Genomic DNA, 57,671 nt, shown 5'->3' on the forward strand with positions numbered 1-57,671 from the left:
ATCAGTTTAACACTTGCTAAAGATTACCCACAAAGTTATCCGGCTATCAGTGCCAAAATATATGCACAAGAACACCCAGAACTTGATGCTGAGCAATATGCTAAAAATCACCCTGAAGTTGGCGTGATTACTGAACATACTAAAGCCAAAAAAAGTAGAGGAAAAGCTAAACCTAAAATGATGATAGCGGCGTTCAACATTAAAGAGCTAGAACTCAATATAACAAAAAAAGGCATTACCCAATTGGTACTAAAACAGAATATAACAGTGAACAACATAGGAGGCACTGAGGGAATAGAAATGAATCAAATTGGGGGTGAAATATTGTTAAACCTATTAAAGTTAGCACAAAACTAACCTAATGATATAAAGCACTCATTGATTGCAATGGACTTGAATTTTACAAAAGGCCGATTAAGCTTATACAGTAGCAGTGTATAAAACATTCATATAACTACAATAAATAAGGTCGGCCAATTATGCCAATAAGGATATTTTCTTCTTGCAAAGTAATAGTGTTAAGCACATTTATTTTTCTTCAATTAGGCATAAATAGTTCTCATGCAACTGAATTTGAAATAAGCTCAATGATTGGGCATAACTTTAGTCCAGATCTTAGCAGTAGTTCAACAGATACCTTAGTAACCAGTAACGAAAATAATGTTGCTTTAGCTTTTGCATGGCAAGACTCTACAACAGGCCAAGGTCAAATTTTACTTAACTATGTATCTCGTGATTTTACCGACGAGATTAACCAATCAACTCACTCTTTCAAGACCCTCTATGCTCACTTTAGTGGTGTAGGTTTCTTTAAGGAAAGAAATTATATAACCACCGTTGGCTTAGGTATTGGCGCAACTTACTTTCATAGCGACTTTGATGATGTAATTTCACCGTCAATCACTGCCACTATTGGTACTCGATATTCACTATCTGAAACGTTAATACTCATTACTGAGCTACGCGGTTATGCTACGCTAACTGACGATAACGATACCTTGTTTTGTCAAAACGATAACTGCGTAGCACATTTTGATGATGCAATATGGTTTGATACCCAAATTTCAATAGGAATTGCCTACCGTTTTTAACTTACTGATTAGCCGACTAAGTTACTCCTTCTTTAGAAGTAATTTAAAAATATAGAGCTCGCCTTAATAAAAAATTAAGCGTTACGCTTTTAAAATTACATTTTCTTTATTTAGATCAAGATAAAAAATAACAAAACTGGTATGTTAGGTAAAATTTAACCTTATTTTTAGTGAGGAAATGTGACGTCAACAAGCCAGCAATTAATTTCTGTTACTGATCGCAATGGTGCATTTACTTATGTTAATGAACATTATTGTCATTTGACCGGTTATGACTCTTCAGAGTTACAGACAAAAAACATCAAACAATTAACGCATACAGAGATGCCAAGTATCGTTATTGATGAATTATCTGACACTTTATCAAAAGGCTTTTCTTGGCATGGGGTCATGCGGATAAAGACCAAACAAAATGAAGATGTTTGGCTTGATACTTTCACAACACCACAATATGAAAAAGGCCAAGTAGTGGGCTATCAATCGATCAGTAAAATTGCTGATGCAAGCTTACAAAAGAATGCCCATTCAATTTATAATGCATTAAATAGAAAAAACAAATGGGCTATTTTTGAGTTAACCAAAAACCACAAGTTTTTATTTTTAGTGCTACTTTCAATAATAAGTCAAATATTTATTTATTTTTACATTGGATTAACAACCTCCATTATTGCGGCCTTTAGCGCAATAGCCCCTATTCTGGTTTTTTGGTCAGATATTATTCCTACCGCCCAAAGAGCACAAAAAATGCAAAATGTATTCGACTCTATTTCTCGAAAAATTTATTTTGGTAAAGGGACAGCCAGTATATTTGATTTTAATTTTTCGATGCTAAAAACTAAAATCAAAGCCATTTTAGATCGGACAATAGATGCAGCCACACCAATAAGAACCGTTATGGCTAAAGTATCTGAAGGCCTTGATGAAAGTAGAGAAACCTTAGCAGAACAAAAAAGAGGCATTGAAGAGCTCAATACCTCAATGGCACAAATGCAATCATCAACCACAGAGATTGCACATAACACAACAATTGCAGCCGGTGATTTAGAAAGTACCTTTTCACAGTGTGAACAAGCACAACAAGATATTTACCAAACCACAAATAAAATACAAAACTTAGCAAAATCAGTTGAAAGTGCATCAAGCTCTGCAAATAGCTTAACGCAATCAGCAAACGGCGTTGGCGAACTAATGGAAGATATTCAATCCATTGCTGATCAAACTAACCTACTTGCTTTGAATGCAGCAATTGAAGCGGCTCGAGCAGGTGAACATGGACGAGGCTTTGCTGTTGTTGCCGATGAAGTAAGAAACTTATCCTCACGCACTCAAGACTCCGCAAAAGAAATTCATCAACGTTTAACGGTTATGCTTAATACCATACAAGAGTGGGTTGAGCTAATGAATCAAAATAAAGAAGAAGCTAACTTTTGTGTTGAAAGTGCACATGCATCGCATAGTACAATAGATTTAGTTGTTGATAGAATGCAAAATATTAGTCATGCAGCAACACAAATAGCAATAGCAGCAGAAGAGCAAAGTGCCGTATCATCTCAGATAACAAACAACCTAGACGATATTAGTCAAACAACTGAAAAAACTTTGTCAGAGACAGATAATGTTGCCCTACAAATGCAGCTACTAGCTAAAAGTGTTGAGGGAATTACCGATGTGGCAAACACTTTTATTCCTAAACAATAAGATTAAGAGGGAAAGCTACAATTTATCCTAGCTTTCCCTTAGCCTTTAACGATAGTTTTTCATAATTAAAGGCTAATATTTTTTCAGTTCATTAGCTTTTAGTAACATTGCCTTACTTTCAGCTAGAAAGTCATCGGCATAATCACCAAACCAATGCGAAACCTGTTTAAACATACTAACAAAGGCCTCTTTATCGCCTACTTCCACTTCTTCTAATAATTCTAAAAAGCGATAAGCAAAGCGTTTCATCATCGTAATATTATCAGGATTAGAAAAAATAATATCTGAATACAAAATAGGATCTTGAGCAAATAGGCGACCCACCATAATAAGCTCTAAACGATAAATAGGAGAGCTCATATTAACTAAATTCTCAATATCAGCCCCTTCCGACATTAAATGGTAACCATAAGCTATCGTAGAAAAATGGCGCATCACTTGTACCATTGACATAGCTTGATCATGCTCATGCGCTGACACTTGATAGGTTTTAGCTCCCCACACTCTAAATTGTTGTAACAGCCATTCATACTTAGCTTTATCGCGGCCATCACAAACAATAATAGTTTGCTTAATTAGTCCCGTTACATCTGGACCAAACATAGGATGCAAGCCAACAACAGGTCCTTGATGCGCTTTCATCATTTCAAATAAAGGCGTTTCTTTGATACTAGTAAAATCAGCTAAAATACAGTCATCGGGTAAATTATTTAGCTCATGAATAACCATTGACGTTAACCGAATAGGCACAGCAACAATAACCACACTAGCATCAGCTAAAATTTCTTTACTTTGCGGCCAATCGTCTTGTTCAATAACAGCAACTTGATAATTGGAACGTTGAAACAAATCAACAAAAACACGACCTAACTGCCCTTTACCACCAACAATAACCACTTTATTACAATCAGGGTTAATACACTGGTAACCACTCGCATCTTGACTTTTATATGAATCACGCATTAATCGACGTAAAACATCTTCGATTAAGTCGCCGCTTAATCCTGCATTTTCCGCTTGTTCTCGGCGTTGCTGAATTAATGCAGCTTCTCTATCAGGTGCAAAAATAGGCATGCCTTCCGCACTTTTTAACTCACCTACCTTTGTCGTAACCGCAAGGCGTTTCACTAATAAATTTACTAATTTACTATCAATGTCATCAATCTCATCGCGCAATGCTTTAAGATTGTCATCAAAATTACTCATAGTTTCTCTTACAGCTCATTTAATAAACAACAAGTGTTTAATAAGCCCGATGCTGAATTTATGATAAATTCAGCATCCCACTGTTGTTTAAACACGTTTCTTAAGTGCCTCATGAAGCATAGCATCGGCTTCAACCAATAAGGCCTTAGTAGTTTCTAAGTCAATACAAGCATCTGTAACCGATACACCGTATTCCATATCGGCAATAGCTAAGTCACTGCTTTGGTTACCTGCTTTTATATTACTTTCAAGCATTATACCAATAATTGATTTATTTCCTTCAACAATTTGGTTGAAAACATTGGTCGCAACCAGTGGTTGACGACGGTAATCTTTATTTGAATTACCATGACTACAATCAACAACAATACCTGATTTTAAATTATGCTTAGCTAGAATGTCTTCACATTCTTTAATATTCACACTGTCGTAATTAGGCTGTTTACCGCCACGTAAAATAACATGACCATCTGGATTACCAGACGTTTTAATTAACGCCACCTGCCCTTGTGGATTAATTCCCATAAAGCGATGTGAAGAAGCCGCAGACTGTAATGCATTAATGGCAACATCTAAACTACCATTGGTACCATTTTTAAAACCGATAGGCATTGATAAACCGCTTGCCATTTCCCTATGCGTTTGTGATTCAGTAGTACGCGCACCAATAGCTGACCAACTGAATAGTTCGGCTAAATATTGTGGACTAATAGGATCAAGCGCTTCAGTAGCTAAAGGTAACCCTAACTCTGTTAAGTAAATTAATAACTCACGAGCTTTTCTCAGGCCTGATTCTACATCGAAAGAGCCATCCATATGAGGATCATTAATTAACCCTTTCCAACCAACAGTAGTACGTGGCTTCTCAAAGTAAACGCGCATAACAATATACAAAGAATCTTGATACTTATCATGAAGCTTCTTTAACTCACGTGCATATTCTTTAGCACCTTCAACATCATGCACTGAGCATGGGCCACTGATCACAAGAAAACGCGAGTCGCGTTTATGCGTAATATCCGCAATTATTTTACGAGCTGATTTTACAAAAGCTCTACCGGGATCTTTTAAAGGTAACTCATTTCTAAGTTGCTCGGGTGTTATTAATACATGCTCTTCATTAACATGAATATCATTTAAAGTGCTTTTGTGAGCCTTATTATCAGCAGTTAAAGTTGCCATAGTTCTTTCCTAAAATTAATAATCGATAATTGAAATACACAAAATAAAACAAGATTTACTGAAAATATTGAAAAGATAAAATTGTAATTTTAGAGGCTTACAGCTTAATCAAAAATAAAAACATAAAATCGTAAAGATTTAATTACGTGCTTTGTAATGTTATTTTTACACATAATTTTCCTATAGTACAGCGTAAATTTTAAAAAACTAACGGACTATTCTTGCCTTCATATAACTGTAATATTTACGTCACGTAATTGTCATATTCAATTTCTACACTGTGGTTATATTAATAAAGCTCTATTAGACAACTTTATCACGCTAAAAATTTAACAAGTGGGAATATAATGACTAAAATAATGAAGAGTAAATTAACAAAAACAGTATTGACTTTATCTTTAACTGCCGCTGCTTTAATAAGCAATATTACCAATGCACAAAACAGTAGTCGCGATACCATTACTGCCGTTGGCTCTTCAACGGTTTATCCGTTTTCAACTGTAGTTGCAGAGCGTTTTGGTAAAAATACCGAGTTTAAAACACCAAAAATTGAATCTACCGGCACTGGCGGGGGCATGAAATTATTCTGCTCTAGTAATGCTATTAACACGCCTGACTTATCAAATGCTTCGCGTCGTATGCAAAAAAGTGAATTTGATATGTGTACTAAAAACGGTGTAACAAGTATCACTGAAGTACTGATTGGTTATGACGGTATTGTGGTTGCTAATTCAAATACCGCTAAGTTAATGAACATCTCCCTGAAAGAAATTTTTCTAGCACTCGCTAAAGAAGTACCGGCAAAAGATGGTAGCGAAAAGCTTGTCACTAACCCATATAAGTTATGGAGTGACATTAATCCTGCGCTACCAGCAAACAAAATTGAAGTGTTAGGCCCTCCACCAACATCGGGAACACGTGATGCCTTCGCTGAATTAGTTTTAGAAGGCGGCTGTAATCAGTTTAGTTGGATTAAAGCAATGAAAAAGCAAGACAAATCTAAATATAAAGAAATTTGTCATAGCGTACGTGAAGATCATACTTACATTGAAGCTGGCGAAAATGACAACTTAATAGTACAGAAACTAACCGCTAACCCTAAAGCTTTTGGTATTTTTGGTTTTAGCTTTTTAGACCAAAATAGCGATACATTACAAGGCGCAGTAATTAATGGCCAAGGACCTTCGTTCGAAGCAATATCAGACGGTTCATACGCCGTTTCTCGTCCATTATATTTCTATGTGAAAAATGCTCATGTGGGTAAAGTTCCCGGTATTTTAGAGTTTTTAACCGAATATACCAGTGAAACTGCAATGGGTGAAGAAGGCTATTTAACTGATAAAGGGTTAATTCCATTAGGTGAAGAAAAATTAACGAGCATTCGTAAAAACGTCTTATCACTAACTCCTTTAGTATTAACTGAGTAGTATTAACTGAGTAGTATTAACTAAGAAATGTTAACTGAACAGTTACAACTAAATAATCTTAACTAAACTCAATCACTAATAATCATCACCACGCTTTTAGGCGAGAAAGCACTTCTCGCCTAAACTTTATCAGCAATATATGTATTGTTTTTTTAATTGAAAAATTGGCCTTGATATATGAATTCATCTTTACTTTTTATTACCTTACTTTGCTTAACATTTTTCAGTTACTGGTTTGGAGTAAAGCGCTCATTAAAAGTTGCGGGTGGCGCAGAGCATAAAAAAAATCTAACCTGCTTACCACAGCAATTTGGCTTATTAACGGCAATGGTTTGTGGTTTACCGGCGTTGATCACATTGTTAATCTTTAACAGCGTTGAAAACACCATTATTGAGCAGATTCTTGCAACGACATTGCCTGCCAATATTCAAGCCCTTTCAACTATTGATCTTGGCCTTTACCTCAATAATATTCGCTCAATAGCTTCATCAGAAACAATAACAAACTTAATCAAGAGTATAGAAAATCAGAGCCTGAATAATGCTAATTTAGCGACACTTGAACAGCTCAAAGCGGCATTAACATTAAAAGAGTTACACCAACAAGTAACTTGGTTAAAAACCAGCTTAGTACTCGTTGTCGCGATTACTAGCGTTATCGTGCTCGTTAGACAATTTAGTATTACGTTTAAAGCTCGCCAAAAAGCTGAAGCAATCATACGTACGTTACTAGTTGCATCATCAGGCATTGCAATTTTAACAACGCTTGGCATCGTTATTTCCGTGCTATTTGAATCTATTCAATTTTTCAGAAGTGTGCCACCGACTGAATTTATGTTTGGTACTCAGTGGAGTCCACAAACGGCCATGCGGGTTGATCAAATAGGTGGTTCAGGTAGTTTTGGCGCAGTACCTCTTTTTGCAGGAACCCTACTAATCACCTTTATTGCCATGTTATTAGCTGTACCAGTAGGGTTAATGATTGCCATTTACTTATCTCAATACGCTAATACTAAACTACGCCGTGTTGCTAAACCTATGCTAGAAGTATTAGCTGGTATACCAACTGTCGTTTATGGTTTTTTTGCCGCCTTAACCGTTGCTCCTGTGATCAGAAACTTGGGAGAATCCTTTGGATTAAGCGTAGCATCTGAAAGCGCTTTAGCTGCTGGATTAGTAATGGGAACCATGATTATTCCTTTTGTCTCATCCTTGTCAGAAGATGCAATAAGTGCTGTACCTGAATCATTAAAAGAAGCGTCATTAGGCATGGGGGCAACCAAAAGCGAAACCGTTATTAAAGTACTATTGCCAGCAGCCCTACCAGGGATTGTGGGTGCAATATTGTTAGCAATTTCTCGTGCAATAGGCGAAACCATGATTGTTGTTATGGCCGCAGGAATGGCCGCAAACCTAACAGCAAACCCACTCGACTCAGTTACTACAGTCACAGTACAAATCGTTACCTTGCTAACAGGCGATCAAGAGTTTGATAGTCCAAAAACATTGGCTGCTTTCGCGCTTGGCTTAATGTTGTTTATCACGACACTTGGGTTAAATATTTTAGCACTGAAAGTTGTTAGAAAATATAGAGAGCAATATGACTAATTCAATAAAAAGCTCGACGGATAATACACAAATGAACGATTCAATTCAGCAGAAAAGCACCGTAACTATTACAGAGAAAGTAACAAAAAGCTTAAAAAAACGTCATAGAAAAGAAAAACGTTTCAAAATAGTAGGTTTACTTGCCGTACTTTTTGGTTTTATGTTGGTACTAACTTTAATCACAGATATTACAGCAAAAGCTATACCTGCATTTCATCAACACTGGGTAAAAATTGATGTTGATTATAAAAGCGCTTGGTTGAATATCGATGATACAGCCGCAGCAACACAGCTAACAAATCAAATGCAGACCGCAAATTATCGAAAAGTATTGAGAAACTCTATCTATCAAATGTTCTCAACAGGAGCAGAAAAAAAGCTAACGCGCCAAGATAAACGCCAGCTGACCAAGCTATTTTCAACCAATGCTGAATTCACGATTAAAGATAAATTAATTGCAAAGCCTAACTACATCAATAAAAAAATTGAACTGTGGGTGAAACTTGATGATGACGTAGATAGCTATCTAAAAGAAGATTTTCCGCTAGGCGAAGCGGGCCTTCGAGTATCGAAAAAACAAGCAGAGTGGATTGCAAAATTAAGTACTGAACAACGTATTGATAGTCGCTTTAATCTTAGTTTTTTCACTGCTAGTGACTCACGTGAACCTGAACTTGCAGGTATTAAGGGTGCATTAACAGGAACATTATTAACGATGTTTGTCACCTTGTTACTTTCATTTCCATTAGGCGTTGCAGGTGCAATATACCTTGAAGAGTTCGCACCTAAAAATCGCTGGACGGATATCATTGAGATAAACATTAATAACTTAGCTGCAGTACCATCAATTGTTTTCGGCTTACTCGGCTTAGCCGTCATTATTAATATATTTGAACTACCACGCTCTGCCCCATTAGTTGGTGGCATAGTATTAACCTTAATGACATTACCAACCATTATTATCGCCAGTCGTGCTGCAATAAAGGCTGTGCCACCATCTTTAAGAGAAGCAGCATTAGGATTAGGCGCTTCAAAAATGCAAGTTACCTTCTCCCATGTATTACCACAAGCGATGCCAGGCATAATCACAGGTGGCATTATTGGTATTGCACAAGCCTTAGGAGAAACAGCACCATTGCTGATGATTGGCATGGTTGCTTTTATTGTTGATGTTCCAACAAGTATTCTCGATTCTGCCACAGTATTACCTGTACAAATATTTTTATGGGCCGACAGCCCTGAAAGAGCATTTTTAGCAAAAACATCCGCGGCAATTTTAGTGTTACTCACACTACTATTAGTGATTAATATCACTGCAACAGTATTGCGCTCTAAGTTTGAAAAAAAATGATTTTTTTAAAAGAAACCGTTTAAGAAGAAACAAATGAATAATTTGAATATAAAAGAAAATGACTTATCAGAATTAGCGCTAACAGAAACTGTTGGGAATATTTATGCCGATAATGCAAAAATGTCAATTCGCAATGCCGATGTTTATTACGGTGAAAAACAAGCGATACACAATATCAGTTTAGATTTAGCGCAACATCAAGTTACAGCACTTATTGGACCTTCAGGTTGTGGTAAGTCTACTTTTTTACGCTGTTTAAATCGTATGAATGACACCATTGATATTTGCCGAGTCACAGGACAATTAATGTTAGATAATGATGACATTTATGCGAAAGATTTAGATCCTGTCTTATTACGAGCTCGTGTGGGTATGGTTTTTCAAAAACCAAACCCTTTCCCAAAATCTATTTACGACAATGTTGCTTATGGCGCCCGCATTCACGGACTTACCAATAATAAAACAGAATTAGACGAGATTGTTGAAACAAGTTTACAAAAAGCCGGTTTGTTTAATGAAGTTAAAGATCGATTAAAAGAGCCTGGTACTGGCTTATCTGGTGGTCAACAACAACGCTTGTGTATCGCTAGAACTATCGCCGTGAGCCCAGAAGTCATTTTGATGGACGAACCAGCATCAGCACTTGATCCAATTGCTACCGCCATTATTGAAGAATTAATCGATGAGCTTAAAGAAAAGTACACTATCGCCATTGTAACCCATTCAATGCAGCAAGCAGCTCGTGTTTCACAGCACACCGCTTACTTTCATATGGGTAAGTTAGTTGAAATGGGAAAAACTGAAGATATTTTCACACGCCCTGAGCATAAACTAACTGAAAACTATATTACTGGCCGCTTCGGTTAATGGGAGAATAAAATGACAACACAAGACAATACCAATACACCAAGTGGTTTTACGACAAAATTAAATTTAGACAAGCACATTTCACGTCGTTTTAATCAAGAACTAGAGCAAGTAAGAAGCTTAGTTATGGACATGGGAGCCTTAGTTGAACAACAAGTAAACGACGGATTAAGTGCTGTATTAAATGCTGATGAAAAACTCGCAGAAAAAGTAATAAAACGTGATAAAAAAGTGAATACCATGGAGCTAGAAATTGATGAATATTGCACTCAAATATTAGCTCGTCGACAACCAGCAGCAAGTGACTTACGCTTACTTGTCAGTGTCATCAAAAGTATTACTGATCTCGAACGTATGGGCGATGAAGCAGTAAAATTTGGTAAAAATGCCATTAAGTTAGCAAAAGGTAATTTTGCAGAACAAGAAAGTTCAAGACCGCTTGTTGAGTTAAAACACTTAGGAAAACATGTTAGTGATACGTTAAACAAGGCACTAACTGCTTACGCACAAATGGATGTCGCCGCTGCCTTAGACATCATAAAAAATGATAATATCGTCGATGAAGAATTTGATAACATTTCACGCTTATTAGTCACTAAAATGATGGAAAACCCACGAGAAATAAAAAATGCACTCAGAGTTACTTGGTGCGCTAGAGCACTAGAGCGTATTGGCGATCACACTACTAATCTATGTGAATATATTGTTTATTTAGTTGAAGGCAAAGATGTTCGGCACGCTACAATGGAACAAATTAGAGCATCAATCGACAACTAACAATAGCCTAGTAGCTTAAACATTAACTTACGGTGCTATGCGGTGTTAATAAAACAAAAAATAGGTGCTTCGGCTGACTCAATGAGCAACTCTTCTTTCACTCAGCCGACATCATTTACTTAATAAATGCTTTTTAAAAAGAAGTATCACTGTTAATAGCCTTAATTTAATAACACCTATCAATGAAAGATGCTTCAATTCACTCAGAAAACTTTGTACACTCACGACACAAAGAATATCCTTACTAAAGATATAGTCTATGCAAACAATAATTCCACCTGAATCGTGTCCTTTTTGTCAGGGAAATAATACTTGTATGGTTAATGATATAAAATCTTGTTGGTGCAACAACACTCCTGTCCCTGCTGAATTAATTGCTTTAGTGCCAATACCATTACAACGTAAAGCATGTATTTGTGTTACTTGTATTTCTCTATTTAATGAAAGCCCGACACTCTTTATAAAAAAACACCTAAACAGAGCAGCCACCTAAGTGTACATTTAGATGAAGACGCTGATAGCAAAAATTAAACAATGTCAATTATGTGAAAATATTTTACCCTGTGAGCCCAATCCTGTATTTCAAGTAAACGAGCAAAGTAAAATTCTTATTTTAGGCCAAGCGCCAGGAATAAAAGCTCATCAGACATCCATACCTTTTAATGATAAAAGTGGTGATAGATTAAGAGCTTGGCTAGGTGTAAGTAAATCCCAGTTTTATAATGACGAACTATTCGCTATTTTGCCGATGAGTTTTTGTTATCCCGGTAAAGGTAAGTCTGGCGATCTGCCACCGTTGCCCCTTTGTGCAGATACATGGCGTAATGCACTGTTAGCAAAGCTAACAAAAGTAGAATTAACAATAATATTAGGGAAATATGCTATCGCATGGCATTTGCATACCAAAGCCCCTATTACACAGCTAGCACAGCAATGGCAAACGCTATTAAACTCAAAACAAATTGTGCTCCCACACCCTAGTCCTCGAAATAATATTTGGTTAAAGAAAAATAGCTGGTTTGAAGATGAGGTTATTCCTAAACTTCAAAGTAAAATACAATCGCTAATTTAAAATACACTTTACACATTCCCTGAAACGGTCTGTATTGAAATGAAAGGCAATTCATCGTATCTTAATATTAGTTACCTATACTTTTTATATTAATTATATTGGATACGTAAAAATAATGGACAAACTTAAAGGCACATCGTTACTCTTAATTATTATGTTAACAAGCCTTCTATCAGGTTGTAATGCAAATAAAGAACCCAAAATGTCCGAGAAGCAAGTCGCCACTTCTTTTTTTAATGCCATTTATAATGAAAAAGACATCGATAAAGCTATCGCTTTAAGCTCTGCCGATTTTAAAAAAGAAATAGAAAAATACCACACCGCCAGCAATGTTGCGCGTCGTTTATTCAACATGAGCTTTGACTCTGTTTCATTACATACCTCAGCCAAGAAAAAGCAAATACTTGATAATTACAATATTCAGGTAACTATGATGATACAGTTCACCGGTAAACGTGATGGCAATAGCTATAAAGACTATAAAAAAATTCTATTGATTAAAAATAAGGATCAATGGTTAGTCGATAAACTGGTGGAAGATTAATATGTTGTCAATTTGAGCTTATCTTAAGAATAAGATACAGAGCAGAATTGAGCCCAATTTAAAAAGAAGAGCATTTCAGTGCTCTTCTTTTTTTAAACATTATTTGTGATTACTATTATTTGCAAAACTATCACTATATCAGCCTTAATAGGTTAATTAATGGTTTAGTTTTTAACGTTAATTACTTATATTTCAATAATTAAAATGAATAATAATTATCACCAAAATCTAGCTCTCTTTTTTCACGTCGCTCATCTTTATAAGCTTCTATTTCGCGCCATTTACGTTTATTTTGTTTCTTACTTTTCTTTTTTTCAAATTCAGTCTCTTCTTCAAAGTCACTAAAATCTAATTCTTGCCATTGTTCATCTTGCATAATAAATACTCGTAAAGTTAATGTTTATTGCAATATAAATAGCTAATATGACAATTTGTTTACAAAAAAATTAAAGTAAAATGATAGCCATTAGTTTATTTTAATAAACTCAAAAAACAACTGATTTAGCACTTACTTTACTTTAGTTAACAAGTTGACAATAATGTAGATTCACAATATCAATGTACCGCTAACATAACACCATAAGAGTTTATTTATGACTACCAACAACGATAACAACAAAGAAAACGCCACTATTCCACAAGAAGCATTTGATTGGTATGACGAATATGCTCATGGCATTATTGATAGAAGAACATTTATGAAGCGCCTTGCCGGCTTAGCTGTTGTTGGCATGAGTACTAACATACTCGCTTCGGCATTATTACCAAACTATGCACAAGCCGAACAAGTTTCATTTAATGATAAAGACATCACGGCAAGCTATGAAACATTTGAATCACCTTTAGGGCTTGGTAGCGTTCAAGGCTACTTTGTAAAACCAGCTAATTTATCAGGCCCCGCCCCCGCTGTTTTGGTAGTACACGAAAATAGAGGGTTAAATCCTTATATTAAAGATGTAGCTCGACGTGTTGCTAAAGCAGGTTTTATAGCATTTGCCCCCGATATATTACATACATTGGGCGGTTATCCAGGTAATGATGATGAAGGTAGAACAATGCAACGTACGTTAGATCGTGCAAAAGTTGAACAAGATTTTATTGCCTCCGCTAAATACCTTAAAAACCATCAATTATCTAATGGTAAACTTGGCGGTGTAGGCTTTTGTTTTGGTGGTTATATTATTAACATGCTTGCTGCAAGAGCACCTGATGTAATCAACGCCGGCGTACCTTTTTATGGCACCCCTGCGGCTAAAGAGTTGCGAAAAAACATTACAGCACCGTTAATGATTCAACTCGCCGAGCTGGATAAACGTGTCAATGCCACGTGGGATGAATACGAGCAAGACTTAAAAGCAAGTAACGTTGATTATGTAATGCACATGTACAAAAACGCCAACCATGGCTTTCATAATGATTCAACCAGTCGTTACCTACAAAAAAGCGCTGACTTGGCTTGGGAAAGAACAATCACTTTCTTTAATAAACATTTATCTACAGCGCAGTAGTTAACAGAACCATAATATTGATAGGTTTATATTGTAATCTATTCAAAACAAAGTGATGGTTGAGTCATGCTAGCCAGCTCATTAGCTGAGTTTATTTAGATGCTCAACCATGATGTTCTTTCATGGGAAATAAACTGCCGATTTGGCGGCAAAAATTGTTTATTTATCTCTTTTTCTTCTAAACCATTCCTTCATCAAACAGCCTACTTATTATTTATAATAAATAAGAAAGCACTATGTAGCTTGAACTAGACTTAATAAATGCTTTCCTCGCAGTTATTATTACTAACCTCGTCATAATGGCTCATATATTGCTCTAACGTTAAATAGTAAAAAATAATAGCACCACAATAACGAAGCAATGGATATTCATTATGATGATTTTTCAAAATTATGCTCAAGCAATCTCAAATGCAAAAGCTAATAATGAGTCACAGGTAAATTTTAATAAACCTATAACCGCCGTAGAAGCAATTCCCAGTGAAAAAGATACAGTCACACTTTCAGACAAAGCTCTAGCGATGATGAACGGTAAAACATATACCGAGGAAGCACCCACTTATATTCGTCCGGTAACGGCAAGAACATTACTTGCAAGCAATAACGAGCAAAACACTATAGGTAATACGACGACTAGTGATCAGCAAGTACCTGACTCTCGCTTTGCAGAGATAATGCAAAAAATATTAGATAAACGATTAGGGATTGATAGTGAAAAATTAGAAGAAATAGAAGTTATGATGGAGCAAGTAGCTAATGATGACAGTTTGAGCCCAGAAGCAAAACAAGAAGCCCTAGACAAGCTGACCGAGATGAGAGAACAAGTTTTTAAAGAAAGTATAGGTATGCAAGAAAATATACAACAAGCTGACTAATCCAGTAAATATAGACCATCCTACTTAACAAATGCCGTCACTATATGAGTGTGAACATAACGTTTACTCATAAAAACATCTCCATAACATTGGCTATTATCCCTTTATTCCCCCAGGAATATACTATAGGTTGCTTATAAAATTATCAGTAACCTATAAATCATAACTTAAGATCTAATCGTCATGCTACATTTGATATACAGCTTTAGGTAAACAGCTCTTTCCTATCAATAGTGCCATATTAATACCAATCTCACTAACTATGCGATCATTGCTACTTGTTAAAATCATCAACTACATCGTTATTTAATAATTTTAACAACTAGTTATTAAAATAAATTCCTTCTATTTGGCAATTTTTTCTCCGTATAAAATTGTTCACCTAATTAATGAGACTGGTATAAGCAATGCGTGCTACATACATAAATTGTATATCCCTCATCATCGTGAAATAAATCATCATCAAAAAAACTCGGCTACAAAAACGATTACTAAAACCTATCACCACAAAGTAAAAAGTAAAAAATAAACCTAAAAATGTAATAAAAAAACAACAAAGCTGACATAAAAATGCAATAAATTGAAAATAACGGTCATATTCAACGTATTTTTATTTCTTTTCTGTAATTTAATTACAAAAATGTATTTACATTCGATAAATTATTAGTATAATTACTCTAGTTCTTGAGGTAACACTCATTTAAATTATTTTCTTACGTGATACAGAGGTCTACATGAAAAAATTATTGATAGCATTAGCGTTAGTATTAACTGCAACAACAGCAACAGCGTCAAATACAAATGTGAAATTTGTAACAACTGATAACTCAACAGAAACTAATTTATGTTTATCAGCAGCAAAATACGGCTGGAAATCAGCATTAAGAAAATCACACAAAAAATTAAATTATGACATTATATGTAATGGTCAAAGCATAAAATCATTCTCTAAAAACTATAACGTTGAGCCAAAGAAAATAAATGACGACGTAACTACACAGTTTTTAGTTATACCTGCTAATGATAATTCAGCATCAAAAGTTTGTGCTCAAGCAGTAAGATCAGGCATCGATTCTGTTAAAAACACAGTAGACTTCAATGTTAAAGACGTTACCTGTAATGGCAAAAGCATTAGTAAGTTTGTAAAAGAATACAAGAACACATAGTTAAATAATTTTTAGACTTTTTTTATTCCCCGACAAAAAAGTTGCTTTAGCCACGTTATATTACGTGGCTTTTTTTTGCCTAAAAATTACAGCAAATTAATTACGATTTCCCCACTCAGTAAGAATTTACAACCCCCACCAGCTTTAAGCTCCTTCATTACCTTGCCACATCCTTGTAATTTAAAAGAAGATCCAAAGAAAGGTTAATGTTACTCTGATCTTATTAATGATTGTATACAATGAGGACTTCACTATGACCATTGGCGTTGGCGGCTCTACCCCAGAAATCGAACTGAATAAATTAACAGATATGACAGCAGATATCGTTGCTATTACTGAGCGTGAATTTAACGAACGTATTTCACAAGCACAAACCTATATGCTCGAACAAAACATTGATGCTATGTACTTAGATGCTGGCACAAACTTAACCTATTTTACAGGCTTAAAATGGTATAAAAGTGAACGCTTAGTTGGCGCTATTTTGCCTGCAAAAGGCGAATTAACGTTTATAGCACCACACTTTGAACAAGGCTCTTTGCTCGATCATATGATCATACAAGGTCAATTTAATGGTTGGCATGAACATGAAAGCCCATATGCTTTATTTGCCCAAACATTAATAGGCATGAACATCCGTTCAGGTAATGTCGCAATAGATGAATCGGCACCTTTTTTTGTTTTTGATGGTTTTCGAAAAGCTGCTCCGCATATTAACTATACCAACGCATCAGATATTACCGCCCTGTGCCGACAAATAAAATCGAGCGCTGAAATAGCTTTAATGCAACGCGCTAAAGACATGACAATTGCTGTACATAAGGCCGCTGCACGTATATTAACCCCCGGCATCAGTACTGTTGAAGTTACAGAATTTATTAATGAAGCCCATAAACGGGTTGGTGCAAGCGGTTCATCGTTTTGTATTGTGCTTTTTGGCTTAGCGACATCATTCCCACATGGTGTAAAAGAACCACAAATCTTAAAAGAGAACGATTGGGTATTAATTGATACTGGCTGTTTAGTACAAGGCTATAACTCGGATATTACAAGAACTTATGCTTACGGTGAAGCAACACCTGAGCAACGTAACGCTTGGCAAGTGGAAAAAGAAGCCCAAATTAATGCCTTCAATGAAGCTAAACTCAATGCACCATGTGGTAATGTTGATGATGGCGCACGTGCCGTATTAGAAAAACACGGTTATGGACCCGATTATCAATTACCAGGCTTACCACACCGAACCGGTCATGGCTGTGGTCTTGATATTCATGAATGGCCATATTTAGTTAAAGGGACTGAAACTAAGCTACAAACAGGTATGGTATTTAGTAATGAGCCGATGTTAGTTATACCCGATAAATTTGGTATTCGTTTAGAAGATCATTTTTACATGGATGAACAAGGCCCTGTATGGTTTACCACACCATCGCACTCAATCGATGATCCCTTTGGATTAGAAGTCTAATTTTTCTTACATAGTAGATAATAGTGACTTAGGAAATGACGGCGTTGAATGTAATTTTAATCGACTTCCATTTATCGATCGTCATCCTCGTGGTTTCTTAATCGAAGAGCCATTAACTAAGAACGAGATTCCCGATCAGACACTTCGGGAATGACGACTTCGAATGCCAATACACAGCAATTACCTACCCTATCAACACACTCTAAGTCTGCTTGAATCAAGTGCCTTAATGAAAGGTAATATTCACGTATGTTCATCATGGTGGGGTATGCTTAATTATTGTTTGGCATTTAGTTCTCTGTTCGCGTCGCGGTGGCGACAACACCCAAGGGGCGACGTACCGCCGCGCCTCCCCTTGGAACCCCTGCGGCGCCCAGCTCAGCAGAACATTAAATAACAAACGAGCCTAGTCCACGATACCTGCCGATTTATCGTCCATGAACAACGGCAGCCCTCGACGTCCTGCCTCGGGTCGAGGCCTACCATTGCTCGTTTATCATTTCATTGCTGAGATGGGTATTTAAGCACTTGGCTAATTTACTATCAAACAAACTGACTTGAGTTTTTTGAACAAACCAAAAATACAAAACCAATATTGTGAACCCTACTCTACCAAAAAACACCAAGTCTGCTTTAATCAAATGCCGTAATGAAAGGTAATATTCACGTATGTTCATCATGGTGGATTATGCTTAATTATTGCTTGGCGTTTAGTTCACTGATCGCGTCGCGGTGTCTACTACCCCCATGTAACGTCATGGCTCAGCTTGACTGACACTTTTCAAAATAACTATTCATTCACTGAGATGGGTATTTAAGCACTTGGCATAGCAAGTCGATATAAAGCACATAGCCTTTTTGAACATCCAAAAATACAAAACCAATATTGTGAACCCTACTCTACCAAAAAACACCAAGTCTGCTTTAATCAAGTGCCGTAATGAAAGGTAATATTCACGTATGTTCATCATGGATGATGAACAAAGCGATGTAGGGCATGGATGCCCGTTCAGCGATGTTACGTCGAAGATATTACCTTGAATGGAGGATGACACTTGATTAGCAGCTCCGAGGGAGTCCAGAGGGATGCCGGAGGCAGTATCCCTTTGGGTGCTGTCGGCACACCGACAATATAACAACCACATAAAAAATAAAAAATGAAATACGAAACTTATTCAAATTAAGCTTTTTATGTTATTGTTTTATAAAATATACATATGGAAATTGTATGGAAAGTTATAAAAACAAGTTGGATATAAAAGACTTACTTAATCTCAAAAAAGAAGAATTAAAAACTGATGATTCTGTCGAAATTCATAGTCTAAATTTAGCATTACAATCTATACAAAAAAGGCTCGATTACTGCGAATATTATTTTAAAGAATTTATAGACTTCAGCACTAAGGATGATTTACTTCTCGAATTAACACCAAAACATCACCCCAATTGTATTAGTTCAAGAACAATATTCGAAGCAAGTACCTATGCTTTCATACAAAATCTACACGCAGTTATTGATTCATTACCATACGCTCTAAATATTATTTTTACTGTTAATCAGACAATTGAAGATAATAAGGTTGGCTGGTACTGGGATTTTATAAAGCAGTTTAAGCCACAACCATTTTTTAAGTCTCTCAATCTTATGTATAATGATGAGTTGTTTTTAAAATTAAAAAAGCTATCAAATACAATAAAGCATAAACACCTTATTCGTATTAAAAATAATGGATATACACTTACGTTTGATCCTTTTTCATATGAAAATAAAAAGGAGATAATAGAAGTACCAAATCAAAATGTTAAAGAACTCATTATTGATACTCACGACAAATTAATACCAAAACTCCTAGATTTATATACTCAAATCAAGAATGCTAAGAAGAAAGAGTTAGCAGCTTTAAAATAAAAAAACCCGCTAGCAGCGGGTTTTTATTAACCTTTAAAAGAAAAGCAGTTTGCAATCAAAAGCTGACTACCAACCTGTTTTCTCTTTAAGTGCATTGCCAATTTCAGCTAAAGAACGAACAGTTTTAACACCAGCCGCTTCTAATGCTGCAAATTTTTCATCAGCAGTACCTTTACCGCCAGCGATAATTGCGCCAGCATGACCCATACGCTTACCTTCTGGTGCAGTAACACCAGCAATGTAAGATACAACAGGTTTAGTAACATTAGCTTTAATATATTCCGCTGCTTCTTCTTCAGCAGTACCACCAATTTCACCAATCATTACAATTGCTTCAGTTTGTGGATCGTTTTGGAACATTTCTAAAACGTCGATGAAGTTAGTACCTGGGATAGGGTCACCACCAATACCTACACAAGTAGATTGGCCAAAACCAGCATCAGTAGTTTGTTTAACGGCTTCGTACGTTAATGTACCAGAACGTGAAACAATACCTACTTTACCAGGCTTATGAATGTGACCAGGCATGATACCAATCTTAGTCTCGCCCGGAGTAATAACACCAGGACAGTTAGGACCAATCATACGAACGCCTGATTGCTCAAGCTTAGCTTTAACATCAACCATATCTAAAGTTGGAATACCTTCAGTGATAGTAACGATAAGCTCGATGCCTGCATCAATAGCTTCTAAAATAGCATCTTTACAGAACGGAGCAGGAACATAGATAACTGTTGCTGTTGCGCCAGTTGCTTCTACTGCATCACGTACTGTGTTAAATACTGGTAGGCCTAAATGCGTTTGACCGCCTTTACCTGGGCTTACGCCACCAACCATTTGTGTACCGTATTCAAGAGCTTGTTCTGAATGGAAAGTACCTTGACCACCAGTGAAACCTTGACAGATAACTTTAGTATCTTTGTTAATTAATACAGACATTATTTGCCCTCCGCAGCTGCTACAACTTTTGTTGCTGCATCAGTTAATGATTCAGCAGCAATGATGTCTAAGCCAGAATTTTTAAGAACTTCACGACCTAATTCAGCATTAGTACCTTCTAAACGTACAACAACAGGAACTTTAACGCCTACTTCTTTAACCGCGCCGATAATACCTTCAGCAATCATGTCACAACGAACGATGCCACCAAAGATGTTAACTAAAACCGCTTTAACGTTGTCGTCAGAAAGAATGATTTTAAATGCTTCAGAAACACGCTCTTTAGTAGCACCACCACCAACATCTAAGAAGTTAGCTGGCTTGCCGCCGTGTAAGTTAACGATATCCATAGTACCCATTGCTAGGCCTGCACCGTTAACCATACAACCTACGTTGCCGTCTAAAGCTACATAGTTTAATTCATATCTTGCAGCATGCGCTTCACGTTCATCTTCTTGAGATGGATCGTGGAAAGCACGCATTTTAGGTTGACGGTATAAAGCATTACCATCAATACCAATTTTACCATCTAAACAATGAAGATTACCTTCGTCAGTAATAACTAACGGGTTGATTTCTAATAAGGCGAAATCAAAGTCTTCAAACATTTTAGCTAGACCTAAAAAGATCTTAACAAATTGCTTCATTTGTGTAGGGTTTAAACCTAACTTGAAACCTAATTCGCGAGCTTGGTATGGTTGTGCGCCAACAAGTGGATCGATTTCAGCTTGGTGAATTAACTCTGGAGTTTCTTCAGCAATCTTCTCAATATCAACACCGCCTTCAGTAGAAGCCATAAATACTACTTTACGACTTGCGCGATCAACAACAGCACCAAGGTATAATTCGTTAGCGATATCTGTACAGCTTTCTACTAATATTTTAGCAACCGGCTGTCCATTTTCGTCTGTTTGATAAGTAACTAAATTCTTACCTAACCAGTTTTGAGCGAAATCTTTAATTTCGTCTTTAGATTTAACTAGTTTAACACCACCAGCTTTGCCGCGTCCCCCCGCGTGTACTTGAGTTTTAACAACCCACATAGTGCCGCCAATTTTATCAGCAGCCTCTGCAGCTTCTTGAGGTGTATCGCAAGCGAAGCCTTCAGAAACTGGTAACCCATATTCAGCGAATAATTGTTTCGCTTGATATTCGTGCAAATTCATGGTGTTTTATCCATTTATCTGTAAATGAAAGCTATTGAAACTTTTTTATTTATTAAAATTATAAAAATTTACAAAAGCCAAGGAAAAGTCGACTAATTATAATACAAAAGCTCTAATGACGGTAGTCAAAAGAGCTAATACTATAGTCTACTTAATTACTGTTTTCGTTACTCAAAAACATATAGCTAATATCTATACATCTAAAAGTAAACGAGCTGGATCTTCAAGTAACTCTTTAATAGTCACTAAGAAACCAACTGATTCTTTACCATCAATCAAGCGATGATCATATGAAAGAGCTAAATACATCATAGGAAGTATTTCAACTTTTCCATCAACCGCCATAGGTCTATCTTGGATCTTATGCATGCCCAAAATAGCTGCTTGTGGTAGGTTTAGAATTGGTGTAGAAAGCAATGAACCAAATACGCCGCCATTAGTAATGGTAAAATTACCACCCGTCATGTCTGCCATTGAAAGCTTGCCATCACGACCTTTAAGCGCTAAGTCGCGGATACCATTTTCGATACCAGCCATGCTTAATTGGTCTGAATCACGTAATACTGGTGTAACTAAACCACGAGGAGTAGAAACAGCAATAGAGATATCGAAGAAGTTATGATAAACAATATCATCACCATCAATTGATGCATTTACAGCAGGGTAACGTTTAAGTGCTTCTGTTACTGCTTTTACGTAAAAAGACATAAAACCTAAACGTGTATCATGCGTTTTCTCGAAAATATCTTTATATTGCTTACGTAAATCCATAATTGGCTTCATGTTAACTTCGTTGAACGTTGTTAACATAGCTGTTGAATTTTTCGCTTCTAATAAACGCGTTGCAATTGTTTTACGTAGACGTGTCATTGGTACACGTTTTTGACTACGCTCACCAAGGTCTTGTGCTACAGGTGCTGCTTTTGCAGGTGCAGCTGCTGTGTTCTTCGCTGCAAGTGCTGCTTCAACATCTTCTTTAGAGATACGTCCGCCTTTACCTGAACCAGTAACATCGTTTGCTGATAAACCTTTTTCAGTCATTAAACGACGAACAGATGGGCTAGCTAGTTCATCAGAACTTACCGCTTCATCAGGCGTTGCTGTAGCTGTAGTGCTAGCTGCTGCGCCAGCATTTAGTTCACCAATTTTTTGTGCACCTAATACAGTATCACCTTCAACATGGATTATTTTACCAATAACACCATTGTCTTGCGCTACAACTTCTAGCACTACTTTATCAGTTTCAATATCAACAAGATTTTGGTCAACTGATACCGTATCGCCTTCAGCTACATGCCAAGTGGCTACCGTCGCATCAGCTACCGATTCAGGTAAAACTGGTACAACAATATCAATTACTTTAGCTGCACCGCCACCATTACTAGCTGCTGGAGCTGGAGCCGCATCTGCTTTAGGCGCTGCAGCTTCTGCACCACCTTCAGAGTATGTACCAATAACTTGCTCGCCTAATACAGTAGCACCTTCAATTTGGCTGATATCAGTTAAAACACCATCAGCTGTTGCTGGCACTTCAAGAACTACTTTATCAGTTTCAATATCTACTAATACTTGATCACGGCTAAATTTTTCACCTACTTGTACATGCCAAGTAGCAACTGTTGCATCTGCAACTGATTCAGGTAATACCGGAACTTTTATTTCGGTTGTCATTTTATTTTATTCCTTACAAACTTTTTAGCACTTCACTGTTACTTATCTTTTTAAACAGAGTAAGCAGAAGCTAATGCACTCAATAGTTAATCTAATTTTATCTAACATTAGCGCTTGAGTGACAAGCGCTTGTTATTCACTAATGTTAGTCCAATGTTAACGCTTGAGTGACAAGCGCTTGTTGTTCTTTTACATGTAAAGCCATATAACCTACCGCTGGGGCTGCAGAAGCATTACGTCCAGCATAACTTAAATAAGTTGCATCAGGGATAGCTGCTCTAAAGTGATGTTGCGAACAGTACCAAGCACCTTGGTTTTGCGGCTCTTCCTGACACCAAACAAATTGCTTCACATGCTGATAATCTTTAATCGCATCTTTAAGCTCTTTCTCTGGGAATGGATATAGCTGTTCTATACGAACAATTGCAATATTATTTAACTCATTTTTACGACGTTGTTCAAGTAGTTCGTAATAAACCTTACCACTACAGAATACAACACGCTCTACTGCCTTCGGATCTAACTCGTCTATTTCACCGATTACATTTTTAAATTCACCTGTAGCAAGCTCTTCCATAGAAGATACTGCTAATGGATGACGTAATAATGATTTAGGTGACATTACAACTAATGGACGACGCATTGGACGAACAACTTGACGACGCAGCATATTAAATACTTGCGCAGGTGTTGATGGCACACATACTTGCATATTGTGGTCAGCACAAAGTTGTAAGAAACGCTCTAAACGGGCTGATGAATGCTCAGGACCTTGTCCTTCGTAGCCATGTGGCAATAACATAGTTAAACCACATAAACGACCCCATTTTTGTTCACCTGAACTAATAAACTGATCGAAAACTACTTGTGCACAGTTAGCAAAATCACCAAATTGTGCTTCCCAAATAGTTAAACCGGCTGGTTCAGCTGTCGTGTAGCCATATTCAAACGCTAACACTGACACTTCTGATAATACTGAATCATGTACATCAAAAGGACCTTGGCCTTCACGGATATTTTGTAACGGTAAATAAGTCGACGCATCTTCTTGGTTATGTAAAACAGCATGACGATGGAAGAAAGTACCACGGCCTGAATCTTGTCCTGTAATACGAACTCTTTGTCCTGAGTCAACAATAGAAGCATAAGCGATATTTTCAGCCATCCCCCAATCTATTAACTTTTCACCTGTTGCCATTTTCATGCGATCATCGTAGATCTTTTTAACACGAGAATGTACTGGGTGATCTTCAGGATAAGAAGAAACCTTAACAGCTAGTTCTTTCAACTTATCAACGCTAACTTCAGTATCGTAGTCATCATCCCACTCATGACCAAGATAAGGTGTCCAGTCAACTGAATGTGCAGTCATTGGACGCCATTGCTCTACAGTACATTGACCTTCATCAAGCAATTTTCGATAGTATGACGTTAACTCATCAATTTTATTTTTGTTTAAGCTACCTTCAGCGATCAATTTATCTGCATATAATTGACGTGGCGTGGCATGCTTTTTAACAATTTTATACATTAATGGCTGTGTAGCACTTGGCTCATCAGCTTCATTATGACCATGACGACGGTAACAAACTAAATCGATAACAACATCACGTTTAAATTCATTACGGTAATCTAGTGCTATTTGTGTTGCTAAAATTACCGCTTCTGGATCATCACCATTAACATGAAGAATTGGTGCCTGAACCATTTTAGCAATTTCTGTACAGTATTCACCTGAACGAGTATCTTGTTCTTTTGAAGTAGTAAAACCTACTTGGTTATTAACTACAATACGTACAGTACCACCTACTTTAAATGCACGCGCTTGCGACATATTAAAGGTTTCTTGTACAACACCTTGACCTGCAATAGCAGAATCACCATGAATGGTAATAGGTAAAACTAAGTCACCTTGGTTGCCGCCACGTCTATCTAAACGTGCTCTTACGCTACCAATAACAACAGGGTTTACAATTTCAAGATGAGAAGGGTTAAACGCTAACGCTAAATGCACATTACCACCAGGGGTAACAAAATCAGAAGAATAGCCTTGATGATACTTAACATCACCTGAGCCTAATATTCCGTCGTGCTTTCCGCCAAACTCATCAAATAATTTTGATGGGTTTTTGCCCATAACGTTAACTAAAACATTTAAACGGCCACGATGAGCCATACCCATTATTACTTCTTTCGTACCAGCAGCGCCAGCACGAGTAATAAGTTCCTTCAACATAGGAACAAGTGCATCACCGCCTTCTAGAGAAAAGCGTTTAGCACCTGGAAATTTAGCACCTAGATATTTTTCTAAGCCATCAGCTGCAATCAAGCCTTTTAGAATTTCAGTTTTTTCATCAACCGATAACTTCGGTACAGACTGTACAGATTCTAAACGATTTTGTAACCAACGTTTTTCATCTGTTGAAGTAATGTGCATATACTCTGCGCCAACTGAACCACAATAGGTTTTTTTCAGCACTTTGTATAACTCACCTAACTTCATTGAGTCTTGACCAACATCTAATGAGCCGACATTATATTCTTTGTCGAAATCATTTTCTGATAGGTCATGATGAGAAAGCTGTAAATCACGGACTTTATCACGTTGCCATAATCCTAATGGATCTAGATTGGCGTTTTGATGACCACGAACTCTAAAAGCATTGATAAGTTGTAAAACTTTAACTTGCTTGGCGTCGCCGCCACTCGTAACAACTTGTTTTTTTTGTTGTTTAGCTAAAACTTTAAACTCTTCGCGTATAGCGCTGTGGCGATATTCCACATCACTACCTTCAACTTTAGGAAGTTCTGAAAAGATTTCTCGCCATTCTGCAGATACAGAGGCAGAGTTATCTAGGTATGATTCGTACAATTCTTCAATATAAACGATGTTGCCACCGTTTAAGTGGGAAGACTCTAGCCAAGCCTTCATTACACCTTCTGGCATTGCCTTTTCCTTGCTGGGGTAAAGCAAAAAATAAATAATCGCGTTATAAAATACGATTACGGTTAAATTGTAATATTACGTATTTATTCAAGAAAATACATAAAAAACTTTATAACGGGTAATAGTTAACGTTAAAGCTAACTATTACCACTATACGTTAATTTAAGCAGTTAAACAGCACGACTTAATAGCATAGATTTAATATGGCCAATGGCTTTAGTTGGGTTTAATCCTTTTGGACAAACATCAACACAGTTCATTATGCCATGACAACGGAATACACTATATGCATCTTGTAAACCATCTAAACGTTCTTCTGTAGCAGTATCACGGCTATCAATTAAAAAGCGATAAGCATGTAATAAGCCAGCAGGTCCGATAAACTTATCAGGATTCCACCAGAAAGACGGACAAGATGTAGAACAACAAGCACATAAAATACACTCATAAAGACCATCTAATTTATCACGTTCTTCAATAGTTTGTATATTTTCACGCGCTGGTTGTTGAGCATCGTTAATTAAATACGGTTTAATCTTTTCATATTGCGCGTAAAACTGGCTCATATCAATAATTAAATCACGTACTACCGGTAAACCAGGTAAAGGACGTAAAATAATTTTACTAGACTTTAACTCTGATAATGGCGTAATACAAGCTAAGCCATTTTTACCATTCATGTTTAAACCATCTGAACCACAAACACCTTCACGACATGAACGACGGAATGATAAGCTTGTATCTTTTTCTTTTAACAGAATAAGTGCATCAAGTACCATTAAATCAGAGCCGTCAGGAATTTCTAACTCATACTCTTTCATGTATGGCTGAGCATCTACATCAGGATTATAACGGTAAATCGAAAATAACTGTTTCATACCAATTACTCCTTAGTAAACACGTGCTTTCGGTGGGAAAGCTTCGCGGTGAACAGGTTTCATATTAACATCACGCTTAGACATAGCACCAGTTTCAGGCGTGAAAATAGAATGGCATAACCAATTTTCATCATCACGTTCTGTAAAATCTTGTCTTGCATGTGCGCCACGAGATTCAGTACGGAAGTTAGCTGCTTTAGCTGAACAATACGCAGTTTCCATTAAGTTATCTAATTCTAAACATTCAATACGTTGAGTGTTAAATTCTGATGACTTATCGTCTAACTTAGCATTTTGAAGACGTTCACGAATTTCAGTTAATTCTTTCATACCTTCAGCCATTGCTTGACCTTCACGGAATACTGAGAAGTTCATTTGCATACACTGTTGTAAATCTTTACGAATCTGTACCGGATCTTCACCTGTTGTTGAAGATTCCCAACGTTTCGAACGTGCTAATGATGCTTCTAAATCAGATTCAGAGGCTTCTTTACCAATTTGACTATCGTTTAAGTAAGTGCCTAAGAAGTTACCTGCAGCACGACCAAATACAACTAAATCAAGTAGTGAGTTACCGCCTAAACGGTTAGCGCCATGTACAGATACACAAGCGATTTCACCTACAGCAAATAAACCTTCAACAATGGTTTCTTTGCCATCAGGACCAATATTAAGTGCCTGACCATTAACATTACACGGTACACCACCCATTTGATAGTGACATGTAGGGATAACTGGAATTGGCTCTTCAGCTGGATCAATATGAGCAAAAGTCTTAGATAAGTCACAAACACCTGGTAAACGTTTGTATAACGTTTCACGACCAAGATGATCAAGTTTAAGCTTGATATGAGGACCATATTGAGGGTGATCACAACCACGACCTTCACGGATCTCGGTCATCATTGAACGAGCAACAACATCACGACCAGCTAAATCTTTAGCATTTGGAGCATAACGTTCCATAAAGCGCTCGCCGTCTTTGTTAAGTAGATAACCACCTTCACCACGACAACCTTCAGTAACTAATACACCTGCGCCAGCGATACCCGTTGGGTGGAACTGCCACATTTCCATATCTTGCATTTGAATGCCAGCACGAAGTGACATACCAACACCGTCACCAGTATTGATGTGAGCATTAGTCGTTGAAGCAAAAATACGACCTGCGCCACCTGTAGCTAATACAGTTGCGCGTGCTTTGAAGTAAACTACTTCACCAGTTTCAATACAAATTGCGGTAGTACCAACAACTGCACCATCACTGTTTTTAACTAAATCTAATGCATACCACTCTGAGTAAACATTAGTTTTGTTTTTAACATTTTGTTGGTACAAACAATGTAATAAAGCATGACCTGTACGGTCAGCTGCTGCTGCTGTACGAGCGGCTTGCTCACCACCAAAGTTTTTAGATTGGCCACCAAAAGGACGTTGGTAAACTTTACCTTCTTCCGTACGAGAAAAAGGTAAACCCATTTTCTCTAATTCGATAACTGACTCAGGGCCAGTTTTACACATATATTCGATTGCGTCTTGGTCACCGATATAATCAGAGCCCTTAACCGTATCATACATATGTTGTTCCCAATGATCTTCATGAGCGTTACCTAAAGCTACGGTAATACCACCTTGAGCAGATACTGTATGAGAACGAGTTGGAAAAACTTTAGAAATCAAGGCACAAGATTTGCCTGACTCTGAAATTGCTAATGCAGCGCGCATACCTGCGCCGCCTGCGCCAATAACAATGGCGTCAAATTCACGAATTGGAACGCTCACTTACACACCCCACACAATTGAAAAGCCAAACACTACGTAGGCTAATAACAAAACTGAAAAGAAAAATTGCAGTGCACCACGCAAAAATGCTGGCTTGATGTAATCTGACAATACTTGCCAAACACCAATTTTAGCGTGCACAAGTAACGCGAGTAGCGCTAACATTGTTGCAACTTTTACACTCATACAAGCAAAAAACCCTTGCCATAAATCATAAGTAACAGTTGGTGTTACTATAAAAAATCCAGCAATAAGTAAGGTGTATAGCACAAGAATAATTGCACTAGCTCTTAGAAGAATAAAATCATGTACGCCATTACGGCCTACTGATGCGACGACACTTACCATAACCAAACTCCTATTGCTGCCGATACAGCTAACCAAATAATCATAATCAATTTGGCACTTGCATTACCCGAGACTAACTCTTCAAAGTGACCTAAATCCATTAACAAGTGACGAACACCCGCTAATAAATGGTAAGTCAGCGCAGAAAGGCAGCCGAAAATAATAAATTTAAAGAAAAAGCCATCAAGACATTCTTGAATACTGGCAAATCCTTCAGCAGAAGAAAGAGAGGTAGAAAGCGTTAGCAATAAGATACCGATAGCAAATACCATAATCACACCGGAAATTCGGTGAAGAATTGAAGCATTAGCTGACGGATGCATCTTGATTGTAGTTAGATCTAGGTTTACAGGACGTTGTTTTTTCACAATTGTTGCCTAAAGAGCTCGAAAGCCTTCAACTTTTATTATTGTTACTCATGAACTACCTTTTAGAATATTAGTATTCTTACATTTGAATACACAAATAGAATACTAATAGAGATTACTAAAGAAGTAATTCCCGAAATGAACGGTAACTGCTTTTTATTAATAAAAATAATCTATTATTACTTATAGAGTTAACCGAACCGCATAATAATAGCGAACTTAGTCTACTTTGGCTAAGTAATTCAATTAATACTTTAGTAAAAGAAGAAATTATTTTTATTATTAAAATAACCTCAAACTTAACAAGACATTTATTGTTTACATTCTTATTAAAGCCACGAAATATAAAAAACACTTACAGAACGGATTGATTATATAGTTGATAATACATAAATTCAATTTTCCTATAACAATAAAAATTTGTAATTTTTTAAATTAACCTTATTCACGGTTAATTATTATACAATTTTATCAGCAGCTACAAACTTTAGTCGAATGGCTATTACATTTTAATTACAAATTGAGGTAGAATGTCGGCTGTTCAATTTACCCAAGTTAAGTATAAATACTGATTGTTATTTCTTAATTATTTTAAATAAGAATAAATCTTATTTAAAATAATTAAGAAGATGATCGGAACTCAAAATTGTAAATTTTAAAAATTATAGGGGATAAACATATGGCTGAATCTAAAGCCTTGCTAAGTATTGACGGCAAAGAAGTTGCTGAACTGCCTGTTCTTAAAGGCACTGCAGGTACCGATGTAATAGATATTAGAACCTTAGGTAGTCACGGTTATTTCACTTATGACCCTGGCTTTTTAGCTACGGCATCTTGTGAGTCATCAATCACATTTATTGATGGTGGCAAAGGTATTTTGCAGCATCGCGGATATCCTATTGATAACCTTGCTAAAGAAGCTGATTATCTAGAAGTTTGCTATATCCTTCTTAATGGCGAAGCGCCAAACAAAGAACAATATGAAGAGTTTAAAGTAATCATTACTAACCATACAATGGTTCATGAAAAAATAGCTCATTTCTTCCATGGTTTCTTACCTGACGCTCACCCAATGGCTATGCTTTGTGGTGTAGTTGGTGCTCTATCTTCTTTCTATCACAGTGATTTAGACATTAATGATGCAGAACAACGTCATCGTAGTGCTCATCGTTTAATTGCTAAAATGCCTACCATTGCGGCAATGGCTTATAAGTATAGCGTAGGACAACCTTTTGTTTATCCACGTAACGATTTAACTTATGCTGAAAACTTCTTACACATGATGTTTTCTGTGCCTGCTGAAGAATATAAAGTAAACCCTATCATTGCTAAAGCAATGGACAGAATTTTTACTTTACATGCAGACCATGAGCAAAACGCTTCAACGTCTACAGTACGTTTAGCTGGCTCTTCTGGTGCTAACCCTTATGCATGTATTGCAGCGGGTATTGCTTCTTTATGGGGCCCTGCACATGGTGGCGCTAACGAAGCATGTTTAACTATGCTTGAAGAAATTGGTGATATTTCTCGCGTTGATGAATATGTATTAAAAGCTAAAGATAAAGACGATTCATTCCGTTTAATGGGCTTTGGACATCGTGTTTACAAAAACTTCGACCCACGCGCTACAGTAATGCGTGAAACGTGTCATGAAGTACTAGCTGAATTAGGCATCAATGATCCATTGTTAGACGTTGCTATGGCACTTGAAAAAGTGGCATTAGAAGACGAATACTTTGTTCAAAGAAAACTTTACCCTAACGTAGATTTCTACTCAGGTATTATTCTTAAAGCAATCGGCATCCCTACAAGCATGTTTACTGTTATATTTGCTATGTCTAGAACTGTTGGTTGGATTGCTCACTGGGATGAGATGTTATCTCAACCAGGTCAAAAAATTGGTCGTCCTCGTCAAAAATACACCGGTGAAATTGATCGTAAATTTACACCTTTATCTAAATAAAAGTATTATTGATGGCTAATATATAGCCAAAATAGAAGATGTAAAATACGAAAAAAGGTAGCATTTGCTACCTTTTTTTATTGTTAATAATTAAAAAACACCTTTTTATTACGATAACAACCCAGTCAAAAGAGTCTATTTTTTAAACAAAATTAAAACAAAAAAGGAGTAAATACTCTACTCCAGTCATTCACAGTAACAATACTAATTATTCATACAACTTATGAAAAAAGTAGAGTTTTTAGTCTAAAAAGTATTATTTCAATATAAATTTCTCTTATATTTTTGCCTTAAATTTATCACTTCACTATAAATCATTAACAAAATACCGCTCAAAAATTTCTTTCATTACGCTTTACTAACCAAATTAGTTTTAACGATAAAGCTTAAGACGTTATAATAATGCCAATTTCGTATCACTTTTTAAGAACAAAATGTCTGATTACTCTCTAAGGTTTGGTGGTATTGCCCGCCTTTATGGTTTACAAGGCGCACAAGTTATCAAAGCATCACACTTTTGCGTTATCGGCATCGGTGGCGTTGGATCTTGGGTAGCCGAAGCACTAGCAAGAAACGGTGTTGGTAATATAACGTTAATTGACCTTGATGATATATGTATTACTAATATCAACCGTCAGATACACGCCTTAAGCGACACCATTGGTGAAAGTAAGGTTGAAGTCATGGCTGAACGTATTAAACAAATTAATCCAGATTGCCAAATTAATGTTATTGAAGACTTTATTACTACTGAGAACTTATCTGAATTACTAAGCAAAGGTTATGATTATGTCATCGATGCTATTGATTCGGTCGATATAAAAACCCGGCTCATTGCTTTTTGTAAACGTAATAAATTACCAATAATTACTATTGGTGGTGCAGGTGGACAAATTGATCCTAGCAAAATAGCAATTACAGACTTAAGTAAAACGTATCAAGATCCTTTACTGGCCAAAGTGAAAAACCAATTACGCCGAGAGTTTAACTTTCCTCGTTCAGATATTAAAAAGGCCAGTAAAAGAAAGTTTTCTATTGATGCCGTATTCTCCACAGAGCAATTACGCTATCCAACAGAAATTGGAGACGTTTGCTTAGCAAAACCGGATGTTAGTGAGGGAAATAATAGTTCTATGCGACTAGATTGCAGTGGCGGCTTTGGTGCAACCACACATGTTACCGCGACTTTTGCCTTTTTTGCCGTGAGTAAAGCAATAGAAAAGCTATTACAAAAATCGGCTTAAAATCTCAGAAAATTAAAGTTCAGTAATTCATGTATATAGCGCTTTAACTTATCCTTAACAGTTAGTAATAACCCATTATCGCTAACTGTTAATACAACGCATTACAAGCTTTTGTTAAACGATGCAACGGCATCGACCACTTCTCTTGCACCTACTTGAATTTCATTCATGACATTACCGGCATTATTTGACAGTTCTAATGCTTTTTCTGCTTCATTCATACTGGTTTCAATGATTGACACTGCATTTTCAGTTAACTGCTTATTTTTAGCGACAACACTAATAATTTCTTCGGTTGCGGTGCTTGTACGCGAAGCCAATAACCTTACTTCATCTGCAACAACAGCAAAGCCTCGACCTTGTTCACCTGCCCTAGCAGCTTCAATTGCGGCATTAAGCGCAAGTAAATTAGTTTGATCAGCAATGCCACGAATATTATCTACAAGCTGAGACACTTTCTGTGATTGCTCATCTAATTCAAATATCCCTTTACTGGCTTCACTCATCTGTTGTGAAAGTTGACCCATAGTCTCAATTGTAGAGTTAATAACATTGATAGCATTTAATGTGTCTTCATCTGTTTTACGAGAAACGTCATAGGCAATTTCAGACGTTTTAGCTATCGCTATTTCCCTATTTATTTGCTCTGTGATCACAGTTGCAAACTTAACCACTTTATATAAGTCACCACTATCGTCATGAATAGGATTATAAGATGCTTCAAGCCAAACAACATCTCCATTACTATCAAGGCGCTTAAATCTATCTGAAACAAACTCGCCTCGTTTTAGTCGTTCCCAAAAGGCTTTATATTCTTGAGACTTAACAAGCTCTGGCTCACAAAAAATACTGTGATGTTTACCTAGAATTTGATTCTGTTTATATTTAGTACCTTTAAGAAAATTCTCATTTGCGTATAAAATAATACCATCTAGATTAAACTCAATAACAGCCGAAGAACGCGTTAATGCGGCAAGCATATCTTTTTGTGATCGGTATTCTGTAATGGTTTGAGTAAGCTCAGCAGAGTACACGGCAAGCTTTTTTGAGCAAGTTTTAGGTTGGATAATTGTTCGATACCAAATGCTATTATTAGATTTCGACATTAGATGCATTGCACCATGCCAATGAACACCTTTTCTAATAGACTCAAGCATTTTTTTACAAATATCACTGTCTTGTATCTTAGGAGACAGAAACATTTCAATAGGCTTATTAAGAATTTCATGCTCTGCATAGCCACATGATTTTAAGAAAATGTCGTTAACTTCGGTAATGTTTCCTTGAAAGTCTAAGGAAAAAAACGCCATTTCACATTGAAGATCATCTTGAATATCATGAAAGCAATTTAACTCGTGTTCTAACTCTTCTATTCGTGCTAATAGCTTACTTTTACCAAATAACATATATTTTACCCTAATAATGATTATTTTTAATTACATACTCTACACCCTGAGTCGTATTTAATGTAAAGCCACATTAAACATATTATCCATTAAAAGAATAAGTGTAGAAGATAGGTTTATGCTTTACCACACAATTTATAAATTTAAAGCCTTTACACTTGAGGTAATTTAGGAAAAATAGTGGTTTGTTATACCGAAATATAAACAGAGGAATAAAAGAGAGGTGTATTAACGACGTTATTTTCTTATGATTTAACATAGAGTAAACAACGTCATTAATATGTTATGACTTAGCTGTTATGGGTTAGCTATTATTACTTGTACTTGCTAATTGGTTGTTACTACGGCTTAATTTCCCAAAGATTATCTTGTGCAACAAGATCATATAAAACTTCCGCTTTACTAATTAATACTTGAGCAAATTTTTCTTGTTCTTTTTCGCCAGTTTGCAATAACCCTTCGGCTTGCATTTGCCATTTTAATGAAAAATGACGTGCTGCATCTCTAGCACTACCAGCAACATTGACAGCATTGTAATCACTTGGCAAATCACCACAAATAACCCAATAATAATTACCGTCAAGTGCCTTTAGTTTCCACACCGACATAAAATTCATAAAATAACGACTTTCTTCGGCTGAAACACTATTCGTTACCAGCCCTTGACTCGCTAAATACTTAGTTGCTATTTGATATTGCTCTCTAATCCATTGCTGCTGTTGTTCAACCGTCATTTTTTGTTCTTGTGCCATGATAACCTCTTAATATTTTTAATAATAATGCTAATAAAAGTGAATAAATATCACCTAATCAATCAACTGGTATTGCTCACGTAATATACTGACGATCTCAGCTTTTGGGTTATCACTTAATACAATTTTTTCACCGGTAATTTTTTCTGCTATATCAATATAGGTTTTAGAAACATCCATCAATACTGATAACGGCAACTCATTATCACGTGCCAACGCTTCACGCTCAGGCATACGCTCTTTATTTAATAATATATCGGCATCAGGAAAATGTTGCAGTAATAGTTGGCGAAAACCTTCTTTTGAATTTTCAACAACGTTGCCAGCCTGATACTGCTCACCATCCCAAATACGAGATGAATCAGGTGTACCAACTTCATCCATATAAATTAACTTATCATTACCTGCTTTGTCTTTTACATAGCCAAACTCGAATTTTGTATCAACAAAAATTTGATCTATTTTGTTTAACGCCGTAGAAATAACATTAAAACCTTCCGTAAGCAGTTTTTCATATAAGCTAATATCATCTTTAGATTTGAAATTAAATGCTGCAAAGTTGTCTTCAATATTCTTACGAGTGATATTAACATCATCGGCTTCTGGCACACCTGGTATTCCTTTTAGAATACCCTTAGTTGAAGGTGTTTGTAATAACTCAGGTAACTTACTATCTTTCGTTAAACCTTCAGGTAATTCAATACCACAAAAATCGCGTTCACCTTTTACATAACTTCGCCACATAGAGCCGGTAATATATTGACGGCAAATGGCTTCAATCATCACAGGCTTAGCTTTTTGTACTATCCACACAAATGGATGAGGAATATCAAGAATATGGCTATCTGCAAGGCCTTGCTCTTTAAACAGCTTAAACCAATGGTTTGAAATAGCATTAAGAGCTGCACCTTTACCAGGTACACCTTTCATACCACCCTCACCTTGCCAAATGCAATCAAAAGCAGAAATTCGATCACTAATAACCATAATAGCTAATGGTGTATCGCTAGGCACATTATAGTTCTTTTCTTCAATTAAGCGCTTACTGTCACTTTCAGTTAACCAATAAACAGAGCGAACCTTACCGCTATGAACGGGGGCATCGGTACGAATAGGTAAATCATTATTTATCGCTAAAACTTTATCAGCTAAATTCATGGAGGTAGACCTTAACATTAAGACTTAAAAATAATTGTAATGAATAATATCTTTAGTATTTATTAGGAGCAAATAAAATAGTATTTATTACCTTAATCTTTGTTTATTAATATCATTTAGTGTTACATAACAGCTTTTATGCCGTTGAATTATACAATAGCGATTTGATCTAATTGAATTAATTTAGAGTAGTTTTTACACGTTAGTTCAATTTCAAAAATAAATGTACGAGGATTATACTTACTTATTAAGTATATTTAATGTAGAAATCAGCTTATACCAGTTTCATTAATTAAGTGAACAATTTTATGCGTAGAAAAAATTGCCAAATACAAGGCATTTATTTCAATAACTAGTTGTTCTAATTATTAAATAAATAACGATGCCGTTGGTGATTTTAGCAAGTAGGAATGATCACATAGTTAGTGAGATTGGTATTAATACCAGTTTCATTAATTACTTAAAAAAGAAAAGGACGCCAATAGGCGTCCTTATCTAGTAAAGCTAATTCAATTCTTATGCAGCTAAAGAAGCTTTCGCTTTTTCAACTAAGAATGTGAATGCTGCTTTATCGTATACTGCGATGTCAGCTAGGATCTTACGGTCAATTTCAATCGAAGCTATTTTCAAGCCATTGATGAATTTGCTGTAAGATAAACCATTTTGACGAGCTGCTGCGTTAATACGAGCGATCCAAAGCTGACGGAATTGACGTTTACGTTGACGACGATCGCGGTAAGCGTATTGACCTGCTTTAGTTACTGCTTGATAAGCAACACGATAAACACGACTACGTGCTCCGTAATAACCTTTAGCTTGCTTTAGAACTTTTTTGTGACGTGCACGAGCTTGTACACCACGTTTTACTCTAGCCATTTTCTATATCTCCTAATTAACCGTGACGTAAAAGTTTTTTAACTGACTTAATGTCAGATGCAGCAATCATGTGCTTAGCACGAAGATGACGCTTAACTTTAGTACGACGCTTAGTCAAGATATGACGAAGGCCAGCTTGTTTGAACTTGTAGCCAGAAGCTGTTTTTTTAAAGCGCTTTGCAGCACCTTTATTGGTTTTCATTTTAGGCATGTGAATAACTCTCAAATGTATACCTTAACCATAAATGGTAGGTATATGCCAAATATTAAGTAGCGAGGGCGAAATTGTTATCAGCAAAAATGATAATAAACAATTTACTTGCAAGCCTGTACTACCAGCGTAAAGATAAAATTGGTGAATTAAGTTCTCAGTATTATTTAAAAGAATGAAAACTTAATTACTTGTCAAACCAAAGATTATCTATTTTTAGGGGCTAGAACCATCACCATTTGACGTCCTTCTGCTCTACGCGGAAAGAATTCTAGAACCGTTAAATCTGCTAAATCGTTTTTAACGCGAGTTAGTAGCTCTAAACCAAGCTCTTGGTGGGCCATTTCACGGCCACGGAAACGTAATGTTACCTTGACCTTGTCGCCGCCTTCTAAAAAGCGTTTCAGGTTACGTAATTTCACCTGATAATCGCCTTCATCTGTACCAGGACGGAATTTAATTTCCTTAACCTGTATTTGTTTCTGCTTTTTACGTTGCTCTTTCTGTTCTTTAGATTTTTCATAAAGAAACTTGCCGTAATCCATAACACGGAGTACCGGAGGCTTCGCCGTTGGGCTTATTTCAACAAGATCAACACCTGCTTCGTCAGCTTGGTTCATAGCTTCATCTAATGTAACTATGCCACCTGCTTCGCCGTCAAACTTAATTAAACGAACTTCGTTATCAGGAATACCTGTGATTAACTCATTTAAACGATGTGCTGGCTCTTTTTGCCCGCCTCGTTGTCCACCTTTAATAGCCATGTTCCTCCAAAGAACTTTGTTCCAAGTAATCGACGTTGTTAAAATTTAGCGATTACTCAGATTAAAAAATATTTTTATGTTTGTTTTATACTCTATTATAAGTAATTTTAACGCTAAGTACGAGAACTAACTTCTTCACTTAGTTTCGAAATAAAGCTATCAACAGACATTTTACCTAAATCTTCACCACTTCGAGTTCGTACTGCAATTTCGCCAGATTCCATTTCTTGATCACCAACTACTAACAAATATGGAACTCTCTTTAAAGTGTGCTCGCGGATCTTAAAGCCTATCTTCTCATTTCTCAAGTCTAACTTTGCTCTAAATCCATTTTCTTTTAGTTTTTTCACTACTTTTTGACAATATTCGCTCTGTTTGTCCGTAATATTCATTAATGTCACTTGAATTGGCGATAACCACGTTGGGAATTTCCCAGTGAACTCTTCAATTAAAATACCAATAAAACGTTCAAGTGAACCTAAAATTGCACGATGAATCATCACCGGAATGTAACGTTCGTTATCTTCACCAACATAAGTTGCGCCTAAACGCTCTGGTAAAGCAAAATCTAATTGCACTGTGCCACATTGCCAAGCACGACCTAAACAATCCATTAAGGTAAATTCAATTTTAGGACCGTAAAAAGCACCTTCACCAGGTAAATATTCAAACTTAATATTACTGTCAGTTAATGCTTGCGCTAAACCAGCTTCCGCTTTATCCCAAACTTCATCACTACCAATACGGTTTTCTGGACGAGTAGACAATTTAACAACAATATCTTCAAAGCCAAATGATCCGTAAACGTCATATACCATTTCGATACATTTTTTCACTTCGTCTTGAACTTGTGATTCCATACAGAAAATATGTGCATCATCTTGCGTAAAACCACGAACACGCATTAAGCCATGTAAAGATCCTGACGGTTCGTTACGGTGACAACAGCCAAACTCAGCAATACGTAAAGGTAAATCACGGTATGATTTTAAACCTTGGTTAAATATTTGCACATGACCTGGGCAGTTCATTGGTTTTATTGCGTATTCACGCTTTTCAGATTCAGTAGTAAACATGCCATCAGCATATTTATCCCAGTGACCTGACTTTTCCCAAAGACTTCTGTCCATCATCATTGGCGCTTTAACTTCGTCGTAATCATACTCATGAAGTTTTTCACGCACAAATTTTTCTAATTCGGTATAAATTGTCCAACCGTCGTTATGCCAAAACACCATGCCTGGCGCTTCTTCTTGCCAGTGGAATAAATCGAGTGTTTTACCAATTTTACGGTGATCACGCTTTTCAGCTTCAGCTAAACGCACTATATACGCTTTAAGTTGTTTTTTATCAGCCCATGCAGTGCCGTAAATACGTTGCAACATTTTGTTGTCTGAATTACCGCGCCAGTAAGCACCCGCAACTTTCATTAATTTAAAATGATGACAATGACGCATACTTGGTACATGAGGACCACGACACATATCAATATATTCTTGATGATGATATAGCGCAGGTGTGTCTGTTTTCTCGATATTTTGATCAAGAATTTCTAATTTATAAGTTTCACCACGTTCAGTAAAGGCATCGTAAGCATCTTGCCAAGAACCGGTTTTTTTCACAACTTCATAACCAGTGCGGGCTAATTCAGTCATGCGTTTTTCTAATTTCACTAAATCATCTTCAGTGATTGATTCTTCTAAATCAACATCATAATAAAAACCATTATCAATGGTTGGGCCTATAGCCATTTTCACATTAGGGTATAATTGCTTAATAGCATGTCCTAATAAATGCGCACATGAATGACGAATGATCTCAAGCCCTTCGCTATCTTTACTGGTAATAAGTTGTAAAGCGGCATCTTGGGTGATTAATTCACAGGCATCAACAAGATTTCCATCGATACGACCAGCAATTGTTGCTTTCGCTAAACCTGGGCCAATATCAAGTGCTACATCCATTACAGATACTGCATTGTCAAATGAACGTTGTGAACCATCTGGGAGAGTAATTACAGGCATTAAATTTCCTTGTCAGTGGCGACACACACTAAGTGCCGCTTGATGTTTATTATGTTTAAAGTAAATGAAAAATCGATAAATATTGAAGATTATTCTAACGCATTGAACTCACTATAAAAGCGCAAAGAATAATTCGAGGTCAGCAATATAGGGCAATTTAGCTTAATTTGCAATTTTTTTAGCAACTATTACGACGATTCAAGCATTGATAACGCCATTGCTTCAGCTATTTTAATACCATCAATGCCTGCTGATAAAATTCCCCCAGCATAACCTGCACCTTCACCTGCTGGGTATAAACCTTTAGCATTTAAACTTTGCAATGTTGTTCTATCACGCGTTATTTGAATAGGTGATGACGTACGTGTTTCAACAGCAGTTAACGTAGCATCTTTCATTGAAAAGCCTTTAATCTTACGTTCAAAAGCAGGCAACGCTTCTCTAATGGCAGTAACAGCATAATCAGGTAATGCTTCACTTAAATCACAATAAACCACACCGGGTTTATAAGAAGGTATAACACTACCGTGCTCGCCGGTTTTATTTCCAGCTAAAAAATCACCAACAAGCTGCACAGGTGCATCATAATTTTCACCGCCCATCTTAAAGGCTTGCTCTTCTAATCGACGTTGAAACTCAATACCTGCTAATACCGAGTTATCTTTAGAAGCAAATTTACCCGAGGTATAATCTTTTGGCTCTATACCGACCACAATAGCACTGTTTGCATTACGTTCATGGCGAGAATATTGGCTCATACCATTAGTAACTAATCGGCCCTCTTCTGATGCTGCTGCTACTACCGTACCACCTGGACACATACAGAAACTATAAACACTGCGACCATTACTCGCATGATGCACAAGTTTATAATCGGCTGCGCCTAAAATTTCATTACCGGCATTTTTACCAAAACGTGCTTCATCAATAACAGATTGTTCATGCTCGATACGAAATCCAACTGAAAAAGGCTTAGCTTTAATATAAATACCTTCATCAAACAGCATTTTAAAGGTATCTCTGGCGCTATGGCCTATCGCTAAAGCAATGTGGCTTGTTACAATATGCTCACCACTGGCTAACGTTAACCCTGTTACTTGTTTAGCCGTACAGTCGCTTAATTCCTCTTCATCAAAAATAACACTATCATCATTTTCAAAATGAATTTGTTCAACTTTTTCACCAAAGCGCACTTCGCCGCCTAATTCAAAAATTTTAGCACGCATTTTTTCAACCATAGTCACTAGTTTAAACGTACCAATGTGAGGCTTGCTTACATATAAAATTTCTTCTGGTGCGCCCGCATCAACAAACTCATGCAAAACTTTACGGCTATAATGTTTAGGATCTTTTACTTGGCTATAGAGTTTTCCATCAGAAAACGTACCTGCCCCACCCTCACCAAACTGTACATTTGACTCTGTATTTAATATTTTTTTACGCCAAAAACCAAAGGTGTCTTTAGTGCGCTCTCTTACTTCTTTACCACGCTCTAGAATAATCGGTTTAAAACCCATTTGTGCCAAAACTAAACCAACAAATAAACCACAAGGTCCCATGCCAATAACCACAGGACGCTGCGTTAGTTTTTCTGGTGCTTGTGCGACAAACTTATAAGCCATGTCAGGTGTTAATTTCACATGTGAATCTTTAGCAAAAACAGCAAGTAATGCCTCATCCTTAGTTGTAGTAACATCTAAGGTATAAATTAAGAAAATATTACTTTTTTTACGAGCGTCGTAACCACGTTTAAATACGGTAAAATTAACTAATTCAGCGTTAGTTATGGCAAGTTTGTCAAGTATTGCCTGCTCAATAGCATCAGCTGGATGATCTAAAGGTAATTTAATATCGGTTAAACGCAACATGGTCTGAGATCCAAAAATAAGGGCTGTATATAAATATGGCGGCATTTTACCTGATAGTAAGACGCATACCAATTAAAACAAGAGATTGAATTTAAAATAAAGCAAGGTATGATCCACACAAAATTGATTAAAGAGTAAATAAATTATGGCTTTTGTTGTTACCGATAATTGTATTCGTTGTAAATATACAGATTGTGTTGCGGTATGTCCGGCAGACGCTTTTTTTGAAGGTCCAAACTTTCTTGTTATTAACCCAGACGATTGTATTGACTGTGATTTATGCCCAGTTGAATGCCCTGCAGGTGCTATTTATCAAGAAGATGAAGTCCCCGAAGATCAACAAGAATTTATTAAACTAAATGCTGAGCTTTCACAAATTTGGCCTAGAATTACCGACGTTAAACCTGCTCCTGAAGATGCAAAGGAATGGGATGGTGTTGAGAATAAATTAAAATTTTTAAAAATTGAAGATTAATAAATATTTATATATTCAAGATATCCACGTAAAGGCCGATATAAAATAACTGAGGCAATCTCACTGATAAAAATTACAAATACCTTATCAGCTCATCAATGTTATAAAATAGGACGTCGTTATGGATAACATGACTGTTAATATAAAAACACCAAATCATCAATCGAATCAAATAAACAAGTTTTCTACAATAAAAGATGATGAAGCATTAGATACTAACCCCCTTGCTTCTACTCAAATTAGCAAAACGGATGAAGTCACTATTTCCCAAGAAGCAAAAGACAAACAATTAGAGGAAGTAAACTCCGCCGCACTTCAAAAAATATTAAAAACAGAAGAAGGTGAAGAAAAAGAAGATCCGTTAGACCAAATGATAGAAGAATTAGAAGAGAAAATAGTAGAATTAACACAAGAAATAGCCCAACTTAATACCAATGATGAAAGCTCACAAGAAAAAGCCAAAATATTAAATGCTGAATTAGCCGGACTACAGGCACAGTTAGTAGAATTGGTAAGCCAGAAACTTGGCGCATAAAAAATAATTGTTAATGATAACTGACTATTATTGTGTCTATTTAAGTAATTGTTCACTAATAATATAGCTAACAGTAAACATTTTTTGAATAGTTAGCTGTAATGGTTGCCTGTGTTTAGCTTCTTCAATATGATGGCCTACCTTTAGTCCTTTTATTTTATAGCCTACAGTCAAAATTTAATGAACCTAACTCCCTTTTACACAAATGTTAAAAGTTTAGCTAAACTTTCTTACCCTATTCTCATCGCACAGCTTATTCAAAATTTAATGGGATTCATTGATATTGTAATGGCTGGTCGAGTTAGCGCTATCGATATGGCAGCAGTCGCCGTAGCAAATAGTATTTGGTTACCATTAATATTAACCATTTATGGTTTAGTTATGGCGCTTGCAGTCATTGTTTCCCAGCTTGCAGGAGCAAAAGACTATTTAGCCATTAGTGAGCAAACTTATCAAACCGCTTGGATTGCACTCGCATTAGGCCTATCACTTATTGGGTTGTATTATCTACTGGCCCCCATGATCGCGCCAGCCATTGAATTAGAAGGTAACTTAAAGCCATTATTGTTTGATTATTTACGATACATTGTTTGGGGCGCGCCTGGTTATTGCCTTTATTTAGTATTAAGAAATTACGCCGAAGGACTTTCTTATACCAAACCAACCATGGTAATTAGTATTATTGGCTTGTTGGTAAACATTCCGGCTAATTATATCTTTATTTACGGAGAATTTGGTGCGCCTGCTTTAGGTGGTGCTGGCTGTGGTGTTGCCACAGCAATTGTATACTGGGCAATGTTTCTTGGTATGTTCTTATATGCCTTTTATTCAAAAACATTAAAAAAATCATCGCTTTTCGATAAATGGTTTTGGCCAAGCTGGTCTAAAATTAAAAATATTTTAAGCTTAGGCACACCTATCGCTTTATCCTTATTATTTGAAGTTAGCTTATTTGCCGTTGTTGCTATTATTTTAGTTCCTTTTGGTGCTGAAACCGTTGCAAGTCATCAAATAGCGCTTAACTTTAGTGGCTTAATTTTTATGGTGCCATTAAGTTTAGCTATGGCGACTACGATAAAAGTTGGTAACGCATTAGGTGATAAAAATCATCAACAAGCTAAAGCGTATACCACACACGCAATTATTCTAGGCTTACTACTTGCTGTTTTTACCGCAATAATCACCTTAGTATTTAGAGTACCTATTGTTGGCATTTATACTGATGAACTTCCTGTTATAGAGCTTGCAGCAAACATTATGCTTTTAGCAACCCTGTATCAATTTTCAGACACAGTACAAGTGGTTTCTGCCGGTGCATTACGTGGCTATAAAGATACCAAATCTATTTTATATATCACGTTTGTTTCTTATTGGTTAATTGGCTTACCTGTAGGGATAGTATTAGGCATTACAGATTGGGTTACTGACAAAATGGGTCCTTATGGTTTTTGGATAGGTTTTATCGTCGGTTTATCTACTGCAGCCATCTTACTTGCATGGCGTTTAAAGGTAGTTCAAGGCCGTCTTGCGTTAAAAACAATCAATTAAACTTTATTTCAGCGAATTTAAGCAAAAGCGCTTGCAAGGACATAAGTTGACGGCTAACATAGCGCCCGTTGATTAATTCAATCAAGCATTTTGCTCGCTTAGCTCAGTTGGTTAGAGTACTTGCATGACATGCAAGGTGTCACTGGTTCGAGTCCAGTAGCGAGCACCATATTAGGTTCATTAAGAATCCAAGAAACCCGTAATATTATAGAGATATAATGTTACGGGTTTTTTATTGCCTGTAATGTGCATAACAACCTAATAACATCCATTAAAAAAGCGGTACCATAAGTGATACTGATTTCAATCACATAATATGGTACCGTTTTATGGCTAAAGTTACTCCCCTTTAAAACGCCTAAAGCAACTAAGATGGCGACCATTAGACCTGATGAACTTGATCAACTAATGAAATATATTAGCTACACCAGTATTAAACTGGGGACTCGCTGTTTTATTGAATGGCGGTTGCATTTACAAACGATAACGGTTTTAAATGAGTTGGGCAAAAGAATTTGAAGCGCTAAAAAATCAACTCACGATCGTAATTCTTTTGATTGTGGTGAATGTGTTTATAGAAGTGCAAGCAGGCATTAGTAGAACGATGGTTTTAACTTCAAAAATACCATTGTTAAATAAAAAATATGCAATTTGTTCATCTTATAGTGTTGCTCCAAGCTCAATATCCCGAGAAACATTACCCGTTAGCATGGCTAAAAAATTACCACATTATCCTGTCCCTGTATTTTTGTTGGCTCAGTTAAGCGTACATAAAGAATTTCATGGGAGAGGAATAGGAAAAATAAGCTTAATTAGGCGTTAAATTACTTATGGGAAGTAAATTTCCATATGCGAGCTTATGCGGTTGTTGTTGATTGTTTAACAGATAACGCTCAACGTTTTTATGCTAATTATGGTTACGAAGCATTGTGTGAACATAATGGACCTATTCGTATATTTCTACCTATGAAAACAGTAAAACAATTGTTTAATCAATAACAAAAGTTCTAGAAGTCACCAGAGAGCTCCTCGGGTATTTTTTTTCTTTACGTGAAAAACTTTGAGCGACTGACCTTGTTAATTTCACGAATTCATGTTCTATATCCACCTAAATTTGCTATCATAACGGCTTTCAAAACGTCGTTTAAAACCATAAGGCAATAGTACTGAGTGGCAGTTTTTCAACTTAGAGATTATCAACAAGAAGCCGTATCGAAGGTGCTTAAACACTTTAAAAGAACCAACGAATCTGCAGTGATTGTTTTACCTACTGGCTCAGGTAAAAGCCTGGTAATTGCCGAACTTGCTCGCTTAGCAAAACGAAAAATACTCGTGTTAACGCACGTAAAAGAGTTGGTTGAGCAAAATCATCAAAAACTTGAAAGTTATGGTGTTACTGCCGGTATTTATTCTGCGGGATTAAAACTTAAAGAAACTCAACACCAAGTCACGTTCGCCAGTATACAATCGGCAGCCCGCAATTTAGATGATTTTAATACCTCCTACTCCTTAATTATTATTGATGAATGTCATCGTGTTAACCTAGCCAGTACTGACTTGACTGGTGAGCAGTCTGACGACCAGTCCAAAGATAAGTCTAAATGCCTGCTTAAAGATAGGTCTAAAAACAACACTAAAGACGCGCCAAATGGCGAATCAAAAGAAAGCGCAAGCAAACTGGGCAATAGTAATCAGTATCAACAAATCATTGATAAGTTGATGCAAGTAAATCCCGAAGTGAAATTATTAGGGTTAACCGCAACCCCTTATCGTTTAGGCATGGGCTGGATTTATAAAAAGCATTATCGTGGTTTTGTGCGAACCCAAGAGAAGCGACCTTTTGAACACTGTATTTATGAACTACCTCTGCATTATTTAATTAAACAAAACTATTTAACCAAGCCCAATTTAGTTGATGCCACCATAGAGCACTATGATTTTAGTAGCCTGCGAGCAAACGCTTCTGGCGACTATAGTCCTACGGATATGAATCACCTATTAAATAAAAACCCAAGGGTGACGCAAAGCATTATTGAACAGGTCATTGAGTTAGGTGAAAAGCGCCAAGGTATTATGATTTTTGCCGCGACAGTTGAGCATGCTAAAGAGGTTTATAGTTATTTACCCGCCACATTAAGTGCCTTAATTACTGGCGCTACCGACAATACTGAGCGCGACGCGTTAATCAAAGCATTCAAGCGAAAAGACATTAAATATCTGGTTAATGTGTCGGTATTAACCACGGGTTTTGATGCGCCCCATGTCGATATGATTGCGATATTACGTCCAACACAATCAGTTAGTCTTTATCAGCAAATAATTGGTCGTGGGCTGCGCTTAAGTGAAAACAAGAAAGATTGCTTGGTGATTGACTATACCGGCAATGATTTTGACCTTTATCAACCCGAAGTAGGTGAGAAAAAGCCAAATAGTAAAAGTCAGCCGGTGCAAGTTGTTTGCCCTAGTTGTGAATTTCCCAATATATTTTGGGGCATTTGTGATGATGACGGCTATTTAGTAGAGCACTACGGCAGACGATGCCAAGGCCTGGTTTATGCTCCCCGTGTCGAACAAGAGCAGCAAAAGCAACCAGAGCAGAAAATCAGCGAGAACCAATGTGACTACCGCTTTGTTTTTAAAGAATGTCCTCACTGCGGTGGTGAAAATGACATAGCTGCGCGTACCTGTTTACAGTGCTTTGAAGTATTGGTCGACCCCGATGATATGTTAAAAAAGGCACTGCAACTTAAAGATTCAAAAATAATTCGCTGCGCAGGTCTTAATTTAACCCGAGTTAATGGCAAGGTGAGTGATAAAGGCGCTGATAAGTTAAAAATCATTTACCATGATGAAGAAGGTACTGAGCTTAATGAGTCTTTTGACTTTGCTAGGCCTAATCAGGTTAAAGCGTTCAATGCTATTTTTGCTAAACGCCTAAGCGCTAAATTAAATGTTCAACTGGGTTCAACTGAGTCGTTTGAAGTGACTACTTTAGATCAAGCATTAAAGCTAGCGAACCTATTGCCTTGTCCTGATTTTGTCATTGCCAGAAAACAGAAATACTATTGGCGTATTAAAGATAGGCTTTTTGATTATCAAGGTAAATACCGAAAAGCCAATGCGCTTAAATAACCTGAACTATAGATAAGCAATATGACTCAAGTAATTAAAGTCAATTCCTACGGTAAGATTATGATTTTTAATAATAAAAAATCATCATCTTTGATGTAATCATTACTCGCCAGACGTAGCTAGAATCACTTGCGAGTAACTTTGAGCGACAGTCCTTGTTAATTTCTTAACTCTGCACATATACTTTTTACAATATCATCGACTGCGGCATTGGTTTTAATACTTATCCAACGGCCAGAAACATTCGCATTGCCAAGTTGCGAGTACAAATAATTTAACTCTTTATCAGCTGATTTGGTCAGAGTTAGGTTGTCCTCTAACGTATTGTTTTTGCGTTCTTTCAGGCGATCTTTTCGGTGCTCTAACGGTAAATTGAGATATATAGTGATATCTGGAATTAATATCCTATTAGCTACATCAACAAGCTCAAAATGATTATTTTCACTCTTCCACTGATGGTATACTTGGGTAGATAACCAGTAGCGGTCAACAATAACATTTTTCCCCTTATTGACTAGCTCTCGAACTTGTTCAGAAACACTAACTACAGTAGACATATAAAAAAGCTGCCTTGCTTGATGGTTATCTTGATAAATGCTCTCTAATTGCTCACGGATTTTTTTAAATTGCTTCCCTGGTGTTGATAATACTTCTGCATCAATTGTTTCAGCTAACGCTTGTGTAATCGTTGACTTTCCAACGCCGTCCAAACCTTCTATGACAATAAACATTACGCGACTTCCTCTTTCAACATCAGATTATTTGCAAGGCTATGCATCATTTGCCATTCCTGCCTAGTAAAGCTATAACTTTCTACAACATGAGGTATTCCACCTTCATCAATTACATCTTCAATTATTGAATACTTTTCTTTATCCTCAGCTAACTTAGTTCCTTCAAGTAACATCAAAGGAAAAGCCTTGATAATACCAACACCTCTTTGATGTAAGTATTCAATACTATTTTTAAAGCTATCAACAGTTTGTCCTGGAAGGCCATAAATTAGGCTTACTTCAAAAGGTTGGTTCCATTGCTGAATCAACTTGATACTTTTACTTACTCTATTCATGTTGTTTCCTCTATCAATAATTCGTGACTCGTTTACATCAGCCGTTTGTAAACCAAACTCCAAATGAACATTTAACTGAGAACAGAGTTTAAGAAAATCCTCATTAATTCGTTCAAAACGAACTTGTAATGACAACATAGCCTTTAAGTTAATTTTTATTGCATATCGAAGAATCTCAAGATGATTCGATTCATTATTAAATATTGGGTCAAGTATATTAATTTTTTTAACCTCCTTTTCCTTAAACAACTTCAACTCTTGCTTAACTTTATCCATTCCAAGTAAATGTACATTTTTATCTTTTAGATCCCTATGAGCACAAAAATTGCATTTGAACATACAACCTCTGCGTGTTTCCCAGTGAAGCATTTCATGCCCTTCATCGATAGGGATAGTGCCATCTAAATATGGAGAAGAAAGCTTTTCAAAGTCGACTGCTTTCTCAATCACTCTACTGGTTATTGACTGCTCATCAAGGATGGCTTCTGGTAATGAAGCTTCGCCATAGCCCGGAATATAAAAATCTCCACTCGGGTATAGTTCATGACAATTTTTACGGTTAATTTGATATCCTCCAAGGATAACCTTTCCTTTAAATCCATTTTCCCTGCATAGCTTAATCACTGGCTCAACAAGTTCAGAGTTCCAAACGTAACAAGCTAATGCTAATCGGTCTAAGTCAGCTAATGGCACACTTTTATCGATTCTCTTGACTATTTCAACCACTGATAATTGCTCTCTGGCCAAAGTAGACATAGGTATCGCTAAGTGATCAATGATAAATTTTTTTCTATATTCTTTATGGTTACGACAAGCCGATAACAAGCTGCCTGCAGCAAACCCTGTCCCACTCTTTCCTCGCTGGCTAAAGTCGAAAGTAACTAACAATGCGCGTTTAAGTATTTTCACCGTTTATAAACTCCTTCATCTAAAGGTAAGTACTCATATTTAATATGAACACCTACCTCTTTGGTTATTAATTAAATGTGTAAATCTAAAGTCAATTAATTCGATGAAAGTGTTTCTCATACTCTTGTCTATTAAAGAGTAAGAATTCATGATGATTTTTTCTTCGAAGGAAGATAAGACGGTGGTTTCTGCCTACGCGAAAGCGGATCAAAAGGCGATTACATTTGACCCTTACACCACCAAGGCATGTATATGGTTTTCCTGCGGCAATACAGCTAATAAGTTCTCGTGTTTTTCTTTGGTAGGATTTAGGTAAATTCATCCAGGTTGAAGGCTGAAAGTTACATAAGATAGGTTTTAATTTAATCGGACTCTGAAGGTCAGTGTCTTTAGATAATTTCGATTTTTTACTTAACATTTATAAGTACCTTTTTGTTATTGGTACTTCTATACGCTGTTCAACTTAATTTTTTTCGCTTTTTTATTTAGGCAATAAAACTATTGTCGAAATAGACTTAGCATTTTGAATTGTAGAATCAAAATCTTCATGCTCATTATAGTTACCATCAATAAAAGTTAGCAGTACAGCTCCTTCCGAAGGCTGAAAGTCCCATGAATCGTCAGTCGTCATCACACCGGTATGATCACCATACGAATAATAAATGAATATGCATGTCTCAACTGAAAAGTTGATTGTTCTGACTCCTGCCAGCTCAATAATTTGTTGCGCGCCCCAGTGAATATCGAGCGATAATGTACATGAGTCAGCGGTAGATGATTCTGTATTACTTAAAGCAGCTTGTAATGGATCAATCGTTGGAGTGATTTCAAACAACTTCACTCGAGGCGAATCGATACTTTTCCTTATTGATGAATGAATATGTTTATATGCTCTAGCTAAATTAGGCCACTTGGCAACAAAGGAGCAAAACCGATTGAGTTGTTCGCGCCTTTTTACTGCATCGTCCCAATTTTTCTCTCTATTACGATCGCGAATTAATAACTCCCAAGTATCAGGAGCGCTCTCATGTCCCTGCACTAACCCATCTAATATTAGTTTATCCAAAGCCATTAAGCCTCCTCCTTTATAAAGTTTGAACGTTTCTTAAGGCTACTCAATTTATAATTATACTCATTGACAACGTCCTTATCGCCACTCTTTGAGTTGATTTCATAAACATCGAGCACTGCTTTTCTACCAATAACTTTCAATAATGAATGAGATAAAATATCTGAGTTATCACTCTTCTTATGAATTTCAAAAAATTGATCAATAATGTTTTTAATACTCAACCGTACATGATGTTTATCTTGGTGAGTTTCACGAATACCTGATACGTATTGTGGTTTATTCTCCCCTTTGGTTAGGTATTTTCTTTCATAATGCCCGGCTGTTTCTATTTGTTTGTCTATTCCAAAATAAAGAAATAAATATCGAAATGCTGCATCTACCTTATAACGACTATCTTGGGAATCAGACACCTTATTTTCAACCTCGAAAATGTTAGTAGACATACCTGTTGATTCCGATGGTAATAATTCATTCAATAATTTTTTATTCGCTTTAAACCAATATTTAATGACATCAGCGGCTACACGTCGATTAAATTCAGGAAGTATTTTGGTTATTTCTTTATAATATGATGCGACCTCATTTTCAGGTTTTACATGCTCCTTCATACTGTTACTTTCAACTCTATTAGACGATGAAACGTTAAAACGACCTCTTGTTTTATAGTTTACCCAAAAATTTAATTGTGAAAATAGTCTTATATCTTTGTAAGGAGTACTGTTTAATGAAAAGTGTGGAGAAAGGAACATCTCTATTATTTTTTCAATAGCCTTATCCTGACTTCTAAAAACTTTAGAAATAACATCTTCTTTTTGGAATACCTCCAAAGCTTCGGCTATTACATACTCTACTGCAAACCGGTTAGATTCAATATAATTTTTCCTTCCTTCTTGCGAAGCATCTGAAATTGGTAAATCCATTTTTTTCATACAATAAAGCCTGACTCTAAATTCATTTTATTAATTAATTGATTCAATTTTATTTTATCATTTTCAGTAAGCTTAACTTTCTCTGGGTCTATAAAAGTACTTTTAGCTGTACTAACCCCACAAAAGCGAATTCCAGCCCACGATGATGGATGTTTAAAGCTTTCCCTTAAGGCATCAAGGTCCAGAGTATTTACGTTATCATTTGATGATAAGACAGGCCCTAACGGTGCATCTAAGGAATCATAATTAACACTATTATAGTTAATAGACTTTAAGTAATTAGTTTTCCCATTAGTCTTTATATCGTTTAATACATCATCTGCGCCTTTGCTAACCCACCAGCGTTGTGAACTTAAAAGTGCTACCGATGCTGAATTCCCTTCAGCTAAAAGTAAATCATAGTGTTTTTTTATATGGGCTGTAACAAGCTCTGGTACTGCCCATAAGGTACCAATAGAAGTTTTAGCACCCCATTCTAGCATTCTCATATCCATCCCAAACGCTTCATTAACGTTACTTGGTAATATATGTAATGGAATATTACTTCCACTCTGACAAGCCCATAATTCAACTCTGGTAGCTCCCCTTACCGCAGAACTCAGATCAATATCTTTAATTGTACTGTTTTGGAATAATAACGTTGGTCTTTCTGGGTAGCGATGCTCACAATGACCATAATAGCTAAAGACTTTGGCATCATTGACCTGATTAAGCACATCACTTTTACTATAATTATTTTCATTAGTTAATTGTGCATTATGGGCAAGATTATCAAATAGGGTAGCTCCACCTTGAGCCATGTAAGTACCACTTTTATATTGAAAATATTTACTTTCCATATAAAGATACATAATAGATGGGAGCCAGTTAACTTCCTTTACTAGATCAACTAGCCGGTACCCTGTATGCCCCGTAGCAACCCATGGAATATGAGATGCAAAAAATGAAGGTAATAAACCAACGTTTTTACAGCCTTTAGGGAGAATATTTTTCCAATCAATAAAATCTAACTCCCAGTGTTCGGTAGCTGATTTTCCTTTAGTTATCATCTCAGCAATTTTATTGATAATTTGCTTTGGTAATTCAATAGAAAAAGAGTTAACTCTTACTTTATTATTCTCATGGTATGCAACTAATATCAGTGCATCATTATAGTGATCTTCAATATCAATTTTAACTAATGTCAGCTCAGGGTGGCTTCCTAATGCAACCTTTATATCTCTCTCTTTAATAAAGTAAGTTTCACGATGTTGTCCGTAATAACCAGGGTCTAGGTTATCTATAAAAGAACCTACTTTATTAAAATCCTTTAAGCATACCTCTGCAACATTAGATAATAATTCAACAGGTTTATTATTTATACTTGCAGCCTCTATAACCTCTCTATATTTTTTATCATTAAATATTTGACTATTGGCATGATCAAACTCAACTTCATTTTGACTACTTAATATAATTGCACAATCCTTCAAATGTTGCTTAATTATGTCTAACTGTCCGCCTTTTAATAACAATGCTAGCTCATTTAGACTGTAATAAGATGAACCTAGCCTCCCTTGTGCTTGTTTTAAGCCAATAGCGAGTTTTTTTTCTGGAATTATCCAGTGATTCATTGCGCTTTCACAAAACCTCATTGCACTAACATTTTCAAGTTCTGTAAATGCCTTAAGTTCTTCATTATTGTTTGAAAGCACTCTGGCTAAACCAGAGCACGCTTGCTGAATCAACACTCCTACACTATCAGCCTCTTGATCTGTGCTTGAGTGCCTTCTAATTTCCATCAACTGTGATAGTCTTTCCTTTAATAACTTTACAACTTCAAATGAATTAGTCTTTAAAGCCTGGCGAACCAAGTGTTGAATTTCTACAAGAGGGTTAGCAATATCAGATATAGGATTAGTACTCAAAAGTATACTTAGTTCAACACCAAACTGTGGAGATATATCTAAGATCTTTTCACACAGAGCCTTATGTTCAAGCTTATCTGAAAAATAATTAAGACGAGCAAAAGTTAGAGGGAGAATTTGTGAAGGCTTCAGGTTTATTTTTGAAATAAATGAAGCATCTGGTGCTGCCTTAATTGCAGCAATATAACATTCAAAGGCTTCAGCCTGCTCGTTACACGCATCAATTATCCGTCCCGCATCAAACAACACGCTTGCTAAATTAAAGTTAACAATTGCAGACTGGTGTAGGCGGATAAAGTCAGGTAGTGAATTTGATAATACTTTTAAGGCTTTTTTGTGCAGCTTTTCAGCTTGTTCTATACACTCATCTGGTGTTTGATGCCACAAACGTTCCATTGCAGCTCTACGATATGTAGCTGCTAATTGAGATAGGCTAGACGCATATTGGTCAGGATACCTTTTTCTTTCTGAGCTATTTATTGCTAGATTGAAATATTGTTCAGCTAGTTTTAAATTTTTATTTGGACCGCCAGGCAAACGAGCAAAGTGAGTAAAATAAAAAACACCTAACTCATGATGAGCCGATGCCTTCATATAGAGATTTTTGTCCGTTAACTTCAATGCTTTTTTGAATAAACGTTCAGCATCAATAAGTTGCTTTACATTTACAACAGTATTACTCAACTCAATAGCTCTGGTATTAAGTTCAATATAACGAGGCTTAATTTTTCTATATTTTACTTTGTATTGTTCTTCTAAATATCTAGCCAGTTTTATATTTTCCATCATTTTAACATTCCATAATCTAGCTATCTAAAATCAACAACGACCTATCTATATCAAACGGTCTAACTTTTATCACAGAGCCATTATCAAATTTAAAATCGGGTATACCTTGAGTAAAGTTTTCCGACTTAGGGTATATCAACCAAATCTCAGCGCCCTTTTCTTCATTTTTTTGATACGTTTGGTTATACGCCAGCATTTGGTATATATCACTCTCTTTAATATTGTACTTTTTGCCAGGCAGATTTTCATCGATGAGCTTCCACTTGGTATCACCAATGATAACTCTATCCTCTGCAGTACAGGTAATGTAAAGATCGGGCCTTAATTGAAATAAGCTCTTTTCTTTGATGGGTTTAGAACCTTTTATAGGCGTATGGGTTATTAAACTCTTTTCCCTGACTTGAGTTTTAATATCATATTCAGGAAACTGCTTTTTCAGGGCTAATGCTACATAATCTTCAAATACCTTTTCCATAGGGAACAATATCGAAAGCATATTAGTACTTCCATCCACAGAGGTTGGGCTTTGCTCTTTAAATATCATTTCTAACCAAGGTAATACTGGCTCGTAATGTCTTAGATGGCGGCCTTTCTGCCATGACTTCAGATCTAGTCGAATATTTTTTGACGTTGGAATATCAGTAAAGTGAAAAAGTAATTCCTGGCAGAAGTGCTTAGTTTTCCCTTCTACCCGATTAAATGCCCATTGCAGAGCACTTCTAATTAATCTGTTTTCAGCCCGGTTTGAAGATAGTTCATCAAATTCCATATAATGCCGATGCTTCATTACAAGGTTTGTTCGTATCTGTTGTGAAACAAGAAGTTTACCTTTTAAGTAAGCAATATTTTCTTCTTTAGGCTGATAATGGCGAGAGATACCCCGTTTAATCAATGAATTTACTTCATCTAAAAACAATTGAATAAATACATCTAACAATGGCATATTGGTTATATCTAAAGCAGCACTCGAAGCCATTTTACCGGGTAAATAGCGTGTAGCCTTCAACATCTTAATGAGGTTATTCCGTGACTTATCTTTATCAACAGAACTAGCGCCTTCACTCACATAATTTAACTTATGAGTTTTAGGTAATATTTCAATTTGATCACCATCAGGTAAGCAGATAACACCTACATAGTTTTGGCAAACTAACACCTCACGTCGTTTTTCAAAGCCATAACGGAATAGCTGATAATGATCAGAGTCATCACTCTTAATCAGTTTCTTTAATGCGTCAAACTGATTATCCGACAGACATAAGTTATCGCCCACAATTGCAGTGTGATTATCCCGAAACAAACGAGCGTATTCATAAACAGTCCAAGTAGCCATTAACTAATGCCTACTCCGCGTCACAGTCAATAAATGCGGCTGCGTCTACGCTTATGTATATCTGTTGATATTTCTCTAAGTGACTAAGGGCATTAAAGTTAACTTTATAAGACTTAGCTGCATATTCGTCGGCACTATCTAGCCAAGTACTTCTCGCATCCTTTTGCTCTTCAATAAACCCATTACTATTTAGGACTTGGTTTATTTGTCCCCAATCTTCAAAAAAGTATTCTTCAAGCAGTGGCATTATGTTGCTTTTAAATGCACTTTCTAACGCTGTTAAGGTTTTAACTTTCATCAATAATGCATGACCTAAAATATGTTCTCTATCTAGAAGTAACTCAATGCGTTGATTCATGGCATATAACATATGTTTAATGTTAATACCTTCAACATCACTTTCTAATAATGAGTAGTTTGTTCTTAACTCTTTAAACTCAAAACGCCTGCGTAAAGCAACATCAATATGAGTTAACGACCTATCGGCAGTATTCATTGAACCAATAATATCTACATTCTTAGGTACTGAAAAAGGTAAACCGGAATAAGGTAGTGTTACTGATAATGCATGGTCACAACCCTCACGCTTATCAATTTCGATTAAACTGATTAACTCCCCAAAAATCTTACTAATATTACCTCGATTTATTTCGTCAATAACTAAAGCATATTGATGTTCAGGATCTGACTTTGCACGCATACAAAGGCGCTTAAATAGCCCCGGCTTAACTTCATAGCTAATATCACCATTATCATTGGTGATAGGCCTTAGTCCTTCAATAAACTCTTCATAGCCGTACGACTGATGGAAAGTAACAAACTCAAAGCGTTTAATAGTTTCTGCTTTCTGCGGTCCTTGCTTCAATGAAGCTAGTAAAGAACTATACTCTTCAAGTTGTCCATCTTCTTTATCATTCATAAACCATTGGCTTTCTTCATCTTTGTCAAAAACAAGAGGTTCTACTCTTTTTTCATATTTAACCGTATTTGAATTAGCTATGGTGTGGGTTTGTAAAGCAGCCCAGGCGGTTTGCTTTAAGTTGGCTGTACGGTTATTTAACTTTGCTTTTATTTGATAGTATTCATGCGAAATAATATCAGGAACCTTGATTGGCGTGTTTGAATCTAATAAAACTAACACCAATATTTCAAACCAATTTAAACTATCAATTTTATCGCTTAACCATACATACTTGTCTTGAATAACAGCATTGTCTGTATATTGTGATTTAAGAATATCTTGTAGTTTGAATGTTTTACCGGTACCAGGAGGACCATAAAAAATTTGATTCGTTGCTATCAAGGCATCAGTTGATTTGTGTTCTGATATTTTTTCATCATTAGGTTCTGGACTTTTTTTACCGAACTTTAAAAATAATTCCCATACAAAAGTGTTTAGAAGGTAAATATCTTCATCTTCTAATCCTTGAGACTTAATAGAATCCATAAGGGCTTTATTTTGAGTAGCCCAGTTCTTTGAGGTTTCAATTTCCAAATTAAAAATTGAATTTAATTTTTTAACTAAGTGTTGCAGGTCCGTTTCATTAATAATTGTAGAGTAGGCAATGGGATTTGCGGTAGCAAAAACACGATTTATCACACCCCACTTTATTGACTTAAACTTCTTATCTCCTTTAGCCTTTCGTGCCCAGGCACAAACTTCTTCTAACGTATTAGCTGTGGGGGAATTAATAATCTTTTCTGTAATTTCCGGTAAGTCTAAAAGTAAAGCAGAAAACTCATCCAAACTAATAAATCCTGGGCTAACGCCAGCAACACCATTATCTGGACTTCTCCATAATTCAATTAAAATATCTTCATCAAATTCTTTAGCCGATTTGTCTTTATATTGAGCGAAT

At 36.3% G+C, this 57,671-nt stretch carries 51 protein-coding genes, 1 tRNA gene and 1 pseudogene (2 of these 53 running past the window's edge); 25 read left to right on the top strand and 28 right to left on the bottom strand.

Features of this window, described 5'->3' with window-relative positions; genetic code table 11:
• The 3 genes from Q4496_RS00700 to Q4496_RS00710 all read left to right on the top strand — a co-directional run.
• Window positions 1-357, top strand: partial view of a hypothetical protein gene (locus Q4496_RS00700; protein WP_303609757.1) — the final stretch only. 387 nt of this gene lie to the left of the window's left edge; 357 of the gene's 744 nt are visible here — the last part of the coding sequence; the start codon falls outside the window, past its left edge; its stop codon occupies window positions 355-357.
• 122 nt (window positions 358-479) lie between these two features.
• Window positions 480-1,091: a hypothetical protein gene (locus tag Q4496_RS00705; protein WP_303609758.1), complete on the top strand. Its 612-nt coding sequence runs from the start codon at window positions 480-482 to the stop codon at window positions 1,089-1,091.
• A gap of 180 nt (window positions 1,092-1,271) precedes the next feature.
• Window positions 1,272-2,789 (top strand): methyl-accepting chemotaxis protein, encoded by a 1,518-nt coding sequence (locus tag Q4496_RS00710; RefSeq protein ID WP_215972936.1) that lies wholly within the window; start codon window positions 1,272-1,274, stop codon window positions 2,787-2,789.
• A 72-nt stretch (window positions 2,790-2,861) separates the two neighbouring features.
• Here the strand turns inward: Q4496_RS00710 and tyrA are convergent, their stop codons facing one another.
• Both tyrA and Q4496_RS00720 read right to left on the bottom strand, forming a co-directional pair.
• Complete coding sequence (tyrA, locus tag Q4496_RS00715; protein WP_215972937.1) at window positions 2,862-3,995, bottom strand: bifunctional chorismate mutase/prephenate dehydrogenase; 1,134 nt, start codon at window positions 3,993-3,995, stop codon at window positions 2,862-2,864.
• A gap of 87 nt (window positions 3,996-4,082) precedes the next feature.
• Window positions 4,083-5,177: a 3-deoxy-7-phosphoheptulonate synthase gene (locus tag Q4496_RS00720; protein WP_215972938.1), complete on the bottom strand. Its 1,095-nt coding sequence runs from the start codon at window positions 5,175-5,177 to the stop codon at window positions 4,083-4,085.
• A 347-nt stretch (window positions 5,178-5,524) separates the two neighbouring features.
• Here Q4496_RS00720 and Q4496_RS00725 point away from each other — a divergent pair, with 347 nt between their 5' ends.
• From Q4496_RS00725 to Q4496_RS00760, 8 genes are all read left to right on the top strand, one after another.
• Window positions 5,525-6,604 carry a PstS family phosphate ABC transporter substrate-binding protein gene (locus Q4496_RS00725; protein WP_215972939.1) on the top strand — a complete coding sequence of 360 codons (1,080 nt, stop codon included), beginning with the start codon at window positions 5,525-5,527 and terminating at the stop codon, window positions 6,602-6,604.
• A 177-nt stretch (window positions 6,605-6,781) separates the two neighbouring features.
• Window positions 6,782-8,212, top strand: a complete 1,431-nt coding sequence (pstC, locus tag Q4496_RS00730) for a phosphate ABC transporter permease subunit PstC (RefSeq protein ID WP_215972940.1) — start codon at window positions 6,782-6,784, stop codon at window positions 8,210-8,212.
• The gene (pstA, locus tag Q4496_RS00735; protein WP_215972941.1) at window positions 8,205-9,563 is read left to right on the top strand and encodes a phosphate ABC transporter permease PstA; all 1,359 of its coding nucleotides are present in this window, start codon (window positions 8,205-8,207) and stop codon (window positions 9,561-9,563) included. Before pstC ends, pstA begins: the two co-directional genes overlap by 8 nt.
• Window positions 9,564-9,596: 33 nt before the next feature.
• Window positions 9,597-10,430 carry a phosphate ABC transporter ATP-binding protein PstB gene (gene pstB / locus Q4496_RS00740; protein WP_215972942.1) on the top strand — a complete coding sequence of 278 codons (834 nt, stop codon included), beginning with the start codon at window positions 9,597-9,599 and terminating at the stop codon, window positions 10,428-10,430.
• Window positions 10,431-10,442: 12 nt separating this feature from the next.
• Window positions 10,443-11,207: a phosphate signaling complex protein PhoU gene (phoU, locus tag Q4496_RS00745; RefSeq protein ID WP_215972943.1), complete on the top strand. Its 765-nt coding sequence runs from the start codon at window positions 10,443-10,445 to the stop codon at window positions 11,205-11,207.
• A 259-nt stretch (window positions 11,208-11,466) separates the two neighbouring features.
• Window positions 11,467-11,700 carry a cysteine-rich CWC family protein gene (locus Q4496_RS00750; RefSeq protein WP_215972944.1) on the top strand — a complete coding sequence of 78 codons (234 nt, stop codon included), beginning with the start codon at window positions 11,467-11,469 and terminating at the stop codon, window positions 11,698-11,700.
• 12 nt (window positions 11,701-11,712) lie between these two features.
• Complete coding sequence (locus Q4496_RS00755; protein ID WP_215972945.1) at window positions 11,713-12,279, top strand: uracil-DNA glycosylase family protein; 567 nt, start codon at window positions 11,713-11,715, stop codon at window positions 12,277-12,279.
• Window positions 12,280-12,394: 115 nt separating this feature from the next.
• Window positions 12,395-12,823 (top strand): hypothetical protein, encoded by a 429-nt coding sequence (locus Q4496_RS00760; protein ID WP_215972946.1) that lies wholly within the window; start codon window positions 12,395-12,397, stop codon window positions 12,821-12,823.
• 199 nt (window positions 12,824-13,022) lie between these two features.
• Here the strand turns inward: Q4496_RS00760 and Q4496_RS00765 are convergent, their stop codons facing one another.
• Window positions 13,023-13,199, bottom strand: a complete 177-nt coding sequence (locus tag Q4496_RS00765; protein ID WP_215972947.1) for a DUF3545 family protein — start codon at window positions 13,197-13,199, stop codon at window positions 13,023-13,025.
• Window positions 13,200-13,416: 217 nt separating this feature from the next.
• On the opposite strand from Q4496_RS00765, the gene Q4496_RS00770 reads away from it, so the two are divergent.
• The 4 genes from Q4496_RS00770 (at window position 13,417) to Q4496_RS00785 (ending at window position 17,840) form a co-directional block, all read left to right on the top strand.
• A complete protein-coding gene (locus Q4496_RS00770; protein WP_215972948.1) occupies window positions 13,417-14,331 on the top strand; it encodes a dienelactone hydrolase family protein in 915 nt (304 codons plus the stop codon).
• 374 nt (window positions 14,332-14,705) lie between these two features.
• The gene (locus Q4496_RS00775) at window positions 14,706-15,206 is read left to right on the top strand and encodes a hypothetical protein (RefSeq protein WP_215972949.1); all 501 of its coding nucleotides are present in this window, start codon (window positions 14,706-14,708) and stop codon (window positions 15,204-15,206) included.
• Window positions 15,207-15,940: 734 nt separating this feature from the next.
• Window positions 15,941-16,372: a hypothetical protein gene (locus Q4496_RS00780; RefSeq protein ID WP_215972950.1), complete on the top strand. Its 432-nt coding sequence runs from the start codon at window positions 15,941-15,943 to the stop codon at window positions 16,370-16,372.
• A 253-nt stretch (window positions 16,373-16,625) separates the two neighbouring features.
• On the top strand, window positions 16,626-17,840 hold the full coding sequence (locus Q4496_RS00785) for a Xaa-Pro peptidase family protein (RefSeq protein ID WP_215972951.1): 1,215 nt from the start codon (window positions 16,626-16,628) through the stop codon (window positions 17,838-17,840).
• Between the two features lie 116 nt (window positions 17,841-17,956).
• Here the strand turns inward: Q4496_RS00785 and Q4496_RS00790 are convergent, their stop codons facing one another.
• Window positions 17,957-18,100: a hypothetical protein gene (locus tag Q4496_RS00790; RefSeq protein WP_303609759.1), complete on the bottom strand. Its 144-nt coding sequence runs from the start codon at window positions 18,098-18,100 to the stop codon at window positions 17,957-17,959.
• A gap of 968 nt (window positions 18,101-19,068) precedes the next feature.
• On the opposite strand from Q4496_RS00790, the gene Q4496_RS00795 reads away from it, so the two are divergent.
• Window positions 19,069-19,749 (top strand): hypothetical protein, encoded by a 681-nt coding sequence (locus Q4496_RS00795; protein ID WP_303609760.1) that lies wholly within the window; start codon window positions 19,069-19,071, stop codon window positions 19,747-19,749.
• A 66-nt stretch (window positions 19,750-19,815) separates the two neighbouring features.
• On the opposite strand, the gene sucD is transcribed toward Q4496_RS00795, so the two are convergent.
• The 8 genes from sucD to sdhC all read right to left on the bottom strand — a co-directional run bounded on the left by sucD (window position 19,816) and on the right by sdhC (window position 29,848).
• Complete coding sequence (gene sucD, locus Q4496_RS00800; RefSeq protein WP_215973857.1) at window positions 19,816-20,688, bottom strand: succinate--CoA ligase subunit alpha; 873 nt, start codon at window positions 20,686-20,688, stop codon at window positions 19,816-19,818.
• A complete protein-coding gene (gene sucC, locus Q4496_RS00805; protein WP_159820897.1) occupies window positions 20,688-21,854 on the bottom strand; it encodes an ADP-forming succinate--CoA ligase subunit beta in 1,167 nt (388 codons plus the stop codon). The genes sucD and sucC overlap by 1 nt, the downstream gene beginning before the upstream one ends.
• A gap of 192 nt (window positions 21,855-22,046) precedes the next feature.
• Window positions 22,047-23,525 carry a 2-oxoglutarate dehydrogenase complex dihydrolipoyllysine-residue succinyltransferase gene (odhB, locus tag Q4496_RS00810; protein WP_303602517.1) on the bottom strand — a complete coding sequence of 493 codons (1,479 nt, stop codon included), beginning with the start codon at window positions 23,523-23,525 and terminating at the stop codon, window positions 22,047-22,049.
• A gap of 145 nt (window positions 23,526-23,670) precedes the next feature.
• Window positions 23,671-26,472, bottom strand: coding sequence for a 2-oxoglutarate dehydrogenase E1 component (locus tag Q4496_RS00815; RefSeq protein WP_215973855.1), 2,802 nt, complete (start codon window positions 26,470-26,472; stop codon window positions 23,671-23,673).
• 170 nt (window positions 26,473-26,642) lie between these two features.
• Window positions 26,643-27,350: a succinate dehydrogenase iron-sulfur subunit gene (locus Q4496_RS00820; RefSeq protein ID WP_215973854.1), complete on the bottom strand. Its 708-nt coding sequence runs from the start codon at window positions 27,348-27,350 to the stop codon at window positions 26,643-26,645.
• Window positions 27,351-27,362: 12 nt separating this feature from the next.
• A complete protein-coding gene (sdhA, locus tag Q4496_RS00825) occupies window positions 27,363-29,132 on the bottom strand; it encodes a succinate dehydrogenase flavoprotein subunit (RefSeq protein ID WP_215973853.1) in 1,770 nt (589 codons plus the stop codon).
• Entirely contained in the window at window positions 29,133-29,480 is a 348-nt protein-coding gene (gene sdhD / locus Q4496_RS00830) for a succinate dehydrogenase, hydrophobic membrane anchor protein (protein ID WP_215973852.1), read from the bottom strand.
• Complete coding sequence (gene sdhC, locus Q4496_RS00835; RefSeq protein WP_215973851.1) at window positions 29,474-29,848, bottom strand: succinate dehydrogenase, cytochrome b556 subunit; 375 nt, start codon at window positions 29,846-29,848, stop codon at window positions 29,474-29,476. Before sdhC ends, sdhD begins: the two co-directional genes overlap by 7 nt.
• A gap of 679 nt (window positions 29,849-30,527) precedes the next feature.
• On the opposite strand from sdhC, the gene Q4496_RS00840 reads away from it, so the two are divergent.
• Together Q4496_RS00840 and tcdA are read left to right on the top strand one after the other, a co-directional pair.
• Window positions 30,528-31,811, top strand: a complete 1,284-nt coding sequence (locus Q4496_RS00840) for a citrate synthase (RefSeq protein ID WP_215973850.1) — start codon at window positions 30,528-30,530, stop codon at window positions 31,809-31,811.
• A gap of 434 nt (window positions 31,812-32,245) precedes the next feature.
• Window positions 32,246-33,055 carry a tRNA cyclic N6-threonylcarbamoyladenosine(37) synthase TcdA gene (gene tcdA / locus Q4496_RS00845; RefSeq protein ID WP_303609761.1) on the top strand — a complete coding sequence of 270 codons (810 nt, stop codon included), beginning with the start codon at window positions 32,246-32,248 and terminating at the stop codon, window positions 33,053-33,055.
• 101 nt (window positions 33,056-33,156) lie between these two features.
• On the opposite strand, the gene Q4496_RS00850 is transcribed toward tcdA, so the two are convergent.
• From Q4496_RS00850 to Q4496_RS00890, 9 genes and pseudogenes are all read right to left on the bottom strand, one after another.
• Entirely contained in the window at window positions 33,157-33,711 is a 555-nt protein-coding gene (locus tag Q4496_RS00850; protein WP_303609821.1) for a methyl-accepting chemotaxis protein, read from the bottom strand.
• A pseudogene (locus Q4496_RS00855) lies at window positions 33,697-34,461 on the bottom strand (PAS domain-containing protein); the annotation flags it as partial. The gene Q4496_RS00850 and the pseudogene Q4496_RS00855, both read right to left, overlap by 15 nt.
• 341 nt (window positions 34,462-34,802) lie before the next feature.
• Entirely contained in the window at window positions 34,803-35,213 is a 411-nt protein-coding gene (locus Q4496_RS00860; RefSeq protein WP_303609762.1) for a DUF4826 family protein, read from the bottom strand.
• A gap of 54 nt (window positions 35,214-35,267) precedes the next feature.
• On the bottom strand, window positions 35,268-36,371 hold the full coding sequence (locus Q4496_RS00865) for a phosphoribosylaminoimidazolesuccinocarboxamide synthase (RefSeq protein WP_215973847.1): 1,104 nt from the start codon (window positions 36,369-36,371) through the stop codon (window positions 35,268-35,270).
• Window positions 36,372-36,887: 516 nt separating this feature from the next.
• Complete coding sequence (gene rplT / locus Q4496_RS00870; RefSeq protein WP_159820908.1) at window positions 36,888-37,247, bottom strand: 50S ribosomal protein L20; 360 nt, start codon at window positions 37,245-37,247, stop codon at window positions 36,888-36,890.
• A 16-nt stretch (window positions 37,248-37,263) separates the two neighbouring features.
• Entirely contained in the window at window positions 37,264-37,458 is a 195-nt protein-coding gene (gene rpmI, locus Q4496_RS00875; RefSeq protein WP_159820909.1) for a 50S ribosomal protein L35, read from the bottom strand.
• A 206-nt stretch (window positions 37,459-37,664) separates the two neighbouring features.
• A complete protein-coding gene (infC, locus tag Q4496_RS00880) occupies window positions 37,665-38,222 on the bottom strand; it encodes a translation initiation factor IF-3 (protein ID WP_215973846.1) in 558 nt (185 codons plus the stop codon).
• A gap of 113 nt (window positions 38,223-38,335) precedes the next feature.
• Complete coding sequence (gene thrS, locus Q4496_RS00885; protein WP_215973845.1) at window positions 38,336-40,246, bottom strand: threonine--tRNA ligase; 1,911 nt, start codon at window positions 40,244-40,246, stop codon at window positions 38,336-38,338.
• Window positions 40,247-40,434: 188 nt separating this feature from the next.
• Window positions 40,435-42,114: an NAD(P)/FAD-dependent oxidoreductase gene (locus Q4496_RS00890; protein ID WP_215973844.1), complete on the bottom strand. Its 1,680-nt coding sequence runs from the start codon at window positions 42,112-42,114 to the stop codon at window positions 40,435-40,437.
• A gap of 145 nt (window positions 42,115-42,259) precedes the next feature.
• Here Q4496_RS00890 and fdxA point away from each other — a divergent pair, with 145 nt between their 5' ends.
• From fdxA to Q4496_RS00925, 7 genes are all read left to right on the top strand, one after another.
• Complete coding sequence (gene fdxA / locus Q4496_RS00895) at window positions 42,260-42,589, top strand: ferredoxin FdxA (protein ID WP_215973843.1); 330 nt, start codon at window positions 42,260-42,262, stop codon at window positions 42,587-42,589.
• Between the two features lie 121 nt (window positions 42,590-42,710).
• Entirely contained in the window at window positions 42,711-43,124 is a 414-nt protein-coding gene (locus tag Q4496_RS00900; protein ID WP_303609763.1) for a hypothetical protein, read from the top strand.
• 180 nt (window positions 43,125-43,304) lie between these two features.
• A complete protein-coding gene (locus tag Q4496_RS00905; RefSeq protein ID WP_215973841.1) occupies window positions 43,305-44,672 on the top strand; it encodes an MATE family efflux transporter in 1,368 nt (455 codons plus the stop codon).
• Window positions 44,673-44,764: 92 nt separating this feature from the next.
• A tRNA-Val gene (locus Q4496_RS00910) sits at window positions 44,765-44,841 on the top strand.
• 327 nt (window positions 44,842-45,168) lie between these two features.
• A complete protein-coding gene (locus tag Q4496_RS00915; RefSeq protein ID WP_303609764.1) occupies window positions 45,169-45,495 on the top strand; it encodes a hypothetical protein in 327 nt (108 codons plus the stop codon).
• 26 nt (window positions 45,496-45,521) lie between these two features.
• Window positions 45,522-45,671 carry a hypothetical protein gene (locus Q4496_RS00920; protein WP_303609765.1) on the top strand — a complete coding sequence of 50 codons (150 nt, stop codon included), beginning with the start codon at window positions 45,522-45,524 and terminating at the stop codon, window positions 45,669-45,671.
• Between the two features lie 171 nt (window positions 45,672-45,842).
• Window positions 45,843-47,804 (top strand): DEAD/DEAH box helicase, encoded by a 1,962-nt coding sequence (locus tag Q4496_RS00925; protein WP_303609766.1) that lies wholly within the window; start codon window positions 45,843-45,845, stop codon window positions 47,802-47,804.
• Between the two features lie 158 nt (window positions 47,805-47,962).
• Here Q4496_RS00925 and Q4496_RS00930 read toward each other — a convergent pair whose 3' ends face one another.
• The 7 genes from Q4496_RS00930 to Q4496_RS00960 all read right to left on the bottom strand — a co-directional run.
• A complete protein-coding gene (locus Q4496_RS00930) occupies window positions 47,963-48,535 on the bottom strand; it encodes a deoxynucleoside kinase (protein WP_303609767.1) in 573 nt (190 codons plus the stop codon).
• A complete protein-coding gene (locus Q4496_RS00935; RefSeq protein WP_303609768.1) occupies window positions 48,535-49,782 on the bottom strand; it encodes a radical SAM protein in 1,248 nt (415 codons plus the stop codon). Before Q4496_RS00935 ends, Q4496_RS00930 begins: the two co-directional genes overlap by 1 nt.
• A 481-nt stretch (window positions 49,783-50,263) precedes the next feature.
• Window positions 50,264-50,821: a hypothetical protein gene (locus tag Q4496_RS00940; protein WP_303609769.1), complete on the bottom strand. Its 558-nt coding sequence runs from the start codon at window positions 50,819-50,821 to the stop codon at window positions 50,264-50,266.
• A gap of 32 nt (window positions 50,822-50,853) precedes the next feature.
• Window positions 50,854-51,783 (bottom strand): hypothetical protein, encoded by a 930-nt coding sequence (locus Q4496_RS00945; RefSeq protein ID WP_303609770.1) that lies wholly within the window; start codon window positions 51,781-51,783, stop codon window positions 50,854-50,856.
• On the bottom strand, window positions 51,780-54,479 hold the full coding sequence (locus tag Q4496_RS00950; RefSeq protein WP_303609771.1) for a CHAT domain-containing protein: 2,700 nt from the start codon (window positions 54,477-54,479) through the stop codon (window positions 51,780-51,782). Before Q4496_RS00950 ends, Q4496_RS00945 begins: the two co-directional genes overlap by 4 nt.
• Before the next feature lie 16 nt (window positions 54,480-54,495).
• The gene (locus Q4496_RS00955; RefSeq protein ID WP_303609772.1) at window positions 54,496-55,812 is read right to left on the bottom strand and encodes an McrC family protein; all 1,317 of its coding nucleotides are present in this window, start codon (window positions 55,810-55,812) and stop codon (window positions 54,496-54,498) included.
• Between the two features lie 10 nt (window positions 55,813-55,822).
• Window positions 55,823-57,671 carry the 3' portion of an McrB family protein gene (locus Q4496_RS00960; RefSeq protein WP_303609773.1) on the bottom strand. The gene runs 449 nt beyond the window's last position, so the window shows 1,849 of its 2,298 coding nt (coding positions 450-2,298); its start codon lies beyond the right edge, outside the window; its stop codon occupies window positions 55,823-55,825.

This window comes from Colwellia sp. 5_MG-2023 (genome assembly GCF_030547795.1).
Taxonomy (GTDB): domain Bacteria; phylum Pseudomonadota; class Gammaproteobacteria; order Enterobacterales; family Alteromonadaceae; genus Colwellia.

What these genes read in the sequence shown, in the direction of transcription:
- Q4496_RS00915 (WP_303609764.1), top strand. Translation starts at nt 45,169, where the DNA reads ATGAGTTGGGCAAAAGAATTTGAAGCGCTAAAAAATCAACTCACGATC.
- pstC (WP_215972940.1), top strand. Translation starts at nt 6,782, where the DNA reads ATGAATTCATCTTTACTTTTTATTACCTTACTTTGCTTAACATTTTTC.
- Q4496_RS00900 (WP_303609763.1), top strand. Translation starts at nt 42,711, where the DNA reads ATGGATAACATGACTGTTAATATAAAAACACCAAATCATCAATCGAAT.
- odhB (WP_303602517.1), bottom strand. Translation starts at nt 23,525, where the DNA reads ATGACAACCGAAATAAAAGTTCCGGTATTACCTGAATCAGTTGCAGAT.
- pstB (WP_215972942.1), top strand. Translation starts at nt 9,597, where the DNA reads ATGAATAATTTGAATATAAAAGAAAATGACTTATCAGAATTAGCGCTA.
- tcdA (WP_303609761.1), top strand. Translation starts at nt 32,246, where the DNA reads ATGTCTGATTACTCTCTAAGGTTTGGTGGTATTGCCCGCCTTTATGGT.
- Q4496_RS00840 (WP_215973850.1), top strand. Translation starts at nt 30,528, where the DNA reads ATGGCTGAATCTAAAGCCTTGCTAAGTATTGACGGCAAAGAAGTTGCT.
- Q4496_RS00785 (WP_215972951.1), top strand. Translation starts at nt 16,626, where the DNA reads ATGACCATTGGCGTTGGCGGCTCTACCCCAGAAATCGAACTGAATAAA.
- thrS (WP_215973845.1), bottom strand. Translation starts at nt 40,246, where the DNA reads ATGCCTGTAATTACTCTCCCAGATGGTTCACAACGTTCATTTGACAAT.
- Q4496_RS00725 (WP_215972939.1), top strand. Translation starts at nt 5,525, where the DNA reads ATGACTAAAATAATGAAGAGTAAATTAACAAAAACAGTATTGACTTTA.
- Q4496_RS00815 (WP_215973855.1), bottom strand. Translation starts at nt 26,472, where the DNA reads ATGCCAGAAGGTGTAATGAAGGCTTGGCTAGAGTCTTCCCACTTAAAC.
- Q4496_RS00760 (WP_215972946.1), top strand. Translation starts at nt 12,395, where the DNA reads ATGGACAAACTTAAAGGCACATCGTTACTCTTAATTATTATGTTAACA.
- fdxA (WP_215973843.1), top strand. Translation starts at nt 42,260, where the DNA reads ATGGCTTTTGTTGTTACCGATAATTGTATTCGTTGTAAATATACAGAT.
- Q4496_RS00890 (WP_215973844.1), bottom strand. Translation starts at nt 42,114, where the DNA reads ATGTTGCGTTTAACCGATATTAAATTACCTTTAGATCATCCAGCTGAT.
- tyrA (WP_215972937.1), bottom strand. Translation starts at nt 3,995, where the DNA reads ATGAGTAATTTTGATGACAATCTTAAAGCATTGCGCGATGAGATTGAT.
- Q4496_RS00920 (WP_303609765.1), top strand. Translation starts at nt 45,522, where the DNA reads ATGCGAGCTTATGCGGTTGTTGTTGATTGTTTAACAGATAACGCTCAA.
- Q4496_RS00720 (WP_215972938.1), bottom strand. Translation starts at nt 5,177, where the DNA reads ATGGCAACTTTAACTGCTGATAATAAGGCTCACAAAAGCACTTTAAAT.
- sucD (WP_215973857.1), bottom strand. Translation starts at nt 20,688, where the DNA reads ATGTCTGTATTAATTAACAAAGATACTAAAGTTATCTGTCAAGGTTTC.
- sucC (WP_159820897.1), bottom strand. Translation starts at nt 21,854, where the DNA reads ATGAATTTGCACGAATATCAAGCGAAACAATTATTCGCTGAATATGGG.
- Q4496_RS00950 (WP_303609771.1), bottom strand. Translation starts at nt 54,479, where the DNA reads ATGATGGAAAATATAAAACTGGCTAGATATTTAGAAGAACAATACAAA.
- Q4496_RS00820 (WP_215973854.1), bottom strand. Translation starts at nt 27,350, where the DNA reads ATGAAACAGTTATTTTCGATTTACCGTTATAATCCTGATGTAGATGCT.
- sdhD (WP_215973852.1), bottom strand. Translation starts at nt 29,480, where the DNA reads ATGGTAAGTGTCGTCGCATCAGTAGGCCGTAATGGCGTACATGATTTT.
- infC (WP_215973846.1), bottom strand. Translation starts at nt 38,222, where the DNA reads ATGGCTATTAAAGGTGGACAACGAGGCGGGCAAAAAGAGCCAGCACAT.
- Q4496_RS00865 (WP_215973847.1), bottom strand. Translation starts at nt 36,371, where the DNA reads ATGAATTTAGCTGATAAAGTTTTAGCGATAAATAATGATTTACCTATT.
- Q4496_RS00905 (WP_215973841.1), top strand. Translation starts at nt 43,305, where the DNA reads ATGAACCTAACTCCCTTTTACACAAATGTTAAAAGTTTAGCTAAACTT.
- rpmI (WP_159820909.1), bottom strand. Translation starts at nt 37,458, where the DNA reads ATGCCTAAAATGAAAACCAATAAAGGTGCTGCAAAGCGCTTTAAAAAA.
- Q4496_RS00955 (WP_303609772.1), bottom strand. Translation starts at nt 55,812, where the DNA reads ATGGCTACTTGGACTGTTTATGAATACGCTCGTTTGTTTCGGGATAAT.
- Q4496_RS00930 (WP_303609767.1), bottom strand. Translation starts at nt 48,535, where the DNA reads ATGTTTATTGTCATAGAAGGTTTGGACGGCGTTGGAAAGTCAACGATT.
- Q4496_RS00775 (WP_215972949.1), top strand. Translation starts at nt 14,706, where the DNA reads ATGATGATTTTTCAAAATTATGCTCAAGCAATCTCAAATGCAAAAGCT.
- phoU (WP_215972943.1), top strand. Translation starts at nt 10,443, where the DNA reads ATGACAACACAAGACAATACCAATACACCAAGTGGTTTTACGACAAAA.
- Q4496_RS00755 (WP_215972945.1), top strand. Translation starts at nt 11,713, where the DNA reads ATGAAGACGCTGATAGCAAAAATTAAACAATGTCAATTATGTGAAAAT.
- Q4496_RS00705 (WP_303609758.1), top strand. Translation starts at nt 480, where the DNA reads ATGCCAATAAGGATATTTTCTTCTTGCAAAGTAATAGTGTTAAGCACA.
- Q4496_RS00770 (WP_215972948.1), top strand. Translation starts at nt 13,417, where the DNA reads ATGACTACCAACAACGATAACAACAAAGAAAACGCCACTATTCCACAA.
- Q4496_RS00945 (WP_303609770.1), bottom strand. Translation starts at nt 51,783, where the DNA reads ATGAAAAAAATGGATTTACCAATTTCAGATGCTTCGCAAGAAGGAAGG.
- Q4496_RS00750 (WP_215972944.1), top strand. Translation starts at nt 11,467, where the DNA reads ATGCAAACAATAATTCCACCTGAATCGTGTCCTTTTTGTCAGGGAAAT.
- Q4496_RS00780 (WP_215972950.1), top strand. Translation starts at nt 15,941, where the DNA reads ATGAAAAAATTATTGATAGCATTAGCGTTAGTATTAACTGCAACAACA.
- Q4496_RS00765 (WP_215972947.1), bottom strand. Translation starts at nt 13,199, where the DNA reads ATGCAAGATGAACAATGGCAAGAATTAGATTTTAGTGACTTTGAAGAA.
- Q4496_RS00795 (WP_303609760.1), top strand. Translation starts at nt 19,069, where the DNA reads ATGGAAAGTTATAAAAACAAGTTGGATATAAAAGACTTACTTAATCTC.
- rplT (WP_159820908.1), bottom strand. Translation starts at nt 37,247, where the DNA reads ATGGCTAGAGTAAAACGTGGTGTACAAGCTCGTGCACGTCACAAAAAA.
- pstA (WP_215972941.1), top strand. Translation starts at nt 8,205, where the DNA reads ATGACTAATTCAATAAAAAGCTCGACGGATAATACACAAATGAACGAT.
- Q4496_RS00860 (WP_303609762.1), bottom strand. Translation starts at nt 35,213, where the DNA reads ATGGCACAAGAACAAAAAATGACGGTTGAACAACAGCAGCAATGGATT.
- Q4496_RS00790 (WP_303609759.1), bottom strand. Translation starts at nt 18,100, where the DNA reads ATGATGAACATACGTGAATATTACCTTTCATTAAGGCACTTGATTCAA.